Raw genomic sequence first — 52,355 nt, forward strand, 5'->3', positions numbered from 1 at the left:
GGTGACGGACGGGCCGTTCTCCGCGTCGTCGGGGAACTGGCCGATCAACGTGCGGGTCGACGGCCGTACGTTCCTGCGGCGCTCCCTCGGCGCCGGGGGACGCCAACTGCCGACCCCGGCCGAGGTCGAGTCCGTGCTGTCGATACGCACCTACGACATGGCGCCCTGGAACAGCGCCTCGGACGGTTTCCGCAATCACCTCGAAGGGTGGCGGGGCGTCAATCTGCACAACCGGGTCCACGTCTGGGTCGGCGGGCAGATGGCCACCGGGGTCTCCCCCAACGATCCGGTGTTCTGGCTGCACCACGCCTACATCGACAAGCTGTGGGCCGAGTGGCAGCGGCGGCACCCCGGCTCCGGCTATCTGCCGGCCGCGGGCACGCCGAACGTGATCGACCTGCGCGAGACGATGCGGCCGTGGCACGACACGAGCCCGGCGGATCTGCTGGACCACACGGCGCACTACACGTTCGACGCCTGATCAGACGGTCGCACCCGCGCGGCACTCCGGGTGGCCCCAGCCGCTGTCGTTCTTGGCGATGGACTCGCCGGCCGCGTAGGAACGGCCGCACTGGCAGCGGCCGGGGAACTTCGCCTTGATCGTGCGCGAGGAGCCCTTCGCCGGCGATGCCTTCCCGGTGCGAGTGGCGCCGCCGCGCGAACGGGGACGCGGGGCCTTGGCCGGGGTGTCGGGGGCGGGCGGCGGCTCGGGGGAGCCGAGGCCGCTGCCCGCGGGCTCCTGGACGGTGGCGGCCTGGCTGGCGGCGCGGTCGGCGAAGTCGTTGAGCCGGTCGCCGTCGACCTGGTGGGCGGGCACGTAGCGGAACTCGACCGAGCGGCCGTCCAGCAGCTCGTCGATGCGTACGACGAGATCCTGGTTGGCGACCGGCTTTCCGCCGGACGTCTTCCAGCCGTTGCGCTTCCAGCCGGGCAGCCAGGTGGTGACGGCCTTCATCGCGTACTGCGAGTCCATCCGGATCTCGAGCGGCACGTCAGGGTCGGTCGCCACCAGCAGGCGCTCCAGCGCGGTGAGTTCCGCGACGTTGTTGGTCGCCTTGCCGAGCGGCCCGGCCTCCCAGCGCACCGGGCTCTCGGAAGCGTCGGCGACGACCCAGGCCCAGCCGGCGGGCCCGGGATTTCCCTTCGAAGCCCCGTCACACGCGGCCACAACACGTTCACGCATGGGCTCGATCATGCCATGGCCGCGTGGGCCGCCCGGCCGGAGGTCTCAGCTCACGTCGGTCATCTTCGGCATGTCGCCCTCGGTCCTGGTGATGTCGATGACCGAGAAGTTGGCGCCCTGCGGATCGCTGAGGGCGGCGAACCGGCCGAACGGGGTGTCCATGGGCCCGAACCGCAGGACCCCGCCGATCTTGGTGGCCTTCGCGACGGCGTCGTCGCAGTTGTCGACGGCGAAGTAGACGTTGATGTAGGGCTGCACCTCGGGCGGGAAGTCCTCCGTCATCTTCATCCGGCCCAGCACGCTGCGGTCGCCGAGGTCGTAGACCCGGAAGTCCATCGCGTCGTCCTCCATCTCCTTCTGCCGGTAGGAGAAGACGGCGGGGAAGAACGCGTCGGACTTCTCGGGCTCGCGGGTGAAGACCTCCGCCCAGGTGTAGGCACCCGGTTCGGCCATCGTGTCGAAGCCCTCGTGCGTGCCCGCCTGCCAGACGCCGAAGACGACACCGCCGGGGTCGCGGGCCAGGCACATGGTGCCGAAGTCGCCGACCTGCATCGGCTCCATCAGCACCTCGCCGCCGTGGTCACGGATCCGGGCGGCGGTGGCGGCGGCGTCCCGGGCCGCGAAGTACAGGCACCACTGCGACTGGCCCTCCTGGCCGGGCATGGGCGGGACGACGGCGGCGACCGCCTTGCCGTTCGCGTAGGCCTCGGTGTAGTTGCCGAACTCCGTCGACGCCTCGGCGAAGGTCCAGCCGAGGACGTCTCCGTAGAAGCTCTTGGCCCCCTCGAGGTCGCTGAACATCGCGTCGGCCCAGCACGGGCTTCCTTCAGGTTGCACGGCCATGACTTCGGCCCTTCCGAGTGAGTGGATCGTCCGTTTCCTCACGCTAGTCACCCGTGCCCCGACCCGCGCGCCGAACGGGCGGTTCCGTCACAGACTGGGCGTGGACCTTCGGCAGGACGGGGAGCGGCGGCATGGTGGACGGGACGATGCGCGCGTGGTCGGTGGTACGGCCGGGCCCGGTCGGGGAGGGGTCTTTGCGGCTGGTCGAGAAACCGGTTCCGGTGCCCGCGGACGACGAGCTGCTGGTACGGGTGCGCGCCTGCGGGGTGTGCCGGACCGACCTGCACGTCGTGGAGGGCGACCTGCCCGTGCGCCGGGTGGGCGTCACGCCCGGTCACGAGGTCGTCGGGGTGGTGGCCGGGACGGGCGCGGCGGTGCGCGGCTTCGCGCCGGGTGACCGGGTCGGTGTGGCCTGGCTGCGCCGCACCGACGGCACCTGCGCGTACTGCGCGCGCGGCGCGGAGAACCTGTGCCCCCGCTCCGCGTACACGGGCTGGTACGCCGACGGCGGCTACGCGGAGTACACGACGGTGCCGGCGGCGTTCGCCTACCGGCTGCCGGACGGCGTGCCGGACGTGGCCCTGGCTCCCCTGCTGTGCGCGGGCATCATCGGCCACCGGGCGCTGCGGCGGTCCGGGCTGCCGCCCGGTGGACGGCTCGGGCTGTACGGCTTCGGGGGCAGCGCCCATCTGTGCGCGCAGGTGGCGCTCGCCGAGGGCGCCACCGTGCACGTCATGACGCGCGGTGCGGCCGCCCGGCGGCTGGCCCTGCAGCTGGGCGCGGCCTCCGCCCAGGACGCGTACGCGCGGCCCCCGGAGCCGCTGGACAGCGCGATCCTCTTCGCCCCCGCCGGCGAGCTGGTCCCGGTCGCCCTGCGCGCCCTGGATCGCGGCGGTGTCCTGGCCGTCGCCGGCATCCACCTCACCGACACGCCTCCGCTGCACTACGAGACCGAGCTCTTCTACGAGAAGGAGTTGCGCAGCGTCGCCTCCAACACGCGTGAGGACGGCCGCGAGTTCCTGACCCTCGCTGCGAGGTACGGCGTGCGCGCGACCACCCATCCGTATCCGCTGTCGCGGGCGGTGGCGGCCCTCGCGGACCTCAAGGCCGGGCGGTTCGACGGGGCGGCGGTGCTCGTGAACGACTTGTCGTGAAGCCCCCGCGGACCGCCTTCCGTGGCCGACGCGTGTCTTCCCCCCGGAGTCCGGCTGTGCTTGCCTGGGGAGCCGTTTCACCGGCCCGGGGCGGGAGTTGCCGTATGCGCAGACCGTGGATCGTGGGTGTGCTGGTGGCGGGGTTGCTGCTCGGTGCGTGCGGGGATCCGTCGTCCGGGCCCGGCACTCCCCCGCCGTCCGCTCCGGCGGTGTCCGCGACCACGCACCAGCGTGCCCCGGCCTCACCCAGCGTCCGGGCCCCCGTGAAGGCGCCCACCGTGCTGTACCTCGGCGACTCGCTCGCCACGGAGAACCACAAGGTCCTCGGCCAGGAGCTGCGCCGGGACCTGCGAGCGAAGTACACGAGCGCCCCCTACTCGGGCACCACCCTGTGCGACTACCTGGAGGGCACGGCCGAGCGGTCCCTCGTCCCGGCCCGGGCCAAGGCGGCCGCCCTGGTGCGGTCGGTGCGTCCGGACTTCGTGGTGCTGCAGTTCTGGGGCAACGCCTGGGACTTCACCTGGTGCATGGACGGGATCACGTACGACGGTTCGCGGAAGCGGTACTTCCAGCGGTACGAGGCCGACGCGCGCAGGCTCGTCGAGCAGATCACGACCGCCGGCGGCTCCCACCGGCCGCGGATCGTGTGGGTGCTCCAGGGCCCGGACCCGATCACGCCGGACCGGGTGCGCCGGGTGAACGGGCTGTACGAGCGGCTGGCCGCCACGACGGGCGGCATCGTCGCCGACGCCGGGAAAGCGGTGAGTCCGGGCTCGGACCGCTACGCCTGGACGCAGTACCTGCCGTGCACCGCCTACGAACGGGCCCATCCCGACTACTGCACCCAGCCGTCCCGCGACCGGACGGCCCTGCACCGGGACGACGACTACCTGCACTTCTGTCTGGCGCCCACGACGTCCACGCCGAAACCCTGCCCGGTCCGCTCCCCCGGCATCCTGCGCATCGCCCGGGAGATCACGAAAAGCATTCGACAGTCGGCGAGTTGACCGCTCGAATAGCGCCATGTGCGCGGTGCGAATGCATGAGGACGAAGTGGACATCGACGTCTCGCTCGTCGGCCGGCTGATCGCGGGACGCTTCCCGCGGTGGGCCGGGCTGCCCCTGCGGCGCCTGGAGTCCTCCGGGACGGAGAACGCCATGTTCCGGCTCGGCGCGGACAAGGTCGTACGGCTCCCCCGGCATCCCCGCGCCGTCGAGGGCATCACGCACGAACTGCGCTGGCTGCCCCGGCTGGCTCCCGGGCTGCCCACCGCAGCGCCCGAGCCTCTCGGGCGGGGTGAGCCCGGCGACGGCTTCCCGTGGCCCTGGGCGGTCTACAGATGGCTGGAGGGCCGCAACCCGGTGCCCGGCACGCTGGAGCAACCCGGACCGCTCGCCGAGGACCTGGCGACGTATGTCACCGCCCTGCGCCGGATCGACGCGGCGCAGGGCCCGGTCGGCTACCGGGGTGTGCCGCTGGCGGCCCGGGACCGGTTCATGCGGGAGGCGCTCGCGCAGCTGGCGGGGCGGATCGACACCGCGGCGGTGACGGACCTGTGGGAGCGGGCCCTGCGCGCCCCGGAGTACGCCGGACCGCCGCGCTGGGCGCACGGCGATCTGATGGCCGGGAACCTGCTGGTCAGGGACGGCCGACTGGCGGCCGTGATCGACTACGGCACGGTGGGGGTGGGCGACCCCGCCGTCGACCTCATCAGCGCCTGGTGTCTGCTGCCCTCCGAGGTCCGCGGCCTCTTCCGCGAGGCCGTGGACGCGGACGAGGCCGAGTGGGCACGCGGCCGGGGCTGGGCCCTGTCGATCGCGGTCATCGCGCTGCCGTACTACTGGGACACCAATCCGCCGGTCGCGGAGAACTCGCGGCATGTGATCGGGGAGATCCTGGCCGAGTCCCGGTAGGGGCAGAAAGGAAAGGGTTCCTGCCCCTGTCAGGGGGTGCCTCACTCGCCGGCGTACGCCCGGTCCAGGGCGGCGATGTCGAACTTGCCCATCGCCATGAACGCCTGGGTCACCCGGGCCGCCTTCGCCGGGTCCGGGTCGGTGATCATGTCGTCGAGCCGGTCGGGGATGACCTGCCAGGACACGCCGAACCGGTCCTTGAGCCAGCCGCACGGGCCGGGTTCGCCACCGTTCTCGGTGAGCTTGGTCCAGTAGTAGTCGATCTCCTCCTGGTTCTCGCAGAAGATCATGAAGGAGACCGCCTCGGTGAACTTGAACATGGGGCCGCCGTTGAGCGCGAGGAACCTGTGGCCGTTGGCCGTGAACTCGACGGTCATCACGCTGCCGGCGGGCTGGGGCGCTCCCTCGGGGTAGCGGGCAGTCTTTCCGATGCTGGAGTTCTTGAAGACCGAGACGTAGAAGTGGGCGGCCTCCTCGGCCTGGCCGTCGAACCAGAGACACGTGGTGAAACCGTCGGATGCCATGAGTACCTCCAGGAGCGTGGATCGCTGTCATCTGTGTCGACCGGTCCACGCCCGGAAACTCATCGGCCGGGCGGGCGGCATTTCGGCGGGCGGCGCCACGGCCCGCGTTCCGCACCGGCTGTGCGACGGCGTGCTCTGCCGGGAGCGGATCTGCCAAGGGCAGAGAATCGGTCTGCGGGCATCGTCCGAGGCCAAGAGTGGAGTCGACGGCACGCCCGCGGCACGTCCGCGGGCCTTGTGCCACGACTTGCCACGACTCGTCAGACGAGGAGAACCAATGACTCCACTCTCGACACTCGCCCCGCGGGCGGAGGAGGGCGACACGCCTCCGACCCGGTTCGACGACCATCTGGCCGCCCAGCTGCTCGCACAGCGCATCGTGCTGCTGGGCACGCAGGTGGACGAGGTCTCCGCGAACCGGGTCTGCGCCCAGCTGCTGATCCTGTCCGCGGAGGATCCGCGCACCGACATCAGCCTGTACATCAACAGCCCCGGTGGGGCGGTGCACGCGGGACTCGCCATCTACGACACGATGCGGCTCATCCCGAACGACGTTTCCACCCTGGCGATGGGCTTCGCCGCCAGCATGGGCCAGTTCCTGCTCAGCGTCGGCGCGCCGGGCAAGCGCTACGCCCTGCCGAACGCGCGGATCATGATGCACCAGCCGTCGGCGGGCATCGGCGGCACCACCGCCGACATCGAGATCCAGGCGGAGAACCTGGAGTTCACCAAGCGGACCATCGAGCGGATCACCGCCGAGCACACCGGCCAGAGCCCGGAGACGATCTCCCGGGACGGCGACCGGGACCGCTGGTTCACGGCCGAGGAGGCCAGGGAGTACGGCATGGTCGACCGGGTCGTGGAATCCCTCGACGACGTCCGCCCGGCCACGACGCGACGCAGGATGGGGCTGCAGTGATGGGGAGCTACACGATTCCGAACGTCATCGAGCGCACCCCGCAGGGCGAGCGGTCCTTCGACGTCTTCAGCCGTCTGCTCAACGAGCGGATCATCTTCCTGGGCACCGAGATCGACGACGGCGTCGCCAACGTCGTCATCGCGCAGCTCCTCCATCTGGAGTCGTCGGCGCCGGAGAGCGAGATCTCGGTCTACATCAACTCCCCCGGCGGCTCGTTCACCTCCCTGATGGCCATCTACGACACGATGTCGTACGTGCGGACGCCGATCTCGACGTGCTGCGTCGGGCAGGCGGCCTCCACCGCGGCCGTGCTGCTGGCCGGCGGGGACCCCGGGCGGCGGTTCGTGCTGGAGCACGCGCGCGTGCTGCTCGGCCAGCCGGCGACCGGCGGGCAGCGCGGCATGGTCTCCGACCTGGCGCTGCAGGCCAAGGAGATGGTGCGGATCCGCTCCCAGGTGGAGGAGGTGCTGTCCCGGCACACCCGCCACGACGTGGCGACCCTGCGGGCCGACATGGACCGCGACAAGGTGTTCACCGCGCAGGAGGCGGTGAGTTACGGACTGGCCGACGAGGTGCTCAGCCGGCGTCTCGTGCGGGTCTGAGACGCCGGCCGGCCCACCGGGCTCAGGCGGCCATGCACAGTCCGTCGTGCGACGGAACGGACACCCCGCGGCGGCCGCCGCCCGTGTACCGCGAGGTGACGCGGGTCAGTTCGCCCTGAGCCCTCGACAGCAGGTCGCCGAGGCCCAGTCCGAGGGCGTGGGCGGCGGCCGCGAGGACCTCCGAGGAGGCCTCCTTGCGGCCGCGCTCCACCTCCGACAGGTACGGCATGGAGATCCGGGCCGCGTCGGCGACGTCCTTCAACGTGCGCTCCTGCGCGAGACGTTCGCGTCGCAGCACGTCACCCACCAGGTCGCGCCACAGGGGCTCCTTCGGAGCGGGAGCGGGCGGCCCGTGGCGGGGCGGAGCGGTGACCGGACGGGCGGCCTGGGTTCGCGCGCCGGGCGGGCGCAGGGGGATGACGCGGGCTTCGTTCGGCACGTGGTTGCTCACTTCTCCAGCCTAGGAGTCATGGTCGCCAGGGGAAGGGGACGGCGTTCCGCTCTGGGTGGAATCGCCGAACGGGCCGCAGTCCGTGCGGTGTTGGGGCGCCCTGGCTCCGCCGTGCGGTCTGTCCGCCCCTGCCCCGGGCACCCGGCGCCGGTCGAGTCCGGTCCGCGGATGCGGAACGGCCGCGCATGTGTGGCACGGAACCGGGTACCCGCAACCCGGAGGGACCTAGGCAGATGTCCGCCGTGACGTTCATGGGAGAGGTAATGGAGACCGCCGTGATCCGGTCGCAGGCACAGGTCGTCGAAGAGAACGCGGAGGCCGGCACGGGTGACGGAGCACTGCCGGTCGTGGACCCGCGGTCGGTGGCTCCACGGGACGCCAGGGAGCTTTCCCGCCAGTTCTTCCAGCGCCTGACGGAACTCGAAGAGGGCACCCACGAGTACCAGTACGCGCGCAACACGCTGATCGAGATGAACATGTCGCTCGTGCGGTTCGCGGCCGGCCGGTTCCGGGGCCGCGGCGACGACATGGAGGACATCGTCCAGACCGGGATGATCGGTCTGATCAAGGCCATCGACCGGTTCGAGCTGTCGCGCGAGGTCGAGTTCACCTCCTTCGCGCTGCCGTACATCGTCGGTGAGATCAAGCGGTTCTTCCGGGACACGACGTGGGCCGTGCACGTGCCGCGGCGGCTTCAGGAACTGCGCGTGGAGCTGGCCAAGGCCCGTGAGGAACTCGCCAGCCGGCTGGACCGCGAACCCACGGTCACCGAGCTGGCCACCCTGATGAACATCTCCGAGAGGGAGGTCGTCGAGGGGCAGATCGCCGCCAACGGGTACAACTCGTCGTCGCTGGACGCCGCGCTCACCGGCGACGGCCCGGAGGGCGGCGAGGCGGTCCTGGCCGACTTCATCGGCGTGGAGGAGGACGGGCTGCGGCTCGTCGAGGACTTCCACTCGCTCGCCCCGCTGATGGCGGAGCTCAGCGAGCGGGACCGGCAGATCCTCCACATGCGGTTCGTGGAGGAGGCCACGCAGGCGGAGATCGGGGAGCGGCTGGGCTGCTCGCAGATGCACGTCTCCCGCCTGATCAAGCGGATCATCACGCGACTGCGCGAGGGCATGCTGGGCGAGCTGGGCTGCGCCTGACGCGGCCGGCGGACCAGCGGGTGCCGTCCCCACACGCGGGAGTGGGACGGCACCCGCCTCCGTGCCGACTCCCGAGGGCGTCTCCGTGCCGGCTCCGGGGGCGTCGGTGGACGGCGGCGTCGGTGGACGGCTCAGTGATCGGTTTCGTCGGCGAGCGGCAGCACGGCGCGCACCCGCTTGCCCACCGGCACCCGCTCCACGCTGACCTGCTCCGCGAGCGCGTGGACGATCTCCAGGCCGTGCCGTCCGACGCGCTCGGGGTTGCGGGGGAAGATCCGGGGCAGTGCGGAGCTGCTGTCGTAGACCGACACCGTCACCGCGGTGTCCGTGCCGACGAGTTCGAGGATGTACGGCCCGTTGCTGTGCCGGTCGGCGTTGGTGACCAGCTCGCTCACGACGAGCTGGACCGCCCCGCCGACCCGGTCGTCGATGCGCGCGCACCACTCGGTCCTGAGCTGGTCGAGGAAGAGCGCGGCGAAGGACCGCGCCTCGGCGATGCAGCCCTGCTCGCCGGTGTAGTGTGCCGCCCGCCTCAGCGGTTCCACGGGCACGTCGAAACCAGTCGGTATCACTGCCCCGTCCAGGTGGTCGATCATTCGTTTCTCTCTGGGAAGCCGGACTGGCCGGACGCTCTGCACAGTGCTCGTACCCCGAGCCGGGCCTCGCAGTCCTGACAGGCCTTCGGCCCGTCCGGTGCCCCGGGCATTGTCCCCTGTCCGCGGGGCACCCGGCGGGAACCGGGGCCGGCAGCCGCCGGACGACGGCCGTGGGCGGTCATCGCGGTGCGGGCCCGCCCGGTGCGGAGGTCGCGCGATGAACGAGCTGAGGGCGGCACGGAGCCTGACGACCCTGCCGGTGGTCACCCTGGGCGGCGACGCCGTCGCGCAGGTCAAGGACACCGTCTTCGACACCGCCGCCGCGCGGGTGACCGGCTTCACGCTCAGCGGCCGGGGACTGCTGTCGGGCCCGCTGAAGCAGAGCCTGCCCTGGACGGCCGTGCACTCCCTGGGCCATGACGCCGTCATGATCGTCGACGCCGGTGCCCTGGCCGACACGCCGGTCGCGGTGGCGCGCCGCGCGGCCCTGCAGGGCCGGGTGCTGCACGCGAAGATGCTGACCGACGAGGGCGCCGAGGTGGGCACGGTGCTCGACGTGGTCGTCGAGGGCGGCACCAGCGGCCGGGTCGTGGGCTTCCGGATCGCCGCGGGCAAGGCGCTGGCGCGGGGCTCCGGGCGACACCGGCACCGGGTGTACGTGCCGCGCGGCGAGACGCTCGCGGTGTCCGGACGGACGCTGGTGGTTCCGGCGGACGCCATCCGCTTCGCGGCCGACGACCTGCCGGCCTTCGCCGCCCGGGTCGGCGCCTTCCATGAGGGACATGGGCGGCATGAGGGCAGCGGGGGACACGAGGGCCCTGAGGGGGCACCGTCATGATGCTGTTCTCGCAGGCCCGGGGACTGCCGGTGCGGACGCTGGACGACACGGACGAGATCGGCGTCCTGAAGGCCCTGACGGTCGACGCCCCGGCCGGTGTGGTCACCCACGTCCGAGTGCGCCGCAGGCACTCCCGCAGGGAGTCCGTGCTGGCCTGGGGCGCCCTGCACGCCATCGGCCCGGACACCGTGCTCGTCCGCTCGGCCGCCGCCCCGTCCGAGGTACCGCCGCACCACGAGCTGCCGGGCGCCAGGATCCTCACCGAGACGGGCGACGGGCTCGGCACGGTCCAGGACGTCGTGTTCGAACCCGAGACCGGCCGCATCGAGGCGGTCCGCACCGCCCACGGCGACCTGCCGGCGGATCGCCTGGTCGGGCTCGGCGACTACGCCCTGGTGGTGCGCGCCGGATGAGCCGGGCCGAGTGAACCGGCACGGTCGAGTCGGCCCGGTTGAGTCGGCCCGGTCAGGAGGCCGGGGGCTGGTCCGTCGTGTCGCCCCCGGTGGTGTCCCCAGGCGGAGGCGGGGGTGGTGGCGGCTGCGACGACGTCCCCGGGTCCGAGGTGGGCGGCTGCGACGACGTCCCCGTGTCCGAGCCGGGCGGCTTGCTCGTGGGGGGCTCCGACGAGGTCGTGTCGGCCGGCGACGTCGGCGTGGTGACGCTCACCGACGGCGAGGGCTTGTCGGGCTTCTCGGTCTTGCGGTCCTTCTCGCCCGTGTCACCCGGGTGCCGCTTGAACCATTCGCCGTCGGGCTCGCACACGATGAAGGCGTCGACCGGCTTGGGAGCGGGCGTGACCGCGACGACGTTCGACTGCTTGAACCCCGGCCACGCGTCCCCGGTCGTCTTCGGCGCGCTCTGCTGGGCGACCGGCGCGGACAGCGGGTTGCCGCACGCGCAGCGCACCCGGGGCACGCCGCGGTCGTCGACGAGGACGGCGGTGCCGGACTGGAGGACGGCCTGGTAGCTGGTCGCGCGGCCGTCGCTGTAGCCGTGGTTGGTGACGCGCGTGTCGATGCGCAGCACGACGGGCGTGAGCGAGCGCAGGTAAGCGGGGACGTCGGGCGGGTCGACGCGGGCGACGGAGGCGAACGCCCGCTGCTTGTCCGGAGCGCCCTGGAAGTACGTGATCTGCTTCTCCACGTCACAGCTGGCGACGTTGCGAGTGCCGCCGTACAGGCCGGGCGCTCCACCCTGGACGCCCTGGACGGCGTTCTGCGTGGCCAGCTCGGTGGGCGAGGGCGAGACCGGTGAGGCCGAGCTCTCCTTCGCCGTGGACTCGGTGAACGGGTCCGGGCCGGTGTCGGCCGCGGGCTGGAGGAAGACCTCCCCCTCGGACGTGCTGGTACCGCCGTCGGACGCGCCGGTGCCGCCGCCGTCGGGCCGGGTGAGCACCACGGCCAGGATCACGGCGGCCACGACGGCGGTGGCGATCAGGGCCACGCGGGGTACCGACCCCCACCAGGGGCGGCGGGGTTCCGGCGCCTGCCCTCCCCCGCTCGGCGGCTCGGAGGGCGGCCCGCCTCCCGACGGCGGCTGGGAGGGACCGGACAGCGGGCCCGACGGGGGCCCTGTGGGGCGGCCGGACGACGGCGGTTCGACGCTCACGAGCTCTTCTTCCCACGTGGGTTCTCTGCGGCCTGCACACAGTCGGACGACAAATCCCGTTGCATGCCGCTTCTTCCACTACGAGTTCATTGTGTGCTCCTGTCCCGTACGGCTCGCAAGCCGACGCGGACGGACCTCCCGACGGGCGTGCGGCACGACTGCTGCTTAGCGTGACAGCGTGAGTTCACGCACCTCCTCCGGCCAGGCACGTACCTCCGGCGAGCGGGCCGTCGCCCGCCACGGCTGGGCGCATGCCCTCGTCACGGTGCTCGGCGGGCTGCTCGCCATGGCGGTGGTGGCCGCGCTGGGCCTGTGGGCGGCCGGGGCGGCGGACCTCCCGGACGGCGGGTTCGCACCGGTCGTCGCGGCGACCGTGGTCACCGCCGTCGGCGGCGCCGTGAAGCTCTCCGGAAGCGCGGGCGACCTCGCCGACACGCAGGCGGGTCTGACCGTCATCCCCCTGTCCGTCACGCTCACCGGGGCACTGGTGATCGCCTGGGGCTTCCTGCGGCCCCTGCGGCACCGCGCGGTCGCCGGAACGGCGGAGCTGGCCGGCTGGGCCGCGAGGATCGCGGTCCTGTGGCTGCTCGCGCTGATCGGTCTGACCCTCGCCGCCCGCCACACGTTCGACATCCCCCTCGGGAACGACGACCTGGGCGAACTGGGCGATCTGTTCGGCGCCTCACCCAAGGTCGGTTTCACCACCGACGTACCGCTGTCCGTGTTCGTCGGCGTGGTGTGGCTGGCCGGTGTGCTGGTGCTGGCCCTGCTGGTGTCGCGCGGCGCCCCGTTGCCGGCCCGGCTGCTGCGCTTCCAGGCCTCGGTGCGGCCGGCCGCCTACGCGATGGTCGCGCTGCTGCTCGCCTACGTCGTCATCGGCGTGATCGTCGCCCTGGTCGTCGCGGCGACCCGGGGGCACGCGGCGGAGACGTTCGCCGTGATCCTGCTCGGCATGCCCAACCTGGTGTGGCTGGCGCTGACGATCGGACTCGGCGCCACCTGGAACGGCCGGGTGGAGGGGCCGTTCGGGCTGCCGATGCCGCATGTGCTCGACGAGGTGCTGCGCACCCCGGACATCTCCGAGCTGAACCTGCGGACGCTCTCCGAGCACGACGGCAGGGTGTGGTGGCTGCTGGTCGTCGACGTGGTGCTGCTGCTCGCCGCCGCGTTCGTGATGGCGGCCCGGTCGCCGGCCCGGGTACGGGCCTGGGAGCATGCCCTGCGCATGACCATCGCGCTCGTGCTCACAGTGTTCATGATCTGCCTGGTCGGGCGCGTCTCCGCGCACTTCGGTCTGTCCGTGCTCGGCATCGGCGACCTGGGCGGCGGCCTCGCGGGCGAGCTGTTCCTCAGACCCCGGCTGTGGGGAGCCGTGGGTCTGGCCGTCCCGTGGGGGCTGCTGACCGGGTTCGCCGGGGCGCTGCTGGCGCGGCACGTGCGGCGCCGGGGCGAGGTGCGCGCCGAGCGGGCGGGCTGACACCGGGCACACCGACTGCGCTGCGGTCGCCGCGCTACGTCCGCTGCACGAAGACCGGTTCGGCCCAGCGCGGGGGCGGCTTCGGCCCCTCCTCCCCCGGCGGCCGGCCCATCCGGGCGGGGGCGGGCCCGGCGCCGGGTCCGACTCCGGTCGTCGCGGCGCGCAGGGCGGCGACGAACGTCAGGCAGGAGGGGTAGCGGTCGTCGGGGCGCTTGGCGAGAGCCTTGGCGAACACCGGGTCCAGCTGGGACGGGAGGTCGGGCCGGGACTCGGTCAGCGGCGGCGCGTCGTCGTACTGGTGGGCCCACAGCAGGGCCATGTCGTCGTCCCGGAGGAAGGGCGGGTGGCCGGCGAGGATCTCGAAGACGACACAGGCGAAGCCGTACACGTCGCAGCGGGCGTCGACCGGCTTGCCGGATATCTGTTCGGGGGCGACGTAGTCGAGGGTGCCGACGAACTGTCCGACGGTGGTGAAGCCGGTCAGCGACAGCGACTTCTTGGTCAGGCCGAAGTCGGTGAGGTAGACGTGCTCGGGGTGATCGCTGTCGGTGCCGCGTGAGACCAGGATGTTGCCGGGCTTGACGTCCCGGTGCACCAGCCCGTGGTCGTGGGCCGCGTCGAGCGCGGAGGCGACCTGGGCGGCGACGCGTACGGCGGTGGCGGGCGGCAACGGGCCCTCCCGGTCCAGGAGATGACGCAGGTCGCTGCCGGCGACGAACCGCATGGCGATGTACAGCACTCCGTCCGTCTCGCCCGCCTCGAAGACCGGCACGATGTGCGGGTGGTCGATCGCGGCTGCGGCCCGGGACTCGTGGGTGAAGCGGCGTCGGAAGGTGTCGTTGCGGGCGAGTTCCGGGGCGAGCAGCTTGAGCGCGACGGTGCGCTCCAGACGCAGGTCGCGGGCCCGGTAGACCACGGCCATGCCGCCGCGCCCGATCTCCTGCTCGATCCGGTACCCGGCGATCTGCTGCCCGACCAGCTCGGAGGGCCGCCCCGAGAACAGACTCGTCTCGCGGTTCAACGGACGTCACCCTCGGGCGACACGATCCGGGTGGGTTCGGCCCCCACGACCCGCGTGGCCGCCGCCTCGGCAGCCTCACCGGCCTCCTCGTCCGAAGCCGCGTCGCCGTCCTCCTCGGGGGGCACGACCCGCGTGGGCGGCGCCTCGGGGGAAACGACCCGCGTGGGCGGTGCCTTGGGCACGTCCCGCCTCGGTTCCGGCGCCTCGGGAGACACGACCCGGGTGGGTGGTGCCTCGGGGGGCACGTCCCGCCTCGGTTCCGGCGCCTCGGGAGGCACGACCCGGGTGGGCTCCGGGGCCTCCGGAGGCAGGGCCCGTGTCGGCTCAGCGGCTTCAGAAGACGCACCCCGTGGCGGCTCCGGCGCCTCGCGAGACGCAGCCATAGGGGGCTCAGGAGCCTCCGATGGCACCACCCGCGTGGGGGCAGGAGCCTCGGAAGGCACAGACGGCGCCGGCCGGGACGCCTCAGAGGACACGACCCGCGTCGGCTCCGCGGACTCAGGCGACGCGGCCCGAGGGGACTCGGACTCCGCGACGCCCGGCGACACCAGCCGCGGGGGCTCTGGGGCCTCGCCAGACGCGGCCCGCGCGCCCTCGGGCACCTCCGACGACACCACCCGCGTGGGATCGGGAGCCTCGGGAGGCACGAACTCCGAGCGGGCTCGCTCCTCGATGGCCTCCGCGGGGACGACCCTGGTCGGGGTGCGTGCCGGTGCCGGCGGTTCGACCGGGCGGGGTTTCGGGTCGGAGCGGGGTGTCTCGTCCGTCGCGTACGTGGTCGCCCGGGTGCCGTCGGCGTACACCCAGTGCCCGTGCGCGGCGTCGTAGAGCCACACGGACTCGCCGTCGACGACGACGCCGATCCGCAGCCCGTGCGTGCGGGCGTGGAAGGACTCCCGGTCCGAACCGCCCGCGAGGTCCTCGACCGCGGAGCGGTAGCGCGCCAGGGCCTCCTGCGCCCGGTTCAGCAGCGGACGCGGATCGGCGCTGCGGGTGAGCGGCCCGTCCGCGGCGGGCGGATCCTGCGGTACGGCGACCAGGCGGCGGCCGTCGACCCAGGCCGACCAGCCGTTGAAGCACAGCACGTGCCCCCAGTCGCCCTGCCGCTCCAGCAGCTGCACCGGCAGCAGCGGGTCCAGGTCCACGGTGGGCCGGGACGGGTCGGGGGCCTCCCAGGCGGGCATCCCGTTCTGCGGGACCACGTGCGTGGGCCGGAATCCAGGAGTCGTCACAGGCGCTGCCTACTTCCGCATCACGGCCGGTTCGTGGCGGCGCAGCAGCCGGGACACCAGGAAGCCGAAGAGCACCGACAGCACGAGCAGCATCCCGACGTCGAGCAGCCATGTGCCCGCCGAGTGCTCGAAGAGCGGATCCTCGGTCAGATCGTCGGGCACGATCCGGTCCAGTCCGACGGTGCCGGCCATCGCGGCCAGCGCCCAGCGCGCGGGCACCAGCCAGCCCAGTTGCTCGAGCCCGGGGACACCGTCCAGTTTCAGCAGGGCGCCGCAGAAGACGACCTGGACGATGGCGATGAGCACGAGCAGCGGCATCGTCACCTCCTCCTTGCGCACCAGCGCGGAGATGAACAGGCCGAGCATCATCGCCGTGAACGCCAGCAGGGCGACGGCGACCGTGATCTCCACCAGGGGCGACATCAGCACGCCTTCGCCCCCGGGCGCGTTGAGATCCACGCCGAGCAGCGCGACCAAAGTGAGCACCACCGCCTGGAGCACGGTGATGACGCCCAGGACGACGACCTTGGACATCAGGTACGCCGATCTGGACAGGCCCACCGCCCGCTCACGCTGGTAGATCACCCGCTCCTTGACGAGTTCCCGCACGGCGTTGGCGGCCCCGGTGAGCACCGCGCCGACGCACAGGATGAGCAGGGCGTTCATCGCCGTGTCCTGCGTCAGCTTGCCGCCCGCCAGGGCCCTCGCCATGATGCCCATCACGAACGGCAGGGCGATCATGATGATCAGGAAGGTGCGGTCGGCGCTGAGCGCGGCCGCGTACCGCCGCACCAGCGTGCCGAGCTGGGCGCCCCGGCTGCGCGGCCGGGGCGGCGGAGCGATGACCACGGGCCCGGACCGGGGCTGCTGGGGCTGGGCGGTGGCGTCGGCGACGTACCGGCCGTGGAAGGGCGAGGCGCTGTAGTCCCCGGCCCAGTCCCGGTCCGCGTCCCGGTCGAAGGCCTCGAAGGCCTCCGGCCACTGCTCGAAACCGAAGTACGCCAGGGCGTCCTCGGGCGGCCCGTAGTAGGCGATCTTGCCGCCGGGCGCGAGCACGAGCAGCCGGTCGCACACGTCGAGGCTGAGCACGCTGTGGGTGACCACGATGACGGTCCGGCCGTCGTCGGCGAGGCCGCGCAGCATGTGCATCACCGAGCGGTCCATGCCGGGGTCGAGTCCGGAGGTCGGCTCGTCGAGGAAGAGCAGCGACGGCTTCGTCAGCAGCTCCAGGGCCACGCTGACGCGCTTGCGCTGGCCGCCGGACAGGCTGTGCACGTGCTGGTCGGCGCGCTGTTCCAGGCCCAGTTCGCGGATCACCTCGTCGACCCGGGCGCGCCGCTCGGCCTTGGCGGTGTCCTGCGGGAAGCGCAGCTCGGCCGCGTAGGAGAGGGCTTTGCGGACGGTCAGCTGGGCGTGCAGGATGTCGTCCTGCGGGACGAGGCCGATGCGCTGGCGCAGCTCGGCGTAGTCGCGGTAGAGGTCGCGGCCGTCGTAGAGGACGGTGCCGTGGTCGGCGGGCCGCTGGCCGGTGAGGGCGTTGAGGAGCGTGGACTTCCCGGCGCCGCTCGGGCCGACGACGGCGAGCAGGCACTTCTCCCCCACCGGGAACGACACGTGGTCGAGCAGCGTCTTGCGGCCGCGGTCGACGGCGACCGTGAGGTCCTGCACGTCGAGGGAGACCTCACCGGTGTCGACGTACTCCTGGAGCTGGTCGCCGACGAGGCAGAACGCCGAGTGGCCGATGCCGACGATGTCGCCCTGGCCGACCGGGGCGCTGGTGACGCGGCTGCCGTTGAGGTACGTGCCGTTGTGGCTGCCGAGGTCGGTGATCTCGTAGGTCCCGTCGGGCAGGGCGCGCAGTTCGGCGTGCCGGCGGGAGACCACCAGGTCGTCGATGACCAGGTCGTTGTCGGTGGCGCGGCCGATGCGGACGGTGCGGGCGGGCAGCGGCCGCACGGTGGTGGGCTGCCGGTAGGTGCCCGTCTTGGCCGGCATGGAGACGGCGGAGGGGCGTTCCGGGGCCGGTGCGGGGCGGCCCGTCAGGACCACGCGCGGCCCGTCGGCCGGGTTGCCGAAGCGGATCACGCTGCCGGGTCCGACATCCCACTCGTGGATGCGGCGGCCCTCGGCGTAGGTGCCGTTCGTGCTGTTCTCGTCCTCGATGGTCCAGTGCCCGTCGTCGGGTCTCAGGACCGCGTGGTGCCAGGAGACCCGGTCGTCGTCGATGACGATGTCGCTCATCGGGTCGCGTCCGACGTGGTAATCGCGGCCCGGAATCATCACTGTGGAGCCCGTCTCGGTCTCCAGGACGAGTTCTGGTGTTACCGACGACTGCGCCATGACCAAGATTCTACCGATTTGCCTGATATCTGACTCGGCGAGCCGCTCAGGCCACGGGTACGCCCAGGGTGGGAGCCGTCCGCTGCATCCGCAGGGCGTCCACGGACTCGGCGAGCAGTTCGTACTCGGTGGTGTCGTCGCTGGTGGCGATGCGCACCAGCCGTCCGGCCGCCAACTCCTCGGCGACCCGCTCCTGTTGGCCGGGATCGGCGCACCAGGCGCGCAGCAGGGTGGGCACGTCCGGCACGGTCTCGGCGACCGGCACGAGCGCGCCCGGCGGTAAGTGCTCGGCGTCGGGCCGGGGGTCGAGGCGCTGGGCGATCCAGGAGGCGCGATCGCGCAGCCACCACAGGGCGAGGGCCAGGGTCGGCGCCCGGTAGGTGCCCAGCGGGACCCCGATGCGGCGGCCGTCGCAGACTCCGTACGCCGTGACATGGCACAGAAACTCGTCGTGCACGTGACCCTCCCCCGTTGCCCTGCCCGCCTGCCCGGCCTTGCATGTCCTGCGGCTCGCGTGCTGTGCGTGAGGGCGCCGTCGCTCGATGTGAAGCGCTCTCGCTGGTCAGTATGTTCACTACTGAAACACTGTCACCATGTCTTTCCGGCCAGTCTCCTGGCATATTCACCCCCGGATTTGGCCGAAACGCTGCGGGCGGTCGCCAGGGGCTGGGACTCCGGAGATGATCGACGATCCCGCCGGGGGCGGCCAGGGTGGTCCGTGCCGGTGTCCGTACCGGTTCGCCGCGAGCGGTGATCCGGGGTCTGACCACCCGCATCGCGCATTCCGATGAGTTTTCCGGAGTCCGGCGGTCTGGTGTGTGAGAGGCGACCGAACACCGGAGGACACCATGGCCACGGCCGGAAAACTGGACGCGGAATTCACCGCGGTCCTGCGCAAGAGCCCCGCCGAAGGCGGCTGGACCTATCTGGTCTGGCCCCGGTCCGTCGAGTTCTTCGGCACCCGCGGTCTGGTCAAGGTCCGCGGGACGATCGACGGGCACCCGTTCCGCAGCTCCTTCATGGCCCTGGGAGACGGCACGCACAAGCTGCCGGTGAAGGCCGACGTCCGCAAGGCCATCGGCAAGGAGGAGGGCGACACGGTGACGGTGCGCCTGGAGGAGCGGATCGGTTCCTAGAAGTCCTGGAGCATGTCCCGGGGGCGGTCGCCGCCCCCGGGAAGGCAGGGAACGGCTACTGCTTGACGATCGCGTCGATACGGGCCAGCTCGTCCGCGTCGAAGTCCAGGTTGGCGATGGCCCCGACGCTGTCCTCCAGCTGCTGCGGGCTGCTCGCCCCGACCAGCGCGGAGGTGACCCGGCCGCCGCGCAGCACCCAGGCCAGCGCCATCTGGGCGAGGGTCTGGCCGCGCGTCTTGGCGATGTCGTTCAGGTCGCGCAGCCGCCCCACCAGCTCCTCGGTGACCGCGTCGGAGTTCAGGAACGGGCTGTCGCTCGCGGCCCGCGAGCCCTCCGGGATTCCGTCGAGGTAGCGGGCGGAGAGCAGGCCCTGCTCCAGCGGGGAGAAGACGATGGAGCCGACCTGGAGCTCGTCGAGGGCGTCCAGCAGGCCCTCGTCCTCGGGGCGGCGGTCCAGCATCGAGTAGCGAGGCTGGTGGATGAGCAGCGGGGTGCCCAGCTCGCCCAGGATGCGGGCGGCCTCGCGGGTCTGCTCCGCCGAGTAGTTGGAGATGCCGACGTACAGCGCCTTGCCCTGCTGCACCGCCGAGTGCAGCGCGCCCATCGTCTCCTCCAGCGGAGTCTCCGGGTCGGGGCGGTGCGAGTAGAAGATGTCGACGTAGTCGAGGCCCATCCGCTTCAGGCTCTGGTCCAGAGAGGACAGCACGTACTTGCGCGAACCCCACTCGCCGTACGGGCCAGGCCACATCAGATAGCCGGCCTTGGTGGAGATGACCAGCTCGTCGCGGTAGGCCGCGAAGTCCGACTTCAGGAACTCGCCCAGCGCGGACTCGGCGGCGCCGGGCGGCGGGCCGTAGTTGTTGGCGAGGTCGAAGTGGGTGACGCCGAGGTCGAAGGCGCGGCGCAGGATGGCTCGCTGCGTCTCGACCGGCCGGTCCGGGCCGAAGTTGTGCCACAGGCCGAGCGAGAGCGCGGGGAGCTTCAGGCCGCTGCGTCCGGTGCGCCGGTAGGGCATGTCCGCGTAGCGGTCGGGGTGTGCGGTGTACAACGCGACTCCAGAGGGGTTGGCTCGGTCGGGAGGAAACCGTTGTCCACTCTGTCGTGACCTGCTCCCATGCGTCCAACAGAAGAATCCGATGGAATTCAGCGGCTACGCTTCTCAGTCATGGAACTGCGCCACTTGCAGCACTTCGTCGCGGTCGCCGAGGACCAGCACTTCACCCGCGCGGCGGAGCGGCTCCTGGTGTCCCAGTCCGGCCTGTCGGCCTCGATCCGGGCGCTGGAGCGGGAGCTCCAGACGCCGCTGTTCGTGCGCACGACCCGCCGGGTGACGCTCACCCCGGCCGGGCGGGCGCTGCTCGGTGAGGCGGAGCGGATCCTGGCGCAGGTGCGCGCCGCCCACGAGGCGGTGGCGGCGGTGCAGGGCGTCCTGCGCGGCATGCTCGCGCTCGGCAGTGAGCAGTGCATCGCCGGCGTGCATGTCGCGGGGCTGCTCGCCGCCTTCCGGCACCAGCATCCGGATGTGGAGATCTGTCTGCGGCAGGCCGGGTCGGGCGCGCTGGCCGAGGACGTCGCGGCCGGGCGGCTCGACCTGGCGTTCGCCGTGCGCACGCAGGCCGACAGCGACCAGCTGCGGTCGGTGCCGCTGACCAGCGAGCCGATGACACTGCTGTGCCACTCCAGCCACCGGCTCGCCGCGGCCGGTGCGGCCGTCACGCCGGAGGAGCTGGGCGGAGAGGTGTTCGTCGACTTCCACCCGGACTGGGGGCCGCGCCGCACCACCGACACGGTGTTCGCCGCCGCGGGCGTACGGCGGACCGTGGCCCTGGAGGTGAATGACGTGCACACCCTGCTCGACCTGGTCGACGAGAACCTCGGCGTCGCCGTCGTGCCGCGGCACTTCGCGCACAAACGGGCGTCCCTGACCGCGCTGCCGGTGAAGGGCACCGGCGAGGCGGTCTACGAGACGGTGGCCCTGCTGCCGCCCCGGCAGGCCACGAGCCCGGCGGCCCGGGCCCTGATGGCGCTGCTGGAGGCCACGGGCGCGTCGGCGGGGAGCACCGGCCCGTCGACTGGGAGCACGGGCCCGTCGGCGGGGAGCACCGGCCCGTCACTGGGGGCCGCCGGCCCGCCGGGGGCCGACAGCGCGGCACCGGGGACCGCGAGCGCCTCGCCGGGGGCCGCGGGCATGACACCAGCGGCCATGGGCACGTAAGGCGCAGACCCCAGGGCCGCAACACCGGAGACCGCGGGGCGCGGCCGTAGGCCCAGGGCGACACGCGACACCTGAGACGGTGGGTATGGGTGCGCCAAGGGACCCGGCGAACGCACCACGGAGCCCCCGAGCGCACCACAGGACACGGCGAACGCACCACAGGACCCAGGACCCACCGAGCCGCGCCACAGAGGACCCCGAGCTCACCCAAGACGGCCAGCACGCTACGGACGAACAGGCGCACACGCGGAGACCACCGGCGTGCGAACCGGGGCGCACAGGGCGCTGCGATGCGCCATGGTGGAGGCATGCATGCGAAGGACATCCTCATCGACGGCTACAACCGCATCCGGGAAGAAGTCCACGCCACCGTCGAGGGCCTCGGGCCCGACGAACTGAGCGCCCGCCCCTCCCCCGACACCAACTCCATCGCCTGGCTGGTCTGGCACCTCACCCGTGTCCAGGACGACCACGTCGCCGACGCCTTCGGCCTCGACCAGGTGTGGCTGTCCCAGGACTGGGAGAAACGCTTCGGCCTCGGTCTGCCCCGGCATGACACGGGCTACGGCCACAGCCCCGCCAAGGTCGCCAAGGTCCGGGTGGACTCCGGCGAGATGCTGACCGGCTACTACGACGCCGTGCACGACCAGACCATGGAAGCCTTGCGCGGCCTGGCGGCCAAGGATCTGGAGCGCGTCGTCGACGAGCGCTGGGACCCGCCGGTCACCCTGGGCGTCCGGCTGGTCAGCGTCCTGTCCGACGATCTCCAGCACATCGGACAGGCCGCATACCTGCGAGGGATCCTTCAGAGCGCGGCCTCGTAGCCGGGCAGGACCACGTCCCGGATCAGCGCGTTCCGCTCGTCGAACGGGAGGAACGCGCTCTTCAGGGCGTTCAGTGTGACCGTACGCAGGTCCTCGACGGTCCAGCCCGCCTGCTCGACCAGCAGGGACATCTCGCGGGTCATCGTGGTGCCGGACACGAGCCGGTTGTCGGTGTTCAGGGTGACGCGGAAGCCGAGCTCCTTCAGCGCGGTGATCGGGTGCTCGGCGATGGAGGTCGCCGCGCCGGTCTGGAGGTTGGAGGTCGGGCACATCTCCAGGGCGACACGCTGGTCGCGCACCCAGCCGGCGAGGCGGCCGAGCTTGCCGGAGGTGAGGTCGGGGATGTCGTCGGTGATGCGCACGCCGTGCCCGATGCGCTGGGCGCCGCAGACCTGAAGGGCCTGGTGGATGCTGGGCAGGCCGTGGGCCTCCCCGGCGTGGATGGTGAACGGCACGTTCTCGCGGCGCAGGTGCTCGAAGGCAGCGAGGTGGTCGGCGGGCGGGAAGCCGTCCTCGGCCCCGGCGATGTCGAAGCCGACGACACCGGCGTCCCGGAACGCCACGACCAGGTCGGCGATCTCCCGGCTCCGGTCGAACATCCGCATCCCGCACAGCAGCGTCCCGACGCGCACGGGCGTCTCCGCGGCCGCCGCCTTGGCCATCCCCGCCGCGAGCCCCTCCTGCACGGTCTCGACGACCTCGGGCAGGGCCAGCCCGCCCTTCACCATCAGCTCCGGGGCATAGCGCACCTCGCCGTAGACGACACCGTCCGCGGCGAGGTCGAGCACGTACTCCTCGGCGGTGCGCAGCAGGCCCTCGCGGGTCTGCATGACGGCGAGGGTGTGCTCGAAGGTGGCTATGTAGCGCACCAGGTCGCCGGAGTTGGCGGCGTCGTAGTACCAGGCGGCGAGTTCGGCGGGGTCGGTGGTGGGCAGGGTGTGGCCGACCGCGTCCGCCAGCTCCACCACGGTCGCGGGGCGCAGTCCGCCGTCGAGGTGGTCGTGCAGCACGGCCTTGGGCAGCCGGCGGAGGGTGTCGGTGTCGATGCGGGGCGCGGTCATGTGCGTGTTCCTCGGCAGTGCGTACTGGTGGGAGTCGGAGTTCTAGTCGGTGGCGGGCTGGAGCAGGTCCCAGCGGTTGCCGTACAGGTCCTGGAAGACGGCGACGGTTCCGTACGGCTCGTGCCGCGGCTCCTCCAGGAACGTGACGCCCGCGGTGGTCATCCGGGCGTGGTCCCGGGCGAAGTCGTCGGTGTGCAGGAAGAAACCGACCCGCCCGCCGGTCTGGTCCCCGAGCCGGCCGGCCTGCGCCTCCCCCTCGGCACGGGCGAGCAGCAGGCCGGTGCCCGTGCCCGGACTCCCGGGTTCGACGACGACCCAGCGCGACCCGCCGGGCCGGGGAGCGTCCTCGGCGAGCCGGAACCCGAGGGCCTCGGTGTAGAAGCGGATCGCCTCGTCGTAGTCGTCGACGACGAGGGTGACCAGGGCGATACGTCGCATCAGGACCTCTCGGAGCGGGTGGTTGACGGGAGAGGTTATACGTAACACCAGAGGGAAGCAAACACTGCCTACAGTTCTGTACCTACTAGTATGTACGATCATGGTCGACGCCCCCACGGCCCCGAGGAGACCCCCGTGCCCTTCGTCCGCATAGACACGCTCCGCGCCGGCCCCGAGCGGCTCGCCGCACTCGGCCGGGCCGTCCACGACGCCCTCGTCGAAACGATCGGCATTCCACCCGACGACCGGTTCCAGGTCCTGGTGGACCACGACGGCGCGAGCAGCACCCTCCGGTACGACGACTACCTCGGCGTGCACCGCGACGACGGCATCGCCTACGTCGTGATCACGCTGCGCTCGGGGCGCACGCCCGCGCGGAAGCAGGCGCTGTACCGGAGGATCGCCGAGCTCGCGCACGCCTACGCCGGAACGGAGCCGAGGAACGTGTTCGTCACCCTGACGGAGAACGGACCGGCCGACTGGTCGCTCGGAGAAGGGCGGGCGCAGTACCTCGACTCTGCGACGACCTAGGTCTGCGGCCTAGGCCCCCAGCCCGAGGCGGTCCGCCCGGCCGACCGATAGCGTCCCGCCCATGAAGATCACCGAGCCTCCCCGCACTCCCGAGCAGCGCAAGGCGGACCTCCTGGACCGTATGGAGCGCGAGATCGACATCTGGGTCGCCACGGCGGACACCGAGGGCGTGCCGTGCCTGGTGCCGCTCTGGTTCGTGTGGCACGACGAGGCCGTGTGGCTGTGCACCCGGCTGACCAATCCCACCGGCCGTAACCTGCGGGACGGCCGGCGGGCCCGGCTGGCCTTCGGGGACACCAGGGACGTCGTGCTCCTCGACGGTGATGTGGAGACCTTCACGACGCCCGAGGTGCCGCCGGCGGCGGCCGAGGCGTTCCGCGCGAAGACCGGCTGGGATCCGCGCGAGGACCACGCGTCGTACGCGTTCTTCCGGGTGCGGCCGCGCGCGGTGCAAGCCTGGTTCGAGGTGCGCGAGTTGCCGCGCCGGCACCTCATGCGGGACGGGGCCTGGGTGGTCTGACCGGTCAACCGGCCGCCGGGCGCAGCCCGTTCAGCCGGTCCAGTTCCCCGTCCGTGAGGCGGATCGCGCCCGCCGCCACGTTCTCGGTGAGGTGGTCGGGGTTGCCCGTGCCGGGGATCGCGAGCACATGCGGGCCCTGGTGCAGGGTCCAGGCGATGCGAATCTGCGCCGGGCTCGCTCCGTGGGCGCGGGCGACGGCGCGCACCTCCTCGTCGTGGGCGGTGGCGGCTCCGCGCTCTCCGCCCTCGCCGGCGACGGCGTAGAACGGCACGAAGGCGATGCCCTGTTCGGCGCAGATCCGCAGCAGTTCGTCGGAGGCGGGGTCGGGGCGGTCGAGGGCGTACCGGTTCTGTACGCAGACCACCGGCGCGATGGCCTGCGCCTCGACGAGGTGGCGGGGCTCGACGTTGGAGATGCCGAGGTGGCGTATCAGCCCGGCCTCGCGCAGTTCCGCGAGGGCGCCGAAGTGCTCGGCGATCGAGTCGTACTTCGGCATCCGGCGCAGGTTGACCACGTCGAGGTGATCGCGGCCGAGCTGGCGCAGGTTCTCCTCGACGTGTCCGCGCAGATCCTCGGGGCGGGCCGAGGTGCCCCACTGCCCGTCGTAGGTCCGGTGGGGGCCCACCTTGGTGACGATGACCAGGTCGTCGGGGTAGGGCGCCAGCGCGCTGTTGATGAGTTCGTTGGCGGAGCGCAGCGACGAGAAGTAGAAGGCGGCCGTGTCGATGTGGTTCACGCCGAGGTCGATCACCTTGCGCAGGACGGCGATCGACCGGTCGCGGTCACTGGGGGCGCCGAGATGGAAGGCGGCGCTGCCCGTCAGCCGCATCGCGCCGAAGCCGAGGCGGTGGACGGGCAGGTCGCCGAGTTTCCAGGTGCCCGCGGCGTCCGCGGTGATCGTCTGTGAGCTCATCGACGGAGTCTCACACACGGCTCGCGCTCAGCAGTAGAGATTGCCTCCGGGCGACGTCCCGAGGATCTGCGTGAACCGCTGGTAGTTGGTCACGCGGCTCTGCACCTGCGCCGGGTTCTTGCCGTCGCACTCCAGGGAGCCGTTGATGCTGCGGATGGTCTGGCCGAATCCGGCGCCGTTCACCATGGCGTTGTGCGGGGTCATCGTGCCGGGGCCGGTCTGGGTGTTCCAGTACCACAGGGCCGTCTTCCAGGCGACGGCCGCGTCGTTCTGGACCAGCCAGGGGTTGTTGAGCAGGTCGATGCCGAGCGCGTCGCCGGCGGCCTTGTAGTTGAAGTTCCAGCTGAGCTGGATCGGTCCGCGCCCATAGTATGCGGCCTGGCCGGCCGGGCAGCCGTAGGGCCGGCTCCAGTCGCAGTAGTGCGGGTAGTTGGCGGTGTTCTGCTCCACCACGTGCACCAGGCCGCCGGTCTCGTGGCTGACGTTGGCGAGGAAGGCGGCGGCCTCCTGCTTCTTCACCGTGTCGCTGCCGGTGTTGGCGAAGCCGGGGTAGGCGCTCAGGGCCGCCGTCAGCCCGCTGTAGGTGTAGAAGGGATTCCGGTTCGGGAACATCTGGTTGAACTGCGCCTCGGTCACGACGAAGCGCGCGTCGGGTGTGCCCGGACCGCTGTCGCAGGCGTAGGGCTCCCAGTACCAGGTGCTGATGGTCGGGTCGTAGCCCGGGTTGGCGTGCTCGGCTCTGTACGCCTTGCCGTCGGTGTAGCGGACGATGTCGCCGGCGGCGTAGGACTTGCCCGCCACCCAGTTGGGATAGCTGGAGCACGCGGCGGCGGAGGCGCTGGTGGCCGGCAGGAGTACCGGCGCGGTACCGGCGAGGGCGAGGGCGGCAAGGACGGCGGAGACACGGCGTCTCGACACGGGTTCAACTCCTTTGCGGGACACGGCCGCACCCGGCGGGGCAGGGTGAAGCACAGCCGTGGCGCGGCCGTGGTGGGGGGCTGTCGGAGGCACACTCAACCGCTTTGGTCTGTACCAGTCAAGGGTGTAGACCAGTCATCGTGCGCAGGGCGCCGCTCGGCAGATCACAGGTGTCCGCGGGGACCTGCATACGCCCCGGACGCTCACACGTGTGCCGACTCCGCCAGCGTCGCGGCCAGCCGGTCCAGCAGGGACCGCAGCAGTTCTTCCTCGCCCTCGCCGAGCGGGGGCCGGCCGGCGCGCACCGCGCGGTCGAGCCGCTGCCGGTATTCCTGGCCGCGAGGAGTGAGGTGGGCGAGGACGCGACGGCGGTCGAACGGGTCGACCCGGCGGTGGACGAGGTTCTGGTCGACGAGCTGGTCGACCAGCTTGGTCAGCGTCGGAGGCGGCAGAAAGGCGGCCTCCGCGATCGCCGTCATGTGGTGCCCCTCGCCGTCGGCCAGCAGCGCCAGCACCCGCCACGCGTCGAGCGAGCAGCCCTCCTGCTCCAGCACGGCCTGCAACCGCCGCGCCGCCAGCCGCTCGGCCCGCGTCAGCAGGTGCACCAGGTGGTCGGGCCGGCGCGGGGGCGGGGTGGGCATCCTGCTCCTCGGGGCTGTCGCGACAGGAAGTGCGTCCATCCTAGGAGACGCGCTGGAGTTCGTACGGCGGAGCCGGAATCATGACGCCATGGTCCGGCACGACCTCCCCGCGCCCGAGTGGTTCACGGCCGACGACTCCGTCCTCGGCGTGGCGCTCGTGTTCCCCCTGCAGGGGCCGGCGGGGATCTTCGGGCCCACCTGTGAGCTGTGCGCGCGGCTGGCCGCCGAGGAGGTCAACCGGGACGGCGGCGTGCTCGGCAGGGAGCTTAGGCTGGTGCCGGTCGACGGGTCGGGCGCGCCCGGCGAGGTCGCCGGCCAGGTCGAGGCGCTGGTGGACCTGGGTGTCGTGCAGGGCGTCACGGGCTGGCACATCTCCTCGGTGCGCCGGGCGCTGGCGCCGCGGATCGCGCACCGCGTCCCGTACGTGTACACCGCGCTGTACGAGGGCGGTGAGGACACGGCGGGCGTGTTCCTGACGAGCGAGACGCCGCGGGACCAACTGCGGCCCGCGATGGACCTGCTGGCGCGTGAGCGCGGGGTGCGGCGGTGGTTCGTCGTCGGCAACGACTACGTGTGGCCGCGGCGGACGGCACGGTGGGCCCGCCGGTACGCGCACGCTTCCGGTGGATCCGTGGCCGGCGAGGTCTATCTCCCGCTCGGCATCCACGACTTCGAGCCGGTGCTGCGCGGCATCGAGCGCTCGGACGCCGACGGGGTGCTGATGCTGCTCGTCGGCAGCGACGCGGTGCGCTTCAACCGGGCGTTCGCGGCGCACGGCCTGCACGCGCGCTGTCTGCGGCTGAGCACGCTGATGGACGAGAACATGCTGCTGGCGAGCGGCCCGTCGGCCACCGAGGACCTCTACAGCACGGCCGGTTTCTTCGCCTCGCTGGCCAATCGGGACACCCTCGATTTCCACGGGCAGTACGCGGCCCGCTACGGTGTCGAGGCACCCGCCCTAGGCAGCCTCGGCGAGTCCTGCTACGAGGGCGTGCTGTTGCTGGCCGCGCTGCTGAAACGGGCCGGGACGCTGGACGTGTCGGCGATCGGTGCGGCGGCCGGCGCGGTGTCGTACGAGGGTCCGCGCGGACTGCTGCACCTGCGGGACAGCCATGTCCGTCAGCGCATCTACCTGGCCCGCGCCGACGGGCTCGACTTCGACGTGCTGACGGAACTGGATCTGCGCGGCGCACACCGCTGACGGGTCCGGGCGAACGACATACCCCGGGGACGGCACCCCGCGCCGCGCGACCCGCGAGAATCTGTCCCATGAGCTCCACGCCCCTCGCCTCGCCGCCGCACGCGTCCCACCCGCTCGTCACCCGCGCACAGCGACTCGCGCGCGATCTCCTCGTCCCGCACGCCGAGCGTGTCGACCAGGAGGGGGTGCCGGTGAGCCACATCGAGGCGGTGAGGCGGTCGGGGCTGCTCGGGCTGGGCGCGCCGACGGAGTACGGCGGGGCGGACGCGCCCGTCGCCGTGGCCAGGGAGGTCGCCGAGATCCTGTCCGGAGCGTGCTGCTCCACATGGTTCGTGCAGACACAGCACCACACGCCGGTGAAGTTGCTCGCCACCTACGACTCGCCGGTCCGGGAGAGGCTGCTGCGCCCGCTGGCGACCGGCGAGTCGTTGGCCGGCATCGCGTTCGCACACGTCCGTGCCTTCCCCCGGGTGCCCGTGCGGGCGGTGCCCGAGCGGGGCGGCTGGCGCTTCGAGGGCACGGTGCCCTGGTACACGGGCTGGGGTCTGAACGACGTGATGCTGCTGGCTGGTGTGACGGACACGGCCGAGGTGGTGTTCGTCGTCGCCGAGGCCCGCGAACAGCCGGGGATGCGTCCGTCGGCGCCGATGCGGCTCGCGGCCCTCACCGCAGCCCGTACGGTCTCCCTGGAACTGGACGGCCTGTGGGTACCGCAGGACGCCGTCGTGCTGCGCGCTCCGCAGGAGCAGTTCGCCCTGATCGACCTGCCCAGGGCCGCCAACACCAGTCCGGCCGTGTTCGGGGTGGCGAGCGCGGCGCTGGACCTGGTGGCGGACACGCCGGACGGCCGGGAGCCGGCCCGGGCGCTGCGGGCCCGGCTCGACGAGGTGCGGCGGGAGGCGTACGCCCTGGCCGACCACCCCGTCCCGCACGAGTGCGTCCCGGAACGGCTGGCGCTGAAGGCACGGGCGTACGACGTGCTGCGGGCGGCCACGACCGCGGCGATCGTGGCCGGGGGCGGCCGGTCCATGGCCCTGGACAGCCGGGCGCAGCGGCTGGCACGCGAGGGGATGTTCCTGCTGGTGCAGGCCCAGACGGCCGAGTCACGCAGGACACACCTCGGCGCGCTGGCGTCCGGTTAGCCGAGCCGGGGCAGCGCCGACGGTTCGTCCGTGCGGGACGGGACGCTGCCGCAGAACTCCGCTTCGATCACGTTCGTGTAGAGCGACGGGTCCGGGAGCCAGTCACCGTTGATGTTGAACGTCAGCTGGTGCTTCCCGTCCTGGGTGCCGACCATCGCGGACAGAGAGCCGTTCGTACGGCCGCTCTTGCCCACGACCTTCACGCCGCAGGACAGCTCAGCGAACTCGACACCGAGTCCGTACCCGAGCCCGCCCCCCGCGGGCACCTCGTCGAGCATCTCCTCCATCTGCTTCCGAGGCAGCAACTCGCCCTTGACCAAGGCGCGTTGGAAGCGGTTGAGGTCGCCGCTGGTGGAGATGACATCGCCCGCCGCGCCCAGCCAGGTCATGTTCTGTTCGGTGGCGTCATGGATCGGGGCGTCGGGGGCGTCCTGGTGCAGCCGCGAGTAACCGACGGGGTGGGGTTTCGGCATGTGGGGTGACGTGCCGGGGAACGATGTGCCGCGCAGCTTCAAGGGCCGGACGATACGGCGGGTGATCTCCTGCGCGTAGGAGCGGCCCGTCGCCTTCTCCACGACCATCCCGGCGATGACGAAGTTGGTGTTCGAGTACACCGGCGCCGTCTCCGGGTCGGGCAGCGGCGGGTACTTCAGCGCGATCGCCACGAGTTCCTCGGGCGTGTGCGTGTCGTACCGGTGCTCAGGGAAGCCGGGGCCGGCGGCGTCGTGGAGGAACGCGGAATCGTCGGTGTAGTTGGCGATGCCGCTGGTGTGGTTGAGGAGCTGACGCAGAGTGATCTCGTCGCCGTCGTAGCCGTTGCCCCGCACCAGGCCCGGCAGCCACCGCTCGACGGTGTCGTCGAGGCTCAGTCTGCCTTCCGCCTCCAGCTGGAGCAGAACGGTCGCGACGAACGTCTTGGTGATGCTGGCCCCGCGGAAGTGGTCGCCGGGGGAACGCTCACGGTCCGTGGCGGTGTCGGCGTGACCGGCCTCCGCGAACCAACTCGTCTTCCCATCCTGGACCTTGGCGGCCACTCCGGGCAGTCCGCCCTTGTCGACGAGATCACGCAGCGCGGTCCGGGTCGCCTCGTGACCGCGCGGCGACTGTGCCGCGTGCGCGGACGGGGCGAGTGCCGCCGCCCCGGCGCATAACGCCACGGCCAGGCCGAATGAGACGGTGCGTGAAGCCCGCTGCTTCATGGTGTGTGCCTCCCGTTCACCCGAGGGGCAGGGCTGCCCCTCGGGACGGAATGACGCCCAACGCGGGCCGGAAGGTTGATCGTTGGGACGAAAGGCCGACGAGCCCTAGCTCGCGAAGGGGGCGAGCACGCCGGGCCCGGTGGGTGTCGTGGGTGCGGTGGGTGCGGTGTCCTTGTCCGCGGGATGTCGCCACAGCCCCTGCGCGGCGAGGCGCGGCAGCACGCCCTCGCCGAACCAGTACGCCTCCTCCAGGTGGGGGTAGCCGGAGAGGATGAACTCGTCGATGCCGAGGGCGTGGTACTCCTTGATCCGCTCGGCGACCTCGTCGTGGCTGCCGACCAGGGCGGTGCCCGCGCCACCGCGCACCAGGCCGACGCCGGCCCACAGGTTGGGGTGGATCTCCAGGCTGTCACGCCGGCCGCCGTGCAGGGCGAGCATGCGGCGCTGGCCCTCCGACTCGCTGCGGGCGAGCCCGGCCTGCACCGACGCCACGGTCTCCGGGTCGAAGCCGTCCAGCAATCGGTCCGCCTCGGCCCAGGCCTGCTCGGCGGTGTCGCGGGTGATGACGTGCAGCCGGATCCCGAAGCGCAGGGTGCGTCCCTCGGCAGCGGCCAGCGAGCGGATCCGGTCGAGCTTCTCGGCGACCTGGGCGGGCGGTTCGCCCCACGTGAGATAGACGTCGGCGTGCCGGGCGGCGATCTCTCCGGCGATGGGCGAGGAGCCGCCGAAGTACACCTCGGGAACGGGGTCGGGCACGCGGGCGAGCTTCGCGTCCTGCACCCGGAGGTGCTCACCGTGCAGGCCGACGGTTCCGCCCTGCCACAACTCCCGTACGACGTGCAGGAATTCACCGGTACGGCGGTACCGGCTGTCCTTGTCGAGGAAGTCGCCGAAGGCGCGCTGTTCCCGGTTCTCGCCGCCGGTGACGACGTTGAGCAGCAGCCGTCCGCCGGTCTGCCGCTGGAACGTGGAGGCCATCTGCGCGGCGAGGGTGGGCGAGATCAGCCCGGGCCGGAAGGCGACGAGGAACTTCAGGCGTTCGGTGTGCTGGCTGACCATGGCGGTGGTGAGCCACGCGTCCTCGCACCAGGCGCCGGTGGGCGTGAGGGCACCGGCGAAGCCCACCTCCTCGGCGGCGCGGGCGATCTGGCTCAGGTAGGCGACCGTCGGGGGCCGGTCCCGGCCGGAGGCGGTGGCCGGGGAGCCGTGGCCGCCGCCGACGACATGACGGCTGTCGCCGTTGGTGGGCAGGAACCAGTGGAAGGTGAGGGACACGGGGAGTCTCCGATCGAGGGGGAACGTGCGGCGGCGTGGCGGTGAGCGGGTGTGTCATCCCGCCACGGCGAGCAGCGGGGTGCGGCCGAGCGCCGCGGAGAACTGATCGACCACCTGCGTGAGCGCCTCGTCGGCGGCCGGTGCGACGGTCAGGGATCCGTCGTCGTGCACGGTGATGTCCTTGTCGAGGGTGAACCAGCCCTGCACGGTGTGCGCCGCACCCATGGAGGTCAGCACCGGGCGCAGGGCGTAGTCGATGGCCAGGACATGGGCGACGCTGCCGCCGGTGGCGAGCGGCAGCACGGTCTTGCCGGTGAGTGCGTACTGCGGGAGCAGGTCCAGCAGGGCCTTGAGGACACCGGAGTAGGACGCCTTGTACACAGGGGTGCCGATGACGACGCCGTCGGCTCGTGCGAACAGGTCGGCGGCCTCGACGATCGCGGGGTGCCGGAAGTCCGCGCCGAGCAGGGCCTCGGCGGGGAAGGTGCGGACGTCGAGCGGGATCACGTCATGGCCCTGTGTGGTCAGCCGCTCGTCCAGGTGGCGCAGCAGTCGGCTGGTGCGGGAGGCGGCGGAGGGGCTGCCGGAGACGGACAGGACGGTGGCCATGGGATCTCTTTCCGGGAGGGGACGCGAACGCGCGCGGCGACACCGAATTCGGGGACGCCGTGCTCAAAGGGCGTGACGACGGGCGTGGCTACGCGCGACTACGAGCGCGGCTGAGCGCCGAATTCAGCGGGAGGGAAAGGCACCGCGCCGGGCGTCCCGTCGGCGCGACAGTGTGCGGCCGAGGGCGAATACGGCGGTGGGAAGAAGCGGCGAGCCGGGAGACTCAGGCTGCGGCGCGACAGGAAGCGCTGGAGACGCGTGCGAGGTCGACGTGGCGTCGCCGCGTGAGGTCCAGTCGCATGGTCATGCCATGGATCGTGACAGCGGGCGACGACGGCCGTCAAGGAAATCCCGGCTCATCTCGCATCCCGGACCCTGGATTTGGGGAGTCCGGGGATTTGGGAGTCCGGGGATTAGGGGTCCGCGGATTGAGGGGTCCGGTTCCGTTCAGTCCTCGTCCGACGGAACCACCACGAGGAAGGCGTCCGACTCCAGGTCCATCACGACGGTGGCCTGTTCGCCCTCGGCCCGACGGCGTGCCGCGTACTCCTCCGCCGGCCATGATCCGCGCGGAGCTCCCGCCGGGAACCGTTCCAACACCTTCGCGCTGATGGCCGCAGACACGTCCGCTGCCCTCCCCTGTCCCGCGCCGCCTGCCGGCGACGTCGATCGGTCACTGTCGTACACATCCGCTTGCCCCCGATCCCCCCGGACATGTACCGCCCGGTAGAAGTTCACGTCTCTGCCAACCTCTACACATAAAGGAAAAATAAGAGCAGAATGTGCTTACGCGGCGCTTACCGCACACCCCACCAGACGCGGTCGCCCTGCAAGACGAAGGAGACGAGTCATGGCCAACGTCTCGCCCACCAGGGGTGACATCACCAGCCACCCCGATGCCTCCGAGATGCGGGACCGGTACGCCCGCGTGCTCGGTGGTCGCGATGTGGCGCTCGTGGACGGACCGGTGTTCCTGCTCGGTCTGTACTGCGCGGCCTCCCCGTGGATAGTCCACTACACGACCAGCCAGCCGCCGCTCGTGACCCACAACCTGATCATGGGCATCGCGATCGGCCTGCTGGCGCTCGGGTTCACTCGCGCTCCGGAGCGCATGTACGGCCTGAGCTGGGCCATGTGCGCACTCGGGGTGTGGATGATCATCTCGCCGTGGGTCGTCGGCGACAGTCCGGACGCCGGCGTCGTGTGGAACAACATCATCATCGGTGCGCTGGCCGTGATTCTGGGTCTGGCGTGCACCGCCACGGCGGCGAAGGCCTCCAACACGAGGCCGTAGACCCACCGGAAGGGACGACCCACCGGAAGGGACGACCCACCGGAAGGGACGACCCACCGGAAGGGAAACCGAAGGCCGGTCCGCACCCGGGCCGGCCTCTCCGTGTCCGCACCCGGAGTGTCCCGGCCGTCCGGGGGCACAAGCACTACAGCGGGGGCCTGAAGAAAAGGGGCGGAGATGGAGATCGACGGCATCATCAGTGCCATCGTGATCGGCATCGTCATCGGCGTCCTGGGCCGGCTCGTGGTCCCGGGCCGTCAGCGGATCGGCGTCCTGTGGACGATCCTCGTCGGCATCCTCGCCGCACTGGTCGGTTCCGCGATCGCCGGCGCGTTCGACGTCGCCGACACCGAGGGCGTCGACTGGGTCGAGTGGCTCATCCAGATCGGACTCGCCGCGCTGGGCGTCGCCGCACTGGACCGCTCGAAGGCACGCCGCTGACGTTCCGCGCTCGCGGCATCACCGGCCCGTCGGCCGCATCGCGGCGAGCCCCTCACGGCTGGACGGGTACCGCGGCGTCCATCCCAGCTCGCGTTCCGCCTTGGCGCAGGAGACCACCAGCCGCGACGACATGACCGTGTGCATGTACGACATCGGCTTCACCAGCCACAGCGGTACGGTCATCGGCCTCGGCAGTCCGAACGACTCGGCCACACACTCGGCATGGGCGCGCAGGCCGAGCGGGGTGTGGTCGGCGATGTTGTACGCCTGTCCGGGCCGGCCGCGTTCCACGGCGGCGAGCACCGCGCGGGCCGCGTCGGTGAGCTCCACCCACGGCAGCACCCGGCCCCGGTCGGCGGGCAACGGCATCTGCCGCCTGCGCAGCAGGGGCAGGAGGGCGTCGGTGCCGCCGGGGCCGTAGAACAGGCCGAAGCGCAGGGCGATGCCCTCCAGCCCCTCGGTCTCGAAGGCGAGCCGTTCCTTGGTCCGCATGCCCGCGATGTGCCGCTCCAGCTGCGGGGTTCTGCCACGCGGGCCGAAGGGGTCGTCCTCCGTGATCGGGCGGTCGCCGTGGTCCCCGTAGCCGTAGCCGAAGACCATCGACTCCACGACGAAGCGGCGGGCCCCGGTGAGGCGGGCGGCTTCGACGAGGTGGGCCGTGCCCTCGGTGCGCAGCGCGTCGGTGGTGAACATGTCGCGGTCGCGCATGGGGGGCTTGCGCAGGGCGGTCGCGGCGTGGATCACGGTGTCGAAGTGGTGTCCGTCGACGGCGCGCAGCAGTGCGTCGCGGTCCATGAGGTCGGCGCGGATGCCGTTGCCGGGGCTCCTGCCGAGTCCGGTGACCTTGTGGCCCGCCTCCGTCAGGGCGCGGGTGACGTGCCGGCCGAGGACGCCGCTCGCGCCGGCGAGGAGGATGCTCTGGTTCTTCTGGTTCGTCGTCATGACCATGCGACGGATCGGGCGGGCGTGGATGTGACATCCGGGCCGGGAGGCTGCTGCGGCCCCGGGCGGACGGCTACGGCATGTACACGTACGTGGGCGGGACGGGGCGGACGGCTACGGCATGTACACGTACGTGGGCGGGACGGGGCGGACGGCTACGGCATGTACACGTACGTGGGCGGGACGGGCGGCTACGGCGTGTACACGTACGGCGTCGTCGTGGTCAGCGCTGTGAAGCCCAGGCGTTCCAGGATGGGGCGGCTCTGGTGGGAGGCGTCGACCTGGAGGTAGCGGTGGCCGCGCGCCGCGGCGACGTGAGCGCGGTGGGCCACCAGGGTGCGGTAGATGCCGCGGCCGCGCCAGCCCTCGACGGTGCCGCCGCCCCACAGTCCGGCGAACCGCGTGCCGGGCACGAGCTCCATGCGGGCCGCGCTCACCGGCTCGTCGCCGGCCATCGCCACGACGGCGACGACGGTGTCCGGGTCGGCCGAGAGCCGGGCGAGGAGCTGGTCGCGCAGCCAGGTACTGTCGGCGCCGAACGCCTTCTCGTGGACGTCGGCCACGAGATCCACGCCTCGCGGGCCGGTGACCGGCACGACGCGGACGCCCTCGGGAGGCTCGGCGTCGAGGGAGAGGGCCGCGATCTCGCCGATCATCAGCGTCTCGTCGGGTTCGGGCCTGAACCCGGCCGCGCGCAGCCGCTGGCCGAGGTCCGCCGGCCGGTCGTGCCCGTACTGCTTCCACTCGAATTCGAGGCCGAGCCCGGTGTAGTGGGCGATCTGCCGGGCGATGGCCGCGTCCGCCGTCGCCTCGTCGAGGGCGGACCACAGGACGCCGTTCCAGCCCTGCGCGCCGGCGACCTGGCGCACCACGTCGCCGGTCCGCTCGACGCGGGCACCGGGGCCGTCCGGCTGCGCCCCCTCGCGCAGCTCACGGTCGAACAGGGCGAGCAGCGCGGTGTGATCCTTCTCAGTCATAGGCACACCCCAGCACGCGCCGGGCGGCCGGGCAACGCGTTTACCGGTGCGGCCGCGGGCCCCGGCGGCCGTACAGTCCTGTTGATCACACCGTCACCCAGGAAGGGCCTTGCACCATGGCCGTGAAGGACACGGAACTGCCGTACCTGCGCCGCTGCGTGGAACTCGCGGCAGAGGCGCTCGAAGCCGGGGACGAGCCGTTCGGTTCGGTCCTGGTCGGCGGGGACGGCACGGTCCTCGGCGAGGACCACAACCGGGTGGCCTCGGGCGATCGCACACGGCATCCGGAGTTCGAACTGGCGCGCCGGTCGGCGGCCCGGCTCACTCCCGAGGAGCGGGCGGCGGCCACGGTCTACACCTCCGGCGAACACTGCCCGATGTGTGCGGCCGCGCACGCCTGGGTGGGCCTGGGCCGCATCGTCTACGTCGCCTCGTCCGCACAACTCGCCTCCTGGCTGGACGAGTTGGGCGTCCCCGCGCCGCCGGTGCGGACGCTCCCCGTCCAGGAGGTCGCACCGGGTGTGGTCGTGGACGGCCCGGTGCCCGAGCTGACGGACCGGGTGAGGGAGTTGCACGTGCGGTTCCACCGGGGACGCGGCTGAAGGACCCGGGCGGTCCCGGACCGCCGGGCAGTTCCCCTCCGTCGGGGCCTCGCGGGGCCGGCCGCCCGAGATGCAGGGCCGCGCGGGCGAACTTACGATCGAATTCAACAGACCGGGTCTACGCCTCGGTCTCCCCGACGGGGGGAGGCGCATGTCCTTGCTGTCAGCACGTCGGCTGATGGCCGGCCAGATCGCCCTCGTCGCGGTCGCCACAATCGTGTACATGACCGTCCCGGCGGCGGGTCCCGCCCTGTGGGCCGTCATCGGACTCGCCGGCGTCGTCGCCGTGGTGACCGGCACCCGTGTCCACCGGCCCGCCCATCAGTGGCCCTGGTGGTTCCTGGCCGGCGGGCTGCTCACCTTCATCGCGGGCGACACGTACTACAACGTGATGGAGGAGTACTTCGACGCCTCCAACCCGTTCCCCTCCCCCGCCGACGCCTGCTACCTCGCCACCTACCCGCTCTTCGCCATCGGGCTGTCGGGGCTCGTCCGGCACCGGTGGGCCGACCGCGACCTGCCGAGCCTGCTCGACGCGCTGATCATCACCGCGGGCCTCGCGCTGCCGGTGTGGGTGTACCTGGTGCAGCCGCTGACGGTGGTGCAAGGGCTGACCTGGGAGCAGCGCGCCATCAGCATCGCCTATCCCCTCGGCGACGTCCTCGTGCTCGCCCTGCTGGCCCGGCTGCTGACCCCGAGTCCGCTCGACGGGCCCAATCATGCCGTGCGGCTGCTGGTCGCGGGCACGGTGACACTGCTCGGCTTCGACATCGCGTACGGGATCCTGCAACTGTACGACCTGTGGCAGACCGGCACCCTGCTGGATCTCGGATGGATCGCCTTCTACACCGCCTGGGGTCTGGCCGCCCTGCACCCCTCGATGGTCGCGCTGACCGCCGCCGTGCCGCAGCGGGAGTCCCTGCTGCCGCCGCCGCGCCGGCTGGTCATGCTCACCGTGGCCACGCTCATCGCGCCGGGGATCCTGTTGTACGAGGGGCTGAGCAAGCAGACGCGGGACGCCGCCGTGATCGCGGCCTTCTCGGGCGTGCTGTTCCTGCTGGTGATCGCGCGGCTGGCGGGGATGGTCGTGGCCCATCGCCATGCGGTGACACGGGAACTCGCGCTGCGCGGGGCCGCCGCCTCGCTGGTCTCGGCCTTCCGGCAGGAGGAGGTCGACCAGTCCTGCCGTACGGCGGTCGACCGGCTGATGGGGCCGGACGTACCGCACCGGACACTGCTGCTGCCGACGGAGCGCGCCGGCGACCTCGGCGCACACGGCAGCCACCTGATGAGCCCGGCCGCCCTCGAACCCGACCTCGCCGCCGAACTGGACGGCCTGCCCTCCGTCCTGGCCTGCCCCATGACCCAGCCCGACCGTCCGGCCGGGACCGCCCCGGGAGTCCTGCTGGTCGCCGCCCCCGAACGGCAGCTCACCGAGACCTGGGGCTCACTGGAGATCCTGGCGTCGCACGCGGGTCTGGCCATGGAGCGGGTCATGCTGCGCCACGAGGTCGTCCGGCGGGAGAACGAGGCGTACTTCCGCACCCTCGTCCGCAACGCCTCCGACGTCATCCTGATCCTCGAGGACGACGACACGATCCGCTACGCCAGCCCGTCCGCGCTGTCGGTGTTCGGCACCGACGACCTCATCGGCGTCCCGCTGCCGAACCTGGTGGACCCCGGGGACCGGGAGCGGGCCGCCAGGGAGCTGGCCGCCGTACGGGAGCGGGGGGCGCGGGCCGGACACGACCACTGGTGGGTGCGCCGCCGGGAAGGGCGTGTCGAGGTGGAGGTGCGGTGCAGTGACTTCCGGGACGAGCGGACCGTCTCCGGCCTGGTGGTGACGCTGCGGGACGTGACCGAGCAGCGGCGGCTGGAGCAGGAGCTGACACAGCGGGCCTTCCACGACTCGCTGACCGGTCTGCCCAACCGGACGCTGCTGCTGGAGCGGATCGAGCGCGCCCTGCTGCGCGGCCGCCGGGAGTCGTCCCTGACCTGTCTGCTCTTCATCGACCTGGACGACTTCAAGCTGGTCAACGACACGATGGGGCACCGAGCGGGCGACGATCTGCTGGTCGCCGTCGGCAACCGGCTGTCCCGGACGCTGCGGCGCACCGACACCGCGGCCCGGCTCGGCGGGGACGAGTTCGCCGTGCTGATGGAGGGCGCCAAGCAGCCGCTCGACGCCGAGCTGCTGGCGGCCCAGGTGATCCAGACGCTGGGCCGGCCGTTCGACCTGGCCGACGAGTGGGTGACGGTGTCCGCCAGCGTGGGCGTGGCCACCGCGCGCGACAGTACGGACGCGGAGGAGCTGCTGGGCCACGCCGACCTCGCGCTGTACGCGGCGAAGTCGGCGGGCAAGCGGCAGTGGCGCCGCTACCGGCCGCTGCTGCGCAGCCGCATGGTCGAGCGGCACGACCTCCAGTCCCAGCTGGCCCAGGCGGTCGCCGACAAGGCGTTCGCGCTGCGCTACCAGCCGGTCGTCGACATCGCCGGCGGCGAGGTCGTCGGGTTCGAGGCCCTGGTCCGCTGGCCGGACGAGCACCGGCCGTCCGTCGCGCCGGACCAGTTCATCAGTCTGGCCGAGGAGACCGGGCAGATCGGCCCGCTGGGCTCGTGGGTGCTGGAGAACGCGGTCAACGACATCGCCGACCTGCAACGGCTGCCGGGTCCCGCCCGTCCGCCGTACGTCAGTGTGAACGTCTCCGCGCGCCAGTTCCGCGACGCCGGCTTCGTCGAACAGGTCGGCCAAGCGCTGAGCACGCCCGGGCTGGAGCCCGGGTCCTTGCAGCTGGAGCTGACGGAGACGGTGCTGCTGCACCGTGACGACCGCCTCCAGACGGTGCTGCACACGCTGAAGGAACTCGGGGTGCACATCGCGGTCGACGACTTCGGCACCGGCTTCTCCTCGCTGCGCTACCTGCGGGACTTCCCCATCGACGTGCTCAAGATCGACAAGTCGTTCATCGACGACATCGCGCGCGACGCCCAGCAGGTCGCCCTGGTCGAGGGCATCGTGCGGATCGCCGACACCCTGGGCCTCCAGGTCATCGCCGAGGGCATCGAGGACACCGCGCAGCGGGACCTGCTGGCCGGGATGGGCTGCCGGTTCGGGCAGGGCTACCTCTTCGCCCGGCCCATGACGGTGGAGCAGAGCGCGCAGACGCTGCGGGAGCCGAGCACCCACCCCTTCGCGCAGCCCCGGGCGCGGCGGCCGCGTCCCGACGCCGCCCGGGGCCGCCGGGAGGCACGCTGGACGGACCTGGAGCATCTGCGCCGCACCAGCCCGATGAGCGACGCCGTCCTCGACGAGGTGCGCGGCCGGCACATCCGCAGCGGCGACCACTGGCTGACCGACTTCGCCTCCTGCAACTACCTGGGTTTTGACTGGGACCCGGAGATCATGGAGGCCGTCGATCCCGCGGTGCGCGCGTGGGGCACGCACCCCAGCTGGTCGCGGCTGCTGGGCAGTCCGCGGCTGTACCTCGACATCGAGGAGCGGCTCGCCGCGCTGCTGGGCGCGCCGGACACGCTGCTGCTGCCGACGCTGACGCTGGTGCACGCCTCGGTGATCCCCGCGCTGGCCGAGGACGGGCACGTCTTCGTGGAGGCGACCGCGCACCGCACCGTCTACGACGGCTGCGTGGTGGCCCGCGCGCAGGGCGCGACCCTGCACCGCTTCCACGCCGAGCGGCTCGACGAGCTGCGCACCCTGCTGGCCGGGGTGCCACCGGGCACGCCCCGGCTGGTGTGCCTGGACGGCGTCAACAGCATGAGCGGCAACATCCCCGACCTGCCCGCGCTGGCCGCGGTGTGCCGGGCCGAAGGAGCGACGCTGTACGTCGACGACGCGCACGGCTTCGGCGTGATCGGGGAACGCGGGCCGGACGAGTCCTGCCCGTACGGCATGCGCGGCAACTGCGTGGTGCGGCACACCGGGGAGTCGTACGACGGGATCGTGCTCGTGGCCGGTTTCTCCAAGGCGTACTCGTCGCTGCTCGCGTTCCTGGCGCTGCCGCCGGAACTCAAGAACCGCCTCAAGACCGCCGCGGCCCCCTATCTCTACTCGGGGCCGTCCCCGACGGCGTCGCTGGCCACCGCGCTGGCCGGGCTGGACGTGAACGAGCGGCGGGGCGACGTCATCCGCGCCGACCTGTACCGCAAGACGGTCCGGGTGCTCGCTCACCTGGACGGCCTCGGGGTGAACACCCTCAACACGGACCGGCTGCCCATCGTGGAGGTTCCGCTGGCCAACCCCGCGGACCTGGACGCGGTCGCCGCGTACCTGTGGGAGGAGGGCATCTACGTGACGCTCGCCGCCTATCCACTCGTGCCCCGTGACCGGGTCGGCTTCCGCGTCCAGATCACGGCGCTCAACTCGGACGACGACATCGACCGCCTGAACAGCACCCTGACGCGGCTGTCCGAGCGCTTCCCGCTGCGGCTGAAGGGCTAGAGGGCCATGACGACGCACAACGACGACGTGGACTGGGACCGCTGGCCGGTCGCCGACTACCTGCGCGAGAACTACCGCGAGGTGCATCCCGCGGACGCGGCGGTCATCGCGCACCACAGCGCCTTCTACCGCCGCTTCCGGCCCGGCGCCGTCGCCCGCTCGGTGGAGTTCGGGGCGGGGCCCAACCTCTACCCACTGATCCTCGCGTCCGCCGCGAGCCGCAGGATCGACGCCGTGGAGGCGGGCGCGAGCAACATCGCCTATCTCCGGGACCAGATCTGCCACCGCCTCGACGCGAGCTGGCTGCCCTTCCACGCGCTGTGCCGACGGCTCAACCCGGACGTGCCGGCGACCCTGGCCGGGGCGCTGGCGCATGTGAACGTCGTCCACGCCGACGTCCGGACCCTGCCGCCCGGCTCGTACGAACTCGCCTCCATGCACTTCGTCGCCGAGGGCGCGACGGAGGACTTCGCCGAGTTCGCCGACTTCTGCCGCACCTTCGTCCGCACCGTCGAGCCGGGCGGCCATCTGGTCGCCGCGTTCATGGAGAACATGCCGACCTACCGCATCGGCCCGGCGTCCCGCTGGCCCGGCTGCCCGGTCAGCCCGGACACCGTGACCGAGGTCTTCACCCCGCTGACCCGGGACCTGGACGTCACCCACATCGACCCGGACCCGACCCTGCCGGACTACGGGGATTCCGGGATGGTGCTGCTGACGGGGGTGGCGGAGGCGGTGTGACGGCACCGCCTCCGTGACGGCTCCGGCAGGTCGCGCGGGGCGAGCCGTCCCATCAGTCGTCGGTCCCCGGGCGGAACCGTCGGCGCAGGACGACTCCCCCCAGCACCAGTGCCGCGCTCGCGGCGACGGCCTGGAGGGTGTGGTCCGTACCCGTGTGGGCCAGGGCACGGGGGGCGGTGCGCGGGGCCGGTTCGGGGGCGGGGTGCGGCCGGGGCGGGGTGGGCGGCTCGGCGTCCGGACCGGCGGGGTGGTGGGGGCGGACAGGTCGGTCGCCGGGGGTGTTCGAGGACTCGTTGCCGGTCGACGGGTTGCCGATGCCGACCACGTCCACGGTGTTGCCGGTGACGTTGACCGGCAGGTCGACGGGCAGCTGCACGCCGTTGCCGGAGACCACGCCCGGGGAATCCTTTCCGCTGCCCTGCGCGAGCGCGCCGCCGGGCTTGGCGGGCCGGCCGGCCCGCCCGTCGTCCTTGTTCGCGCAGCTGTTGCCCGCGGCGGGATTGAGGAGCCCCACCACGTTCACGGTGTTGCCGCACACGTTCACCGGGACGTGCACCGGCAGCTGGACGGTGTTGCCGGAGACCACACCGGGCGAACCGGCCGCCGAGCCCTCCGCCCCGGAACCGGCGTACGCGGGGGCGGTCAGAGCCATCGCGCCCGAGGCGGCCGCGACGGCGATCACACCGTTTCGGGTAACCCGTTTCATAGGTTCCCTGCCTTCCAGACATCGTCGCGGGCACTCACCCGCACGAGATAAAACGCGGACGGCCCATCCGAGTTATGGCTTATCGGCCTTTCACTCCATCGAGCGGCCCGGTTGTCGAACTAGCGGTAGAGCCCTTCGTATGCGCGACGCGGCCGCGCAGGATAAGGCACTCCGCCCCCGCCCGCTCGTCCGGAGGCGAGGCTTCCGGTGCGCGCTTATGGTGGGCGAGGGCGCCGGTCCCCGGTCCGCTGTGGGGCGCCCCCTGGAGGCATCGATGCTGGCCAAGCTGTCCACGCGCTCCTCGGTGAGGCGTTGCGCGGTTCCGTGCGCGGCCGGGCTGGCCCTGCTGGGTGCGGGGCTGCCGGCCGCGGACGGCCCCGGGCCCGGCCTGGGCCGCTTCTACGACCAGAAGGTCAAGTGGTCCGCGTGCGAGGGCGAGGACATGCCGAAGGACCTCCAGTGCGGCAAGGTCACCGTCCCCCTCGACTACGCCCGGCCCGGGAAAGGCACCCTCGATCTCGCCCTGGCCCGCTACCGGGCCACGGGAAAGTCCCGGGGCTCGCTGCTGCTGAACTTCGGCGGCCCGGGCGGTCAGGGCGTGGGCCAACTCGCCATGTCCGGCAAGGACTTCATGGGCCTGACGAACGGCTACGACGTGGTCGGCTTCGATCCCCGGGGCGTCGGCCGCTCCTCGCCGGTCAGCTGCGGCAACGCCCCGGACGACCCGCTGGAGGCGACGGACGGCGACGCGGCCGTGGCCGACCCGCAGGCCGTACTCGACAAGCTGCGCGACGCGGCGGCGGAGTGCACCGAGCACTCGGGTCCCGTCCTGCGGCACATCGGCACGGTGAACGCCGCCCGCGACCTGGACGTCATACGCGACGCGCTCGGCGACGGCAAGCTCAACTACCTGGGCTTCTCCTACGGCAGCCGACTCGGCGCGGTGTACGCGGCCCAGTTCCCCGGCAAGGTCGGCAGGATGGTGCTGGACGGCGTCGACACCCTCACGGAGCCGCTGGCCGAGCAGGGCGTGGTGAGCGCACAGGGGCAGCAGACCGCGCTGGAGAACTTCCTCGCCTGGTGCACCGAGGACATCGCCTGCCCGTTCGGACAGAACCCGCGGGAGGCCCGGGAGCACGTCGTCGAGGTGGTCGAGTCGCTCGACCGGGACCCGGTGCCGACCGACTTCGGCGAGGCGTTTTCCGGCCAGGACTTCGCGGGCGCCCTCGCGCAGGGGCTGTTCAGCAGGGAGCTGTGGCCCTCGCTGCAGCGGGCCGTCGCGCAACTGCTGGAGGACGGCGACACCAGCCGCCTGGAGGCCTTCGCGTCCGGGGGCGTCGCCCACCCGCCGTGGCGGGCGGCGCACGCCGGGCTCACCGACCCGCAGGACGTGCCCTTGGACAACCTGTCGGCGGCGCTCATGGCGGTGAACTGCGCGGACGATCCCGACCGCCCCGCCGCCGAGCAGGTCGGCAGGGACCTCGGCCGGCTGCGCGCCCGGTACGAGCGGGCGTCGCCGGTCTTCGGCCGGTACCGGCTCACCCAGGTGCTGATGTGCTACGGCCGCCCCAAGGGCACCGACTTCATCCGTGACGAGGTCAAGGACCTCGACACCCCGCGGATGCTGCTCGTCGGCACCCGGGGTGACCCGGCCACGCCGTACCGCTGGACGGTGGAGACGGCCGAACGGCTCGGGTCGTCGGCCGTGGTGCTCGACAACCGGGGCGAGGGCCACACCGGCTACGGCTCCTCCAAGTGCGTGCACCGCAAGGTCGACGCGTTCCTGCTGTACGGCACGCTCCCGCCGGACGGCAGCTCCTGCGGCTCCGACCACGACACCGAGTGAGCCGGTGCGGGCGCGGATCCCCCGGTCAGCCGAGTGAGACCTCGGGTGCGTACAGGTCCAGCCACATGGCCAGGTCGAGGGCCCGCTCCAGCCCCCGGCGTGCGGCCTGGCCGCTCACGGGCGTGTCGCGGTGCGCGGCCTGCCGCAGCCGCTCCGGGTCGACGAGGTCGAAGACCGGGTGGTCCGGCCGTGCCAGGAGGTCCTTCGCCTGGTTCCGCAGGGCCACCGCGTACTTCGGATCCTGCGTGGACGGGTAGGGGCTTTTGACCCGGTCGTAGACGGACCGGGGGATCAGGTCCGCGGTCGCCTCCCTGAGCAGGCTCTTCTCCCGGCCGTCGAAGGACTTCAGCGCCCAGGGCGCGTTGTAGACGTACTCGACGAGCCGGTGGTCGCAGAACGGCACCCGGACCTCCAGGCCGACGGCCATGCTGGCGCGGTCCTTGCGGTCGAGCAGGATCCGGACGAACCGGGTCAGGTGCAGGTGGCTGATCCGCCGCATCCGGAACTCGAAGTCGCTCTCGCCGTCGAGACGCTGGACCCGGGCGACGGCGGAGCGGTAGCCGTCGGCGACGTACGTCTCCAGGTCCAGGGCCTTGACCAGCTCCGGGCGCAGGACGTCGGCGTCGTCGCCGAAGTGCCGGCCGAGGCTCACCAGCCAGGGGAAGGTGTCGGCCCGGCGGGCCTCCTCGTCGAAGAACTGCTGGTAGCCGCCGAAGACCTCGTCGGCGGACTCGCCGGACAGGGCCACCGTGGACCGTTCGCGGATGGCCCGGAAGAGCAGGTAGAGCGAGGCGTCCATGTCGCCGAGTCCGGCCGGCAGGTCACGTGCCCTGATCACCTTCTCGCGTACGCCGGGGTCGGCGAGGGCCTCCGCGTCCAGGATGATGTCCTGGTGATCGGTGCCGGCGTCCCGGGCCACGTCGTGCACGAAGGGGGTGTCGGGCGTGGCGCGCAGGTCATCGGCGACGAAGTTGTCGGCCTGGCCCGCGAAGTCGACGGCGAAGCTGCGCACGCGCTCGCCGTGCGCGGCGAGCTGCCGGGCCGCGAGCGCCGTCATGGCGGAGGAGTCGAGGCCGCCGGAGAGCAGGGTGCAGCGGGGCACGTCGGCGACGAGCTGGCGGCGCACGATGTCGTCGAGGAGCGAGCGGACGGTGGCGACGGTGGTGTCGCGGTCGTCGGTGTGGAGGCGGGTCCGCAGCTCCCAGTAGACGCGGTGGCGCACGCCCGTGCGGTCGACGGTGACGACGGTGCCGGGCTCGACCTCGCGCATGCCCTCCCAGACGGCGTGTCCCGGGGTCTTGACCATGGTGAACAGCTCGCGCAGGCCGTCGAGGCCGACGCGTCGGCGGGCCAGCGGGTTGGCGAGGATCGCCTTGGGCTCGGAGCCGAACAGGACGCCGTCCGGCGTGGGGTGGTAGTAGAGGGGCTTGATGCCCATGCGGTCGCGGATCAGCAGGAGCCGGTCGGTGCGGCCGTCCCAGACGGCGAAGGCGTACATGCCGTTCAGGCGCTCGGCGACGGCGTCGCCCCATTCGAGGTAGCCGCGCAGGACGACCTCGGTGTCGGAGTCGGTGGTGAAGCGGTGGCCGCGGGCGGTGAGCTCGCCGCGCAGTTCGCCGAAGTTGTAGGCCTCGCCCGAGTAGACCAGGGCGACGGTTCCGTGCGGGGTGGCGGCGGTCATGGGCTGGCGGCCGCCGGGCAGGTCGATGATCGCGAGCCTGCGGTGTCCCAGGCCGGCGGGCCCCTCGGCCCAGACACCGCGGTCGTCCGGGCCGCGGCAGGCCATCGTCTCGGTCATCGCGTCCAAGGCCGCCCCCTCGGCACTCAGGTCGCGGTCGAAGGAGACCCAGCCGGTGATGCCGCACATACGCGTACCTCCCGCAAATCAGTTGTATTGACCATCTAGATTTCGAGCGTGTGACAGCGACCGGCGTGCGGTCAACTCGCCCGTAACATGAGCGCGGCCCGCGCCCCCCCACTTTCGGCCGGACTTTGCATGCGCAATATCCGGTGATCCGCTCCCTGTCGGGGCGACGTCCGTCGAAAATCGGCCAGCGGCAAAAACCTCCCCAACTTCCGGGCCGCCGCGCCTCGACCGGGGGGTGCTGATTGCCCCGAATGCCCTAATGGCCAATCCGCTCTATCGTTCTGTCATGGAGCACGTTCTGAGTCCCGCGACCCTTGCCGAACTGCGGCGCCCGCGCCCCTATCCCGCGGTCTCCGTGCTGACGCCGACCCACCGGCGCGATCCCTACAAGACCCAGGACCAGGTCCGGCTGCGCAACGCGGTGGCCGAGGCCAAGCGGCAGTTGGAGGCCGACCCGGCGGTCGGCCGCGAGCGGCGGGCCGAGGTCTCCCGCCACCTCGACCAGGCCCTGTCCGAGGTCGATCTGACGCACGCCGAGGACGGCCTGGCGATCTTCGCCGCCTCCGGTGAGCACCACGTGTGGTCGCTCGCCCGGTCCGTACCCGAACGCGTGGTGCTCTCGGACACCTTCCTCACCCGCAACCTCGTCTCCGCCCACACGGCGGAGCGGCCGTTCTGGGTGCTGTCGCTCTCCGCGGACCGCGCGACCCTGTGGAACGGCGGCACCGACCGCGTCGTCGAACAACGCGCCGACGGCTTCCCGCTGACCCGCCGCGTGGAGAACTTCGACCCGGAACGGCAGGAGCGGATCGGCGACCTGCCGAGCGCCTTCCGGGAGGAGCGCACCCGCCAGTTCCTGCGCGAGATCGACACCGCGATGAGCACCGTCCTGCGCGAGCACCCGCGACCGCTGTACGTCACCGGCCCGCCGGCCGCCCTCGCCCTGCTGGACGAGGTCGGCGGCGCCACCAAGGGGGCGGCGCACGTCCCGCACGGCGGTCTCGCGCACGGGACGCCCGAGTCCGTGTGGCAGGCCATCCGGCCGGTGATCGAGGCGGAGGCCCGAAGGGACACGGACGCCGTGACCCGCGCCCTCGAAACGGCCCGCGGACGGCGGGAGTTCGCCGCCGGCGTGGACGAGCTCTGGCAGAGCGCCCGGGACGGGCGCGTCCGGCTGCTGGCCGTCGAGGAGAACTACCGCGTGACGGTCAGCGAGGCCGGGGAGCACCTGATCCTCGCCGAGAGCGCCGGGCTCGATTCCCGCGAGTCCCGCGAGTCCCGCGAGTCCCGCGAAGACATCGTGGACGAGATCGTCGAGCAGTGCCTGGAGACCGGAGCCGATGTCCGCTTCGTCCCGGACGGCGCACTCGGCGAGGCGGAGGGCATCGCCGGAGTCCTGCGGTACTGAAGCCATCGAACACGGGGTCGTCGAACACGTGCGGCAACCGGGCGGCGCCGTGCCGACGGACCGTCAAACCCCCTGTGTAATCTACGACTTGATCCTCCGGAGGGCCTGCTCCGCACCTACCTCGGAGTAACTCCGTGAGACTGTGGCATATGCCAGAAGCACCACCGTATCGTGTGTTGCCAAATCCCTTACAGGGCGTCGCGGGCTGTGCCACAGTCGTAACGGTCCCTCCGTCCGCCTTGGCCGTACCGTCCCCGCATCGGAGTGCGTCATGCCGTCCCACCTCTCCGCGGACCGTCCAGCCGCCCAGCCGCCCGGCGGCTCGGTCGACGCGCTGATCTCGCAGACGCGGCGGCTCAAGGGCGACGTGGACGCCGTGCGGCGCGACGCCGAGGGAGCAGGATCGGACCACCCCCGGGGACGCTGGCAGCGCGCCCTGTACGACCTGGCCCTGCACCAGCTCAACGACCTCGACGAGCACCTGGCCCAGCTGCGGGACGGGCCCCTGCCCACAGCGGCCCCGGAACCCGCCGCGCCCGCGCCCGGCTCACTGCTCAGCCGGGTCGGCAGCGCCGAGTGGAACCTGCTGACGGACGAGGCCAGTTGGTCCGGGGAGCTCTACCAGATCCTGGGCCGCGACCCCTCCGCTCCCCCGCTCACCCTCGACGAGCTGCCGTCCGTGGTGCTCGACGAGGACCGGCCGAAGCTGACGGCGATGGTCACGAACTGCCTCGTCGACGCCCGGCCCATCGACGGCGAGTTCCGCATCGCACGCCAGGGCGGCGACGTCCGGACCGTGCACATGATGGGCGAACCGGTGCTCGACACCGACGGCAGCACCGCCTCGATGTGGGCCGTGCTGCGGGACGTCAGTGAACTGCGCCGCAGCCAGCGGGTGGTGAGCGAGACCCGTGACTCGCTCCCCGACCGGCGGCAGGACGCGCGCACCGAGCACCGGCTCGCGGTCGAGTTGCAGGAGGCCGTGCTACCGCCGTGGCTCGGCTCCCTGCGGCTCCCGCACCAGGGGCCCAGGACCCTCGACCTCGCGGCCCGGCGCCTGTCGGCGTCCACGCACACGCTGATCGGCGGTGACTGGTACGACGCGCTCGAACTGACCGACGGCGAGACGCTGCTCAGCGTCGGCGACCTCACCGGACACGGCGTCGGCGTCACGTCGAACATGACGATGCTGCTCGGCGCCGTACGCGGCATGGCGATGGCCGGCGCCCCGCCCGGCCGGCTGATGGCCTGGCTGAACCAGTTACTCGACGCCACCGTGCAACCCGCCCTCGGCAGCGCCGTCTGCTGCCGCTACCGCCCCGAAACCCGCACGCTGGTGTGGGCGCAGGCCGGACACCCCGCCCCGCTGCTGTTCCGCGACGGGACGGGGCGTGTGCTGCACGCACCGGACGGCGTCCTGCTCGGCGCCACCTCGGGCGCTGTCTACGGGCAGGCCGAAGAGACCCTCGAGGTGGGCGATCTGCTGCTCCTGCACACCGACGGGCTGGTACCCGGGCACACCGGGACGGCGGCCGCGAACCTCCTCCTCGATCTGGCGCCGCGTCTGACCGGGACCGCCACCGCGCAGGACTGCCTGCAGACCGTGGTCCAGGAGTTCGGCGAGGGCGAGCGCGCGGACAACGCCTGCGTGCTCGTCGCCAAGGTCACGGCATAGGAAACTCAGGCCTGTGCGTGGTTGCCGCCCCTGCCCTTCGTCTTCGGCAGGGCGAGCTTGATCTCCTCCCGCAGCTCCTGGATCTTCGGGTAACCGGAGTACTGGGCCGTGAGCCGGTACATCTGGCGCAGCCGGTCCCAGGTGCGGTGGGAGGAGTTGGAGCCCATCGACACCAGCGCCAGTCGCGCGTACCGGTCGGCCTGTTCGGGGTCGTCCGCGATGAAGCACGCCGAGGCCATCGACAGATAGTCGAAGATCTTCGACCGCTGCCGGCCGTCGACCCGCAGGGCGAGCGCCTTCTCCGCGTAGTGCTGGGCATGCGCGGCCGCGCCCGGCTCGAACTCGGCGAGCGTGCGGTAGGCCAGGGCCTGCATGCCGTAGAGGTCCTCCTCCTTGAAGGTCTGCATCCAGTCCGGCGGCGGTACGTCGGCCTTGTCGGAGACGAACAGGTCCTCGGCCTGCCCGAGCGTGCGGCGCATGGCCTGGCCCTTGCCCATGGAGGCCTGTGCCCAGGCCTCGATGGTGCAGAGCATCGCCCGGGTGCGGGGCAGCACCTCGTCGCCGGAGCCGGAGGTGGCGAGCTTCATCAGGTCCAGGGCCTCGTCCGGCTTGCCCAGGTGGACCATCTGGCGGGCCGCGCGGGAGAGTGCCTCGCCCGCGCGGGGCCGGTCCCCGCCCTCTCTGGCCGCGTGCGCGGCGATGACGAAGTACTTCTGGGCCGTGGGCTCCAGGCCGACGTCGTGCGACATCCAGCCCGCGAGGACGGCCAGGTTGGCGGCGACGCCCCACAGGCGCCGCTGGAGATGGGGTGGGTGACGGTAGGCGAGCATGCCGCCCACCTCGTTGAGCTGGCCCACCACGGCCTTGCGCTGGAGCCCGCCGCCGCGGGCCGCGTCCCAGGCGCGGAACACCTCGACCGAGCGCTCCAGTTCCTCGATCTCCTGCGACCCGATGGGGGCGGCCTCATAGCGGTCGAACCCAGCGGGGTCGGCGTGCAGGGGATGGTCGAGGTCGGGAGCGTCGGCAGCCAGGGCCGGGTCGGTGTGCAGCCAGTCGTACATGGCGCTGCTGAGTGCGGATCCCGCGGCGAGCGCGGCGCCCGCGCCCACCAAGCCGCGTCGGTTGAGCATGAGGTCCATTCCCGTGAATTCGGTGAGGACCGCGGCGGTCCGCTCGGGCGCCCACGGCACTCCGTCGGGAGACTCCGCACTCCCGCCGCCCTGCCGCTTCCCCGCACGCCCGTGCCGGACCAGACCGAGGTCCTCGATGGTCACGACACGGCCGAGACGCTCGGTGAACAGAGCCGCCAGCACCCGCGGCACCGGATCGCGCGGGATCTCTCCCATGTCGATCCACCGCCGCACCCGGGAGGTGTCGGTCGCCAGCTGGGGGTGGCCCATGGCCGCCGCCTTCCGGTTGACCAGCCTCGCGAGTTCGCCCTTGGACCAGCCGGCCAGGCCGAACAGGTCCGCGAGCCGGGTGTTGGGTTGTCCGCTCACGTCAAGCCCCCAGGTTCTCGGCTGAGTTGACAGTAGCCCGGGGAGACTTGCCGGGCGACTATTCGCCAGGGTTCGCCAGGGTGCGCCAGATGGTGTGCCACTGGTCATCGGGTGTCAGGTAGGAACGCGCCACCCCGACCCGGTCGCCGCAGGGACATTCCCCAGGGTGCTCCCAGGAGCCCGGGCCGGGTGGTGCACTGTCGTCGCAGGCACACGAAGGGATCTGTTTCGCCCATGTACGCAGCATCGTCCTCCGTGTCCGCCCCGCCCCGGTCGCTGCACCCCCGTCCCACGGACAGCGGCCCCTACCTCGCCCCCGCGCGGCCGGCGGCCCCCGTGCTCGGTGCGGGCAGGGCACGGCGCGGCGCGGTCCTCGGTTCCCAACCGCTCAGCGGGAGACTCGACTTGTCCGGCCCCCAGGGCGCGCAGCTGCGCACGGCGATCGCGTCCGTGCACCGCATCTGCCCGGAGTTCGCCCCGGTGCAGGTCCTGCGCCGCAACGGGCGGTCCGTGCTCCTGGTCGGCACGACCGGTCGCAGCTCGGCCGTCGCCAAGTGTTTACTGGACCACTCCCCCGCCTGGTCCGAGCGGATCCGCCACGAGATAGCGGCGTACCGCTCGTTCGTCCGGCACCGCCCTCCGGTGCGGGTGCCGAGACTGATCGCGGCGGACCCGGACAACTGCACACTGGTGATCGAGCGGATGCCGGGGCGGGTGGCCGCGCTCCAGCGGCACCCGGCCGAGGCGCCGCCGCGGGCGGACATCAGGGCGGCACTCGGCGCGATCTGCCGGCTCAACGCCTGGCGGCCGCCGGCGGGCACGTTCGACGCCCCGCTGGACTACGCGGCCCGGATCTCGCGATACCACGAGCTCGGCCTGCTCACCGACCGGGACCTGGGTGATCTCCAGAAGCTGCTGCACGGCATCGCGCAGGCGGCCGGGCGGCAGGGCATGGGCCAGTTCTGCCACGGCGACGCACTGTTGTCGAACATCCTCCTGTCACCGGCCGGTCCAGTGCTGGTGGACTGGGAGCACGCGGGCTGGTATCTGCCGGGGTACGACCTGGCGACGCTGTGGTCGGTGCTCGGGGACGCACCGGTCGCGCGTCGGCAGATCAGCCAGATCGCCCAGTCGGCGGGCCCGGCGTCCAGGGACGCCTTCCTGGTGAACCTGATGCTGGTGCTGACCCGGGAGATCCGTACGTACGAGACGGCCGTGCAGCGTTCCATGCACGACACGACCCCGGCGGCACCGGGTCCGGCCCACCCTGGTGCTGCGCCGTCCGGCGAGGAGCAGCGGCTGCTGCTGCGGCGGCTGCACGACGACTGCCAGATGGCCCGCCGGGCCGTGCGCGCGGCGGTCGGCACTCGCTGACGGGGACGAAAGGGCCGCGGGGTGGGGGGGGCGGGTCCCCGGGCGCCTGGTGTT

The 52,355-nt window shown here is 72.1% G+C and carries 50 protein-coding genes and 2 pseudogenes (1 of these 52 running past the window's edge); 26 read left to right on the plus strand and 26 right to left on the minus strand.

The annotated features are described in order from the left end of the window. Nucleotides 1-481 carry the 3' portion of a tyrosinase family protein gene (locus tag ABZ192_RS28555; protein ID WP_356927343.1) on the plus strand. The gene continues 341 nt to the left of window position 1, outside the view, so the window shows 481 of its 822 coding nt (coding positions 342-822); the start codon falls outside the window, past its left edge; the stop codon is at nucleotides 479-481. On the opposite strand, the gene ABZ192_RS28560 is transcribed toward ABZ192_RS28555, so the two are convergent. After that, entirely contained in the window at nucleotides 482-1,195 is a 714-nt protein-coding gene (locus tag ABZ192_RS28560; protein WP_356927344.1) for a ribonuclease H, read from the minus strand. It abuts the gene before it with no gap. 33 nt (nucleotides 1,196-1,228) lie between these two features. After that, complete coding sequence (locus tag ABZ192_RS28565) at nucleotides 1,229-2,026, minus strand: VOC family protein (RefSeq protein WP_356927345.1); 798 nt, start codon at nucleotides 2,024-2,026, stop codon at nucleotides 1,229-1,231. 146 nt (nucleotides 2,027-2,172) lie between these two features. Between ABZ192_RS28565 and ABZ192_RS28570 the strand changes: the two genes are divergently transcribed. From ABZ192_RS28570 to ABZ192_RS28580, 3 genes are all read left to right on the plus strand, one after another. Next, nucleotides 2,173-3,180 carry a zinc-binding alcohol dehydrogenase family protein gene (locus ABZ192_RS28570; RefSeq protein ID WP_356927389.1) on the plus strand — a complete coding sequence of 336 codons (1,008 nt, stop codon included), beginning with the start codon at nucleotides 2,173-2,175 and terminating at the stop codon, nucleotides 3,178-3,180. Nucleotides 3,181-3,284: 104 nt separating this feature from the next. Next, the gene (locus ABZ192_RS28575; RefSeq protein WP_356927346.1) at nucleotides 3,285-4,187 is read left to right on the plus strand and encodes an SGNH/GDSL hydrolase family protein; all 903 of its coding nucleotides are present in this window, start codon (nucleotides 3,285-3,287) and stop codon (nucleotides 4,185-4,187) included. Between the two features lie 31 nt (nucleotides 4,188-4,218). Further along, nucleotides 4,219-5,094 (plus strand): aminoglycoside phosphotransferase family protein, encoded by an 876-nt coding sequence (locus tag ABZ192_RS28580; protein ID WP_356927347.1) that lies wholly within the window; start codon nucleotides 4,219-4,221, stop codon nucleotides 5,092-5,094. A gap of 41 nt (nucleotides 5,095-5,135) precedes the next feature. Here the strand turns inward: ABZ192_RS28580 and ABZ192_RS28585 are convergent, their stop codons facing one another. Continuing rightward, the gene (locus tag ABZ192_RS28585) at nucleotides 5,136-5,618 is read right to left on the minus strand and encodes a VOC family protein (protein ID WP_356927348.1); all 483 of its coding nucleotides are present in this window, start codon (nucleotides 5,616-5,618) and stop codon (nucleotides 5,136-5,138) included. 277 nt (nucleotides 5,619-5,895) lie between these two features. On the opposite strand from ABZ192_RS28585, the gene ABZ192_RS28590 reads away from it, so the two are divergent. Together ABZ192_RS28590 and ABZ192_RS28595 are read left to right on the plus strand one after the other, a co-directional pair. Beyond that, complete coding sequence (locus tag ABZ192_RS28590) at nucleotides 5,896-6,537, plus strand: ATP-dependent Clp protease proteolytic subunit (RefSeq protein WP_356927349.1); 642 nt, start codon at nucleotides 5,896-5,898, stop codon at nucleotides 6,535-6,537. Next, nucleotides 6,537-7,139 carry an ATP-dependent Clp protease proteolytic subunit gene (locus ABZ192_RS28595; protein WP_356927350.1) on the plus strand — a complete coding sequence of 201 codons (603 nt, stop codon included), beginning with the start codon at nucleotides 6,537-6,539 and terminating at the stop codon, nucleotides 7,137-7,139. Before ABZ192_RS28590 ends, ABZ192_RS28595 begins: the two co-directional genes overlap by 1 nt. Before the next feature lie 22 nt (nucleotides 7,140-7,161). On the opposite strand, the gene ABZ192_RS28600 is transcribed toward ABZ192_RS28595, so the two are convergent. Further along, nucleotides 7,162-7,590 carry a helix-turn-helix transcriptional regulator gene (locus ABZ192_RS28600; protein ID WP_356927351.1) on the minus strand — a complete coding sequence of 143 codons (429 nt, stop codon included), beginning with the start codon at nucleotides 7,588-7,590 and terminating at the stop codon, nucleotides 7,162-7,164. Nucleotides 7,591-7,853: 263 nt separating this feature from the next. On the opposite strand from ABZ192_RS28600, the gene ABZ192_RS28605 reads away from it, so the two are divergent. Then, nucleotides 7,854-8,738, plus strand: coding sequence for an RNA polymerase sigma factor SigF (locus ABZ192_RS28605; RefSeq protein ID WP_356927390.1), 885 nt, complete (start codon nucleotides 7,854-7,856; stop codon nucleotides 8,736-8,738). A gap of 131 nt (nucleotides 8,739-8,869) precedes the next feature. Here ABZ192_RS28605 and ABZ192_RS28610 read toward each other — a convergent pair whose 3' ends face one another. Further along, nucleotides 8,870-9,334, minus strand: coding sequence for an ATP-binding protein (locus ABZ192_RS28610; protein ID WP_356927352.1), 465 nt, complete (start codon nucleotides 9,332-9,334; stop codon nucleotides 8,870-8,872). 217 nt (nucleotides 9,335-9,551) lie between these two features. On the opposite strand from ABZ192_RS28610, the gene ABZ192_RS28615 reads away from it, so the two are divergent. Continuing rightward, nucleotides 9,552-10,172: a PRC-barrel domain-containing protein gene (locus tag ABZ192_RS28615; protein WP_356927353.1), complete on the plus strand. Its 621-nt coding sequence runs from the start codon at nucleotides 9,552-9,554 to the stop codon at nucleotides 10,170-10,172. After that, a complete protein-coding gene (locus tag ABZ192_RS28620) occupies nucleotides 10,169-10,585 on the plus strand; it encodes a PRC-barrel domain-containing protein (protein ID WP_356927354.1) in 417 nt (138 codons plus the stop codon). Before ABZ192_RS28615 ends, ABZ192_RS28620 begins: the two co-directional genes overlap by 4 nt. Nucleotides 10,586-10,637: 52 nt before the next feature. Here the strand turns inward: ABZ192_RS28620 and ABZ192_RS28625 are convergent, their stop codons facing one another. After that, the gene (locus ABZ192_RS28625) at nucleotides 10,638-11,780 is read right to left on the minus strand and encodes a DUF6777 domain-containing protein (protein WP_356927355.1); all 1,143 of its coding nucleotides are present in this window, start codon (nucleotides 11,778-11,780) and stop codon (nucleotides 10,638-10,640) included. A gap of 178 nt (nucleotides 11,781-11,958) precedes the next feature. Here ABZ192_RS28625 and ABZ192_RS28630 point away from each other — a divergent pair, with 178 nt between their 5' ends. Further along, nucleotides 11,959-13,257 carry a streptophobe family protein gene (locus ABZ192_RS28630; RefSeq protein WP_356927356.1) on the plus strand — a complete coding sequence of 433 codons (1,299 nt, stop codon included), beginning with the start codon at nucleotides 11,959-11,961 and terminating at the stop codon, nucleotides 13,255-13,257. A 34-nt stretch (nucleotides 13,258-13,291) separates the two neighbouring features. Here ABZ192_RS28630 and ABZ192_RS28635 read toward each other — a convergent pair whose 3' ends face one another. From ABZ192_RS28635 to ABZ192_RS28650, 4 genes and pseudogenes are all read right to left on the minus strand, one after another. Then, entirely contained in the window at nucleotides 13,292-14,278 is a 987-nt protein-coding gene (locus tag ABZ192_RS28635; RefSeq protein ID WP_356927357.1) for a serine/threonine-protein kinase, read from the minus strand. 746 nt (nucleotides 14,279-15,024) lie between these two features. Beyond that, nucleotides 15,025-15,510: pseudogene (locus ABZ192_RS28640) on the minus strand (hypothetical protein); the annotation flags it as partial. A 9-nt stretch (nucleotides 15,511-15,519) separates the two neighbouring features. Continuing rightward, complete coding sequence (locus ABZ192_RS28645) at nucleotides 15,520-17,850, minus strand: FHA domain-containing protein (protein WP_356927358.1); 2,331 nt, start codon at nucleotides 17,848-17,850, stop codon at nucleotides 15,520-15,522. 46 nt (nucleotides 17,851-17,896) lie between these two features. After that, complete coding sequence (locus ABZ192_RS28650) at nucleotides 17,897-18,307, minus strand: hypothetical protein (protein ID WP_307179454.1); 411 nt, start codon at nucleotides 18,305-18,307, stop codon at nucleotides 17,897-17,899. Nucleotides 18,308-18,698: 391 nt separating this feature from the next. On the opposite strand from ABZ192_RS28650, the gene ABZ192_RS28655 reads away from it, so the two are divergent. Then, nucleotides 18,699-18,986, plus strand: coding sequence for a DUF1905 domain-containing protein (locus tag ABZ192_RS28655; protein ID WP_356927359.1), 288 nt, complete (start codon nucleotides 18,699-18,701; stop codon nucleotides 18,984-18,986). 55 nt (nucleotides 18,987-19,041) lie between these two features. On the opposite strand, the gene mgrA is transcribed toward ABZ192_RS28655, so the two are convergent. Next, complete coding sequence (gene mgrA / locus ABZ192_RS28660; RefSeq protein WP_356927360.1) at nucleotides 19,042-20,034, minus strand: L-glyceraldehyde 3-phosphate reductase; 993 nt, start codon at nucleotides 20,032-20,034, stop codon at nucleotides 19,042-19,044. A gap of 117 nt (nucleotides 20,035-20,151) precedes the next feature. Here mgrA and ABZ192_RS28665 point away from each other — a divergent pair. Then, nucleotides 20,152-21,024: pseudogene (locus tag ABZ192_RS28665) on the plus strand (LysR substrate-binding domain-containing protein); the annotation flags it as partial. Nucleotides 21,025-21,509: 485 nt separating this feature from the next. Then, nucleotides 21,510-22,025, plus strand: coding sequence for a DUF664 domain-containing protein (locus tag ABZ192_RS28670; RefSeq protein ID WP_356927361.1), 516 nt, complete (start codon nucleotides 21,510-21,512; stop codon nucleotides 22,023-22,025). Here the strand turns inward: ABZ192_RS28670 and ABZ192_RS28675 are convergent. After that, nucleotides 22,007-23,086, minus strand: coding sequence for an adenosine deaminase (locus tag ABZ192_RS28675; protein ID WP_356927362.1), 1,080 nt, complete (start codon nucleotides 23,084-23,086; stop codon nucleotides 22,007-22,009). The genes ABZ192_RS28670 and ABZ192_RS28675 overlap by 19 nt on opposite strands. Nucleotides 23,087-23,128: 42 nt before the next feature. Further along, entirely contained in the window at nucleotides 23,129-23,524 is a 396-nt protein-coding gene (locus ABZ192_RS28680) for a VOC family protein (protein ID WP_356927363.1), read from the minus strand. Nucleotides 23,525-23,659: 135 nt separating this feature from the next. Here ABZ192_RS28680 and ABZ192_RS28685 point away from each other — a divergent pair, with 135 nt between their 5' ends. Together ABZ192_RS28685 and ABZ192_RS28690 are read left to right on the plus strand one after the other, a co-directional pair. After that, the gene (locus tag ABZ192_RS28685; protein ID WP_356927364.1) at nucleotides 23,660-24,055 is read left to right on the plus strand and encodes a tautomerase family protein; all 396 of its coding nucleotides are present in this window, start codon (nucleotides 23,660-23,662) and stop codon (nucleotides 24,053-24,055) included. A 61-nt stretch (nucleotides 24,056-24,116) separates the two neighbouring features. Then, nucleotides 24,117-24,575 (plus strand): pyridoxamine 5'-phosphate oxidase family protein, encoded by a 459-nt coding sequence (locus ABZ192_RS28690; protein ID WP_356927365.1) that lies wholly within the window; start codon nucleotides 24,117-24,119, stop codon nucleotides 24,573-24,575. Between the two features lie 4 nt (nucleotides 24,576-24,579). Here ABZ192_RS28690 and ABZ192_RS28695 read toward each other — a convergent pair whose 3' ends face one another. The 3 genes from ABZ192_RS28695 to ABZ192_RS28705 all read right to left on the minus strand — a co-directional run bounded on the left by ABZ192_RS28695 (nucleotide 24,580) and on the right by ABZ192_RS28705 (nucleotide 27,047). Further along, nucleotides 24,580-25,488 carry an oxidoreductase gene (locus tag ABZ192_RS28695; protein WP_356927366.1) on the minus strand — a complete coding sequence of 303 codons (909 nt, stop codon included), beginning with the start codon at nucleotides 25,486-25,488 and terminating at the stop codon, nucleotides 24,580-24,582. Nucleotides 25,489-25,515: 27 nt separating this feature from the next. Next, nucleotides 25,516-26,406, minus strand: a complete 891-nt coding sequence (locus ABZ192_RS28700; RefSeq protein ID WP_356927367.1) for a glycoside hydrolase family 19 protein — start codon at nucleotides 26,404-26,406, stop codon at nucleotides 25,516-25,518. A 203-nt stretch (nucleotides 26,407-26,609) separates the two neighbouring features. After that, nucleotides 26,610-27,047 carry a MarR family transcriptional regulator gene (locus tag ABZ192_RS28705; RefSeq protein WP_356927368.1) on the minus strand — a complete coding sequence of 146 codons (438 nt, stop codon included), beginning with the start codon at nucleotides 27,045-27,047 and terminating at the stop codon, nucleotides 26,610-26,612. Between the two features lie 88 nt (nucleotides 27,048-27,135). Between ABZ192_RS28705 and ABZ192_RS28710 the strand changes: the two genes are divergently transcribed. Both ABZ192_RS28710 and ABZ192_RS28715 read left to right on the plus strand, forming a co-directional pair. Then, nucleotides 27,136-28,248, plus strand: coding sequence for a substrate-binding domain-containing protein (locus ABZ192_RS28710; RefSeq protein ID WP_356927369.1), 1,113 nt, complete (start codon nucleotides 27,136-27,138; stop codon nucleotides 28,246-28,248). A 68-nt stretch (nucleotides 28,249-28,316) separates the two neighbouring features. Further along, nucleotides 28,317-29,390, plus strand: coding sequence for an acyl-CoA dehydrogenase family protein (locus ABZ192_RS28715; RefSeq protein ID WP_356927370.1), 1,074 nt, complete (start codon nucleotides 28,317-28,319; stop codon nucleotides 29,388-29,390). Here ABZ192_RS28715 and ABZ192_RS28720 read toward each other — a convergent pair. The 5 genes from ABZ192_RS28720 to ABZ192_RS28740 all read right to left on the minus strand — a co-directional run bounded on the left by ABZ192_RS28720 (nucleotide 29,387) and on the right by ABZ192_RS28740 (nucleotide 33,097). Continuing rightward, nucleotides 29,387-30,589, minus strand: a complete 1,203-nt coding sequence (locus ABZ192_RS28720; protein ID WP_356927371.1) for a serine hydrolase domain-containing protein — start codon at nucleotides 30,587-30,589, stop codon at nucleotides 29,387-29,389. The genes ABZ192_RS28715 and ABZ192_RS28720 overlap by 4 nt on opposite strands. A gap of 105 nt (nucleotides 30,590-30,694) precedes the next feature. After that, nucleotides 30,695-31,864 (minus strand): LLM class flavin-dependent oxidoreductase, encoded by a 1,170-nt coding sequence (locus ABZ192_RS28725; protein ID WP_356927372.1) that lies wholly within the window; start codon nucleotides 31,862-31,864, stop codon nucleotides 30,695-30,697. A 54-nt stretch (nucleotides 31,865-31,918) separates the two neighbouring features. Then, nucleotides 31,919-32,473: an NADPH-dependent FMN reductase gene (gene ssuE, locus ABZ192_RS28730; RefSeq protein WP_356927373.1), complete on the minus strand. Its 555-nt coding sequence runs from the start codon at nucleotides 32,471-32,473 to the stop codon at nucleotides 31,919-31,921. Nucleotides 32,474-32,696: 223 nt separating this feature from the next. Beyond that, a complete protein-coding gene (locus tag ABZ192_RS28735; RefSeq protein ID WP_350710819.1) occupies nucleotides 32,697-32,780 on the minus strand; it encodes a putative leader peptide in 84 nt (27 codons plus the stop codon). 140 nt (nucleotides 32,781-32,920) lie between these two features. Continuing rightward, nucleotides 32,921-33,097, minus strand: coding sequence for a hypothetical protein (locus ABZ192_RS28740; protein WP_356927374.1), 177 nt, complete (start codon nucleotides 33,095-33,097; stop codon nucleotides 32,921-32,923). Between the two features lie 226 nt (nucleotides 33,098-33,323). On the opposite strand from ABZ192_RS28740, the gene ABZ192_RS28745 reads away from it, so the two are divergent. Further along, nucleotides 33,324-33,767, plus strand: a complete 444-nt coding sequence (locus tag ABZ192_RS28745; RefSeq protein WP_356927375.1) for an SPW repeat protein — start codon at nucleotides 33,324-33,326, stop codon at nucleotides 33,765-33,767. Between the two features lie 177 nt (nucleotides 33,768-33,944). Beyond that, entirely contained in the window at nucleotides 33,945-34,208 is a 264-nt protein-coding gene (locus ABZ192_RS28750) for a GlsB/YeaQ/YmgE family stress response membrane protein (protein ID WP_356927376.1), read from the plus strand. Nucleotides 34,209-34,226: 18 nt separating this feature from the next. Here ABZ192_RS28750 and ABZ192_RS28755 read toward each other — a convergent pair whose 3' ends face one another. Continuing rightward, the gene (locus tag ABZ192_RS28755) at nucleotides 34,227-35,150 is read right to left on the minus strand and encodes an NAD(P)-dependent oxidoreductase (protein ID WP_356927391.1); all 924 of its coding nucleotides are present in this window, start codon (nucleotides 35,148-35,150) and stop codon (nucleotides 34,227-34,229) included. 191 nt (nucleotides 35,151-35,341) lie between these two features. Continuing rightward, nucleotides 35,342-36,127: a GNAT family N-acetyltransferase gene (locus ABZ192_RS28760; protein WP_356927377.1), complete on the minus strand. Its 786-nt coding sequence runs from the start codon at nucleotides 36,125-36,127 to the stop codon at nucleotides 35,342-35,344. 116 nt (nucleotides 36,128-36,243) lie between these two features. Between ABZ192_RS28760 and ABZ192_RS28765 the strand changes: the two genes are divergently transcribed. From ABZ192_RS28765 to ABZ192_RS28775, 3 genes are all read left to right on the plus strand, one after another. Next, nucleotides 36,244-36,729 carry a nucleoside deaminase gene (locus tag ABZ192_RS28765; protein WP_356927378.1) on the plus strand — a complete coding sequence of 162 codons (486 nt, stop codon included), beginning with the start codon at nucleotides 36,244-36,246 and terminating at the stop codon, nucleotides 36,727-36,729. A gap of 178 nt (nucleotides 36,730-36,907) precedes the next feature. Next, nucleotides 36,908-41,185 carry an aminotransferase class I/II-fold pyridoxal phosphate-dependent enzyme gene (locus tag ABZ192_RS28770; RefSeq protein WP_356927392.1) on the plus strand — a complete coding sequence of 1,426 codons (4,278 nt, stop codon included), beginning with the start codon at nucleotides 36,908-36,910 and terminating at the stop codon, nucleotides 41,183-41,185. Nucleotides 41,186-41,191: 6 nt separating this feature from the next. After that, complete coding sequence (locus tag ABZ192_RS28775) at nucleotides 41,192-41,926, plus strand: class I SAM-dependent methyltransferase (protein WP_356927379.1); 735 nt, start codon at nucleotides 41,192-41,194, stop codon at nucleotides 41,924-41,926. Between the two features lie 52 nt (nucleotides 41,927-41,978). On the opposite strand, the gene ABZ192_RS28780 is transcribed toward ABZ192_RS28775, so the two are convergent. Beyond that, nucleotides 41,979-42,632: a chaplin gene (locus ABZ192_RS28780; RefSeq protein WP_356927380.1), complete on the minus strand. Its 654-nt coding sequence runs from the start codon at nucleotides 42,630-42,632 to the stop codon at nucleotides 41,979-41,981. A gap of 274 nt (nucleotides 42,633-42,906) precedes the next feature. Here ABZ192_RS28780 and ABZ192_RS28785 point away from each other — a divergent pair, with 274 nt between their 5' ends. Beyond that, the gene (locus ABZ192_RS28785) at nucleotides 42,907-44,478 is read left to right on the plus strand and encodes an alpha/beta hydrolase (protein ID WP_356927381.1); all 1,572 of its coding nucleotides are present in this window, start codon (nucleotides 42,907-42,909) and stop codon (nucleotides 44,476-44,478) included. A 25-nt stretch (nucleotides 44,479-44,503) separates the two neighbouring features. On the opposite strand, the gene asnB is transcribed toward ABZ192_RS28785, so the two are convergent. Further along, nucleotides 44,504-46,345, minus strand: a complete 1,842-nt coding sequence (gene asnB, locus ABZ192_RS28790) for an asparagine synthase (glutamine-hydrolyzing) (RefSeq protein ID WP_356927382.1) — start codon at nucleotides 46,343-46,345, stop codon at nucleotides 44,504-44,506. Nucleotides 46,346-46,631: 286 nt separating this feature from the next. Here asnB and ABZ192_RS28795 point away from each other — a divergent pair, with 286 nt between their 5' ends. Together ABZ192_RS28795 and ABZ192_RS28800 are read left to right on the plus strand one after the other, a co-directional pair. After that, a complete protein-coding gene (locus tag ABZ192_RS28795; RefSeq protein WP_356927383.1) occupies nucleotides 46,632-47,753 on the plus strand; it encodes a chemotaxis protein in 1,122 nt (373 codons plus the stop codon). A 271-nt stretch (nucleotides 47,754-48,024) separates the two neighbouring features. Further along, complete coding sequence (locus ABZ192_RS28800) at nucleotides 48,025-49,428, plus strand: SpoIIE family protein phosphatase (protein WP_356927384.1); 1,404 nt, start codon at nucleotides 48,025-48,027, stop codon at nucleotides 49,426-49,428. A gap of 5 nt (nucleotides 49,429-49,433) precedes the next feature. Here ABZ192_RS28800 and ABZ192_RS28805 read toward each other — a convergent pair whose 3' ends face one another. Next, nucleotides 49,434-50,927, minus strand: a complete 1,494-nt coding sequence (locus ABZ192_RS28805) for a hypothetical protein (RefSeq protein ID WP_356927385.1) — start codon at nucleotides 50,925-50,927, stop codon at nucleotides 49,434-49,436. Between the two features lie 234 nt (nucleotides 50,928-51,161). Here ABZ192_RS28805 and ABZ192_RS28810 point away from each other — a divergent pair, with 234 nt between their 5' ends. Beyond that, entirely contained in the window at nucleotides 51,162-52,301 is a 1,140-nt protein-coding gene (locus tag ABZ192_RS28810) for an aminoglycoside phosphotransferase family protein (RefSeq protein WP_356927386.1), read from the plus strand. The last annotated feature ends 54 nt before the right edge of the window (nucleotides 52,302-52,355 follow it).

The sequence above is a fragment of the Streptomyces sp. NPDC006235 genome (assembly GCF_040613735.1).
Classification (GTDB): Bacteria; Actinomycetota; Actinomycetes; order Streptomycetales; family Streptomycetaceae; genus Streptomyces.

Coding starts and splice junctions, on each gene's coding strand:
- ABZ192_RS28610 (WP_356927352.1), bottom strand. CDS start 9,334: ATGATCGACCACCTGGACGGGGCAGTGATACCGACTGGTTTCGACGTG.
- ABZ192_RS28670 (WP_356927361.1), top strand. CDS start 21,510: ATGCATGCGAAGGACATCCTCATCGACGGCTACAACCGCATCCGGGAA.
- ABZ192_RS28585 (WP_356927348.1), bottom strand. CDS start 5,618: ATGGCATCCGACGGTTTCACCACGTGTCTCTGGTTCGACGGCCAGGCC.
- ABZ192_RS28560 (WP_356927344.1), bottom strand. CDS start 1,195: ATGATCGAGCCCATGCGTGAACGTGTTGTGGCCGCGTGTGACGGGGCT.
- ABZ192_RS28575 (WP_356927346.1), top strand. CDS start 3,285: ATGCGCAGACCGTGGATCGTGGGTGTGCTGGTGGCGGGGTTGCTGCTC.
- ABZ192_RS28775 (WP_356927379.1), top strand. CDS start 41,192: ATGACGACGCACAACGACGACGTGGACTGGGACCGCTGGCCGGTCGCC.
- ABZ192_RS28720 (WP_356927371.1), bottom strand. CDS start 30,589: ATGAAGCAGCGGGCTTCACGCACCGTCTCATTCGGCCTGGCCGTGGCG.
- ABZ192_RS28565 (WP_356927345.1), bottom strand. CDS start 2,026: ATGGCCGTGCAACCTGAAGGAAGCCCGTGCTGGGCCGACGCGATGTTC.
- ABZ192_RS28675 (WP_356927362.1), bottom strand. CDS start 23,086: ATGACCGCGCCCCGCATCGACACCGACACCCTCCGCCGGCTGCCCAAG.
- ABZ192_RS28735 (WP_350710819.1), bottom strand. CDS start 32,780: ATGACCATGCGACTGGACCTCACGCGGCGACGCCACGTCGACCTCGCA.
- asnB (WP_356927382.1), bottom strand. CDS start 46,345: ATGTGCGGCATCACCGGCTGGGTCTCCTTCGACCGCGACCTGAGTGCC.
- ABZ192_RS28620 (WP_356927354.1), top strand. CDS start 10,169: ATGATGCTGTTCTCGCAGGCCCGGGGACTGCCGGTGCGGACGCTGGAC.
- ABZ192_RS28690 (WP_356927365.1), top strand. CDS start 24,117: ATGAAGATCACCGAGCCTCCCCGCACTCCCGAGCAGCGCAAGGCGGAC.
- ABZ192_RS28760 (WP_356927377.1), bottom strand. CDS start 36,127: ATGACTGAGAAGGATCACACCGCGCTGCTCGCCCTGTTCGACCGTGAG.
- ABZ192_RS28655 (WP_356927359.1), top strand. CDS start 18,699: ATGGCCACGGCCGGAAAACTGGACGCGGAATTCACCGCGGTCCTGCGC.
- ABZ192_RS28745 (WP_356927375.1), top strand. CDS start 33,324: ATGGCCAACGTCTCGCCCACCAGGGGTGACATCACCAGCCACCCCGAT.
- ABZ192_RS28580 (WP_356927347.1), top strand. CDS start 4,219: ATGCATGAGGACGAAGTGGACATCGACGTCTCGCTCGTCGGCCGGCTG.
- ABZ192_RS28570 (WP_356927389.1), top strand. CDS start 2,173: ATGCGCGCGTGGTCGGTGGTACGGCCGGGCCCGGTCGGGGAGGGGTCT.
- ABZ192_RS28705 (WP_356927368.1), bottom strand. CDS start 27,047: ATGCCCACCCCGCCCCCGCGCCGGCCCGACCACCTGGTGCACCTGCTG.
- ABZ192_RS28605 (WP_356927390.1), top strand. CDS start 7,854: ATGGAGACCGCCGTGATCCGGTCGCAGGCACAGGTCGTCGAAGAGAAC.
- ABZ192_RS28695 (WP_356927366.1), bottom strand. CDS start 25,488: ATGAGCTCACAGACGATCACCGCGGACGCCGCGGGCACCTGGAAACTC.
- ABZ192_RS28785 (WP_356927381.1), top strand. CDS start 42,907: ATGCTGGCCAAGCTGTCCACGCGCTCCTCGGTGAGGCGTTGCGCGGTT.
- ABZ192_RS28795 (WP_356927383.1), top strand. CDS start 46,632: ATGGAGCACGTTCTGAGTCCCGCGACCCTTGCCGAACTGCGGCGCCCG.
- ABZ192_RS28755 (WP_356927391.1), bottom strand. CDS start 35,150: ATGACGACGAACCAGAAGAACCAGAGCATCCTCCTCGCCGGCGCGAGC.
- ABZ192_RS28800 (WP_356927384.1), top strand. CDS start 48,025: ATGCCGTCCCACCTCTCCGCGGACCGTCCAGCCGCCCAGCCGCCCGGC.
- ABZ192_RS28645 (WP_356927358.1), bottom strand. CDS start 17,850: ATGGCGCAGTCGTCGGTAACACCAGAACTCGTCCTGGAGACCGAGACG.
- ABZ192_RS28715 (WP_356927370.1), top strand. CDS start 28,317: ATGAGCTCCACGCCCCTCGCCTCGCCGCCGCACGCGTCCCACCCGCTC.
- ABZ192_RS28710 (WP_356927369.1), top strand. CDS start 27,136: ATGGTCCGGCACGACCTCCCCGCGCCCGAGTGGTTCACGGCCGACGAC.
- ABZ192_RS28590 (WP_356927349.1), top strand. CDS start 5,896: ATGACTCCACTCTCGACACTCGCCCCGCGGGCGGAGGAGGGCGACACG.
- ssuE (WP_356927373.1), bottom strand. CDS start 32,473: ATGGCCACCGTCCTGTCCGTCTCCGGCAGCCCCTCCGCCGCCTCCCGC.
- ABZ192_RS28780 (WP_356927380.1), bottom strand. CDS start 42,632: ATGAAACGGGTTACCCGAAACGGTGTGATCGCCGTCGCGGCCGCCTCG.
- ABZ192_RS28615 (WP_356927353.1), top strand. CDS start 9,552: ATGAACGAGCTGAGGGCGGCACGGAGCCTGACGACCCTGCCGGTGGTC.
- ABZ192_RS28595 (WP_356927350.1), top strand. CDS start 6,537: ATGGGGAGCTACACGATTCCGAACGTCATCGAGCGCACCCCGCAGGGC.
- ABZ192_RS28810 (WP_356927386.1), top strand. CDS start 51,162: ATGTACGCAGCATCGTCCTCCGTGTCCGCCCCGCCCCGGTCGCTGCAC.
- ABZ192_RS28680 (WP_356927363.1), bottom strand. CDS start 23,524: ATGCGACGTATCGCCCTGGTCACCCTCGTCGTCGACGACTACGACGAG.
- ABZ192_RS28765 (WP_356927378.1), top strand. CDS start 36,244: ATGGCCGTGAAGGACACGGAACTGCCGTACCTGCGCCGCTGCGTGGAA.
- ABZ192_RS28770 (WP_356927392.1), top strand. CDS start 36,908: ATGGCCGGCCAGATCGCCCTCGTCGCGGTCGCCACAATCGTGTACATG.
- ABZ192_RS28750 (WP_356927376.1), top strand. CDS start 33,945: ATGGAGATCGACGGCATCATCAGTGCCATCGTGATCGGCATCGTCATC.